This is a genomic window from bacterium (assembly GCA_030652805.1).
Taxonomy (GTDB): Bacteria; JAHJDO01; JAHJDO01; order JAHJDO01; family JAHJDO01; genus JAHJDO01.
On record JAUSPT010000071.1, the window covers coordinates 1 to 49,108 of the forward strand.

The following is a 49,108-nucleotide window of genomic DNA, read 5'->3' on the forward strand; positions in this document are numbered from 1 at the left end:
GTAAAAACTAGCTGTCTTTCTCATTTGGCAACTCCTCCGATATGGTAGATTCTTGCTCCAAACATTGCTCGCTAGCTCGCAATGTTTGGATGTCTTCTATCATACCACGAGTGTTACCTATGTTTCTCAGCCTCCGCATAAAAATAGGGGCTATTCTATGCGCAGTGAAAAATATCTGAAAGGGGTGCTTCTCATGGTAGCATCATGTATTGCTTTCTCCATAATGAGTGGATTAATTAGATATGCTTCAAACATTGATTCATTTAAGACTGGACTTTTTCGTTTTGCTATTGGTTTTACACTACTCGCTACAGCAGCTCTATTTCGCAAGATTAAGCTGGAATTTGTAAACAGTAAGATGCTTTTTGCAAGAGGATTATTTGGAGGCATAGCTGTTTTTCTGTTTTTCTTATCAATAAGAAAGATAGGCATGGCCAAAGGTACAGTTATCAACTATTCCTATCCAATATTTGCAACAGCAATTAGCGCTGTATTTCTAAAGGAGAGAATCTCTCTTGTAAGCTGGGGAATGATAGGGATATGTTTTCTAGGAATATTTCTAATTGTAACGGGGGGACAAGGTACTTTCTCTAGTTTCGGCATATTTGATATCCTGGCTATTGGGGGAGCTATTACAAGTGGTATTGCTGTGGTGTATGTAAAGAAGTTACATGATACAGATTCTTCCTATGCCATCTTCATGGCGCAGTGTATAATAGGTTTCTGGTTGGTTGTTATCCCCGCTAATCTGATACCATGTTCAGTTGGTATCTCTGGAGGAATCTTGCTTCTTGGAATTGGTATTACTGCTGCAATTGGTCAACTTCTTATGACATATGGCTATAAAGATCTCTCTGTATCAACTGGTTCTCTTCTCAGTATGTTAGTTCCTGTATTCAATATTCCATTAGGAATACTATTGTTCAATGAAAAAGTTTCAGCGTATATGCTTATTGGCTCAGCACTTGTATTGACATCCTGTGTTTATATGATTCTCAAGAGAAACATCCCTAGCAAACTAGATTCCAGATAATAAAGGAATTTTACACTCTCCATTCTTTAATATCCTTATCAGAAACATGTTCTTCCTGTCCAAGTCGAATTGTTTGCTGATGACCCTTTTTGAACACATTAATATGCTTCCATACAGCTGTTTTCTTACAGTACATTGAGCATAATAAAGCTGCTGTTCTGATATCCTCGTCATTTATATTAGACTCAACCAGAACCACTGGTCCAGGCACGTTTTGAGGTTCAAGATGTATCATCTTATCCCCAGCAAGCTTGAGCAATTTATTGTTTTCCTGCTCATTTCTTCCAATTATAACTTTTGTGCCTGATGGAAGTCTAAAATGACGGCCGATTTTTAATAATTCAACATCTTTTAACATAAAATCCGGTTTGAATTTTATTAAATCTTTCATACGTTTTGAAAAATTTGGCTCTGTAAGCAAACATCCACCAGCCGGGGCTGAAAATTCCCGAATTCCATACTGGTTTGCCAGCATAAACTGGGGTTTTCTTGATCGACCTTGAATATCAAGCAACCTATCTCTACTTATCCATCCTTTTATTTCGGGTATAGTAGGAGAAAGCAGCTTTGCAGATAAAGGACGAAGTATCAACCCCTTTAAACCCGAATCCCTGTCTACAATATTCATAGCATCCCTGCGCTGGGACATTGGTCTTTCTCCAAGAACCTCTCCTGTAATCAGGAAAGAAGCTCCTATCTTCTTCATATATTGCCCGGCTTTTATTAGCATATAGATTCTACAGTCTAAACATGGATTCATATTCTTGCCATAACCATATCTAGGATGTTTAACTATATTCAGAAAATCCCGAGACGCTTTATGAGAATACAATATTATTCCTAATTCATCAGCGCTTCTTTCTGCATAAGAAGATGCTACAGTTTTTATTGATTCCGAAAAAACATGAACAACAGTAAAACCATATACCTCAACACCCTGCTCCATTACTACCTTTGCACCTAGAGCACTGTCAAGCCCACCGGATATCAAAGCAACTGCTTTCATAACACCTTCTTTATGTTATCACTCTATTTGGTATGATAACACATTAAATAAATATGCGTCAAAAACTAGATTTTTCTTAAAAATTTTGGTATATTTTAGATAATTTTACGATGAAATATGGATTTCATATATTAATTGTTCGCACAGGATAATAGGAGACTTAACTCATGAATAACGAAGGATCTGTAAAGAAATGGTTCTCAACAAGAAGGCTGGGGCTTTTCCTGCATTTTGGCCTGTATTCTATTGAGGGGTGGCACGAGCAGGACCAAATGAGACGATGCATCTCGCGCACAGAATACGGGAAGCTGATAGAACGGTTTAATCCTACCGAGTTCAATGCTGAGCGCATCCTAGATCTCGCCGAATCTGTTGGGATGGAATACGTTTGTTTGACAGCTAAGCACCATGACGGCTTCTGTCTCTGGGATACCAAGCTAACAGATTTTAATGTCATGAACTCACCGTATGGGCAGGATGTCATGGAGATGTTGGCCAACGCCTGTCATCGCCGCAACTTCCCCCTTGGAATATACTACTCGGTTGTGGATTGGCACCATCCAAATTACCCGAATCAGGGGCGACATCATGAACTCCCTGAGCCTCAATTGGGAGACAAGCCAGACTGGGACAAATACATGGAGTATCTGACTCGCCAAGTACGAGAATTGTGCACGAATTACGGGGAAATCCGGCATTTCTTCTGGGACATCAATGTTCCAAAACATCGCGATCCATCAGTCAACAACATGCTACGTGATATTCAACCGAATATCGTCATCAACGATCGTGGATTCGATGAAGGAGACTTCGGCACACCGGAGCGCGAATATAACAAAGAGAAGACGGGTCAAGCAGTTCGCTTTTCTCGGCCAACAGAAGCTTGTAACTCCGTCGGTACGCAGAGCTGGGGTTACCGCATAGACGAGGACTATTATTCATCTGAATTCTTAATCAGCAGCATTGATAGAACCATGGCGATGGGCGGACACTACCTGCTTAATGTCGGACCAGACGCAAACGGAGCTATTCCTGACCAAGCTACTCGGATACTTTCGGAGATTGGAGACTGGTATAAGAAGACGCATGAGTCCTTTTTTGATACGGAGCCGGCCCCGAAGTTGACAAACAATAAAAGTGTCTTGCTTACACGACGAGAGAACACGTTGTACGTACACATCATCGCACCAGTCAAAGCCGAAGCCATCACCCTGGCACCGATTTCGCAGGAACCTTTTCGCGCCGTACTGCTGAATACTGGGCAGCAACTTCGTACCAGCACAGATCTACTCCCGGTTTATTTCGCAGAAACCCGCATTCTTACTATAAAGGGACTCCCTAGAAACATGCTGTCCGGTGAAACTCTAGTTGTGCGACTTGAGTTCAACACCCCAATAGTGGTTGACGATGCATCTGGAATCAATGAATTCAAAGGATAGCAAGTGCGAACAAAGCGCTCCAGCGGACGCGGAAAAACCACAGAAAGAAAATCCCCATGCGTTAGCCAGTAGTAGAAATTACTATTTTGGCAGCCGTTAATTCATTAGTTTGACAAATCATAAACCAGAAGTTAAACTTCATAGACTAAAGTAGGCTGGGTAATAAGGAGATGTGTGCATGAAACTGGTTAAGCTTGGAAGCACAGAGGAACAGGTTTCCGAGATGTGTCTTGGAACAATGATGTTCGGTAGAAGGTGCGATGAAAAAGAATCAGACATAATATTATCATTTGCTCTGGATAATGGAGTTAATTTTATTGATACTGCTGCAATGTATGGTGAAGGAGAGACAGAAAAAATACTTGGACGTATAATGAAAAACAGGAGAAAGAAACTCTTTATAACCACAAAAGTTCACAAAGACATAGATAGTAAAAGCATTCTTACAAGCATAGATGAGAGTCTCAAGAGGCTTCAAACAGATTATGTTGACCTGTATCTAATTCACTGGCCAAAGGAAGGAATGAATCCTGATGAAATCATGGAGGCGCTTAATGAGGTTACTAAAAGCGGAAAAACGCGCTTTATAGGCTGTTCTAATTATCCAGCATGGCTTTTTGCATACTCTAACTGCATTGCTAAACTGAGAGGATGGAAAACATTCATCAATCATCAGGTTTGTTATAATCTGATTGAGAGAGGAATTGAGGTTGAAGTGCTCCCGCAGGCAATAGCAGAAAACATAGCAATAACTACTTACAGGCCTCTGGCAATTGGACTATTAACGGGAAAATATAAACCTGAACAACCTATCCCTGATGATTCACGAGGATATAATGACTGGCGAATTTCAACATGGCTCAAAAGATACAAGAATGGAATTTTGAGATTCTTTCAATTTGCCAAGGATCATGGCATAATACCTGCTCAGTTGGCTATATCATGGGTGCGTAAATCTCCTGCGGTGACCTGCCCGATCGTAGGAGTTAGCTCTCTTAACCAGATGAAAGAAGGCATAAAAGCATTTGACTTTAACCTATCAGATCAAGAGTATGAAGAAGTAACAGGCATGTTTGATACTGGTGTAAAAGAAGAATCAGGGGGAGACTATAAGAATTTACGACGGCATCTTTCCCTCTTAAAATGAGAACTATATAAATGTGTAGGTTCTTCACAAATATAGATACTGCTCTGTTCTATTCTGTAAATCATGGTTTAGAGAACAAGTTCCTCGACATAATAATGCCAATTATAACAGACATAGGATATTGGGAAATTCCTCTTTTAGCTGCATGGCTATGCTTGATGATATTTGGCGGGAAAAAGGGGAGAATAACAGGAATAGTGCTTGTTGTATCAATCATACTTATAGATCTTTTTAATAGCTATCCTCTGAAATTTCTTTTTGCAAGAACACGTCCATGCAATGTGTTTCTTGATGTTCGTACCCTTGTCCCAACTTCAACCACATACTCATTTCCCTCATCCCATGCTGCTAATATATTTGCATTAGCAACTATATTGTCAAACAAATACAGGAGTTTCAGATTTTATTTCTTTTCTATTGCATTAGTTGTGGGTATATCCAGGGTTTATGTTGGCGTACATTATCCATTTGATGTTTTAGCAGGTGCAGTTGTTGGAATACTTTGTGGATTGGGGGCGTTGAAACTAGAAAAATATATTCTCCAGAGATTTGAAGTTGTACAGTAAGAATTGTTGTGATAAAATTTAAGGTCATATGACAGCTAAAAAAGAATTAAACTCCTTAAAATCTCCAGTAATTGTAGCACTGGATATAGATAACCTGAAACAAGCAGAAATACTCATACAAGAGCTTAAGGATTATGTATCTGTTTTTAAAGTAGGAAGCCAGTTATTCACAAGCCAGGGACCTGGTATTATAGATTTCATTCATGAGAGGGGATGTAAAGTATTTTTAGACTTAAAGTTTCATGATATACCTAACACAGTCTCACTAGCAGTCGGTAATGCAGTTAAAAAGGGTGTTTTTATGCTGACAGTGCATGCATCCGGTGGAATAGAGATGATGCGTTCTGCATATGAAGCAGCGCGCTCCCAAACCATTCTTTTAGGTGTTACAGTTCTCACCAGCATAGACGAGGAAATTCTAAAAAATGATCTACATATAAGTGCTTCTATAAAAGAACATGTTTCACATCTTGCAAAAATGACGAAGATGGCAGGTTTAGATGGTGCTGTCGCATCTTCAGAAGAAATAAAATATATTAGACAAACGTGTGGAGAAGACTTTCTGATTGTTACACCAGGCATAAGATTTCGAGACTCAGATAAAGACGATCAAAAACGAATAGCTTTTCCTGCGCAAGCCATTAATAGAGGTGCTGATTTAATAGTAATTGGAAGGTCTATTACTAAAGCTTCCAGCCCTAAGCATACAATGGAAATGCTCATAAAAGAAATTAATGAGCAAAGAATAGATGAAGATGATGTTTAGAATTCTAAAAACTTGGATTTTGAATTTGCTTCGAGTATTCGGATTTAAGATTTCAGATTTTAGTAGATATATGACTAATTTAGAGTCCAGAGAAATATTGAAACGGAAACATGCAAGAGTTGATGTATCTTTAAAAATCTGCGCCAAGCATGAATATAAAATGGATCTTTGTGATAGTAATGTTGTAGATATTAGTGAAACTGGACTATGTTTTAAAACAGATATTCTCTATCCTGTAAAGAGTGGATTGGAACTTGAACTAGAATTCCCACAAGACTTTGGAGCAAAAGAGGAAACCCGCTCTTTTTATGCATTATCAGAGGTTAAGCAAGTCAAAAAAACAGAGAAGAATATGTATCTAACAGGAGTAGAATTCAAAAAAATTCATCCGCGTTTTAAGAGAAGATTAAACAAATTCTTAAAAATGGAATTGGAGAAGAAAATGCGAGCATGTATAATCTATTTTTCATTAACTGGGAATACACACCAATTAGCTCAAATGATCTCGCAAGAATTAAAACACAAGAACTTTGAAGTTGATTTAGTAAGATTAGAACCAGTTGACGGAGCAAAGACATTTGCTGGACAGGGCATGACAGCCCTGCAAAGGAAAAGGGTGAATATTGGTGATGTTAATTTTGACCTGAGCATGTATGACATGATATGGTTTGGTTCACCTGTCTGGGCCTTCAGTCCAGCACCAGCATTAAATACCTATCTGGATAAATGCTATGGGCTTGATGGGAAAAAGGTTGTAGTGTTTTATACATACGGAAGCGGCACAGGAAAGGGCAGAGCTGTGAAAATTGTTAACAAGATGTTAGAACATAAGAGGACAAAATCCCTGCATTCTTTATTAATCGCACAAAGAGACCTAAAAAATTCTCAAGATATTAATAATAAGGTAAATGAGCTTTTAGAAAGCATATTACAAAAATGAAACAACATGAAGTCCTGGATCTCTTTAGAAAGCGCAATGCTCTTCTTGAAGGCCATTTTCTGCTCTCTTCAGGTCTTCATAGCAGTCAATATATTCAATGCGCTAAGGTTCTCCAGTATCCAGAGTGTGGGACTAAACTTGGAAAAGCTATTGCAGAGCTTTTCCAACATATACAATGCGATGTAGTTGTATCTCCTGCAATTGGAGGAATTCTCATTGCACAGGAAGTTGCCAGAGCTTTAGGTACTAGAGCTATATTCTGTGAAAGAAAAGGTGGAAAGATGATTCTTCGGAGAGGCTTTGGAATTAAAAAAAAAGAACGTGTACTTATTATTGAAGATATCATCACTACAGGCCGCTCGACTATGGAAGTTATCGCAACTGTAGAAAGTTTCAAAGGCTGTATTGTTGGTATTGGTGCAATAATTGACAGAAGTGAGAAAAAAATTAACTTTCCCACAGAATTTAAGAGCCTTGCTAAGTTAAGTCTTGAAAATTATAATTCTGACAATTGTTTAATATGTAAACAGGGGAAAATTTCTTTAGTAAAGCCAGGAAGCAGAGAAAAAATAGAAGTTTAGGAGGTATATATGTTGCGTTATCTTACAGCAGGTGAATCACATGGGCCAAGTCTTACAGCTATCCTTGAAGGCATGCCAGCTGGATTGAGGATAAATAAGGCAGAGATAAACAGAAAACTTGCAAGAAGACAATCCGGATATGGCAGAGGTGAAAGGATGCAGATTGAGCACGATACTGTTCAAATAACCTCTGGACTGCGCATGGGATTAACACTTGGCTCGCCGATTACAATGATCATAGGGAATAAGGATTGGAAGAACTGGAAAAATGAACCCCCTATAACAAGTCCCAGACCAGGACATGCTGATCTTGCTGGAATTATGAAATATAATCAACTGGACATAAGGAATATCCTTGAGCGTTCAAGTGCTCGCGAAACAGCAGCTAGAGTTGCAGTTGGCACAATTACTAAAAAGCTACTTAATAAATTTGGTATAGAGATTATAAGTCGTGTATGCGAAATTGGCGGTGTGGAAAAAAATGAAAAACTAATGAGAGAGAAAATAGACCAAGCACGAAAAAACGGCGATAGTCTGGGAGGTATATTTGAAATAACAGTAAAGTATGTTCCTGTAGGATTAGGATCTCATGTGCATTGGGACAGAAAACTGGATGGAAGACTGGCTCAATGTTTGATGAGCATTCAAGGAATAAAGGGTGTTGAAATAGGTCTTGGATTCGCTGCATCAAGAAAACCAGGTTCAAAGGTTCATGATGAAATAATATATGACTACAATTTTGAACGAAGGACTAATAATGCCGGTGGAATTGAAGGAGGCATTTCAAACGGAGAGGACATAGTCATTCGCGGAGCAATGAAACCAATTCCAACCCTTAAAAAGGCTCTTAACTCAGTAGATATAATTACAAAAAAAACTGTTAAAGCAAAAGTAGAACGTTCTGATGTTTGCGCAGTTCATGCTGCAAGCGTTGTAGGAGAAGCAGTCGTAGCCTTTGAAATTGCAAATGCTATGTGCGAAAAATTTGGCGGAGATAGTATTAAAGAGATGAAGCGAAACTACAATTCCTACATTAGAACGATAAGAAGGATTTGAAACGATGAGACTTCAGGTAAATCCAACGCGAATGGAGGTGCTAAATCTTAGGCGAAGACTTGCACTTGCAAGACGTGGGCATAAGCTGCTTAAGGACAAACAGGATGAACTTATGCGCAGATTCATGATATTTCTGGATCATAACAAAGAGCTTCGTAAGAAAGTTGACGAGGAACTTAAAAAAATCTTTAATCTGTATTTGGGAGTATGTTCCCGGACAAATAAAGAATCATTATACTCTGCAATAAAATACCCTCAGAAGGTACCAGAATTTCTTTCATCAAAACTAACAGTTCTCAATATAAAAACACCACACATTGAAATAAGCAAACAAGGGAATCCTTTTTCCTATGGATTTAAAGATTCCTCTCCAGATCTGGACACTACGTTAAGCATGCTGGATGCGCTTCTTCCTGAAATGTTGAAACTAGCAGAAATAGAAAAGCTCATACATCTGGTAGCAGATGAGATAAAGAAAACCAGAAGAAGAGTCAATGCACTAGAATATATCTTAATACCAAATCTAGAAGAAACAATAACCTACATTACAATGAAGCTCAGCGAACTTGAGCTTGCAAACATTGTCAGGCTAATGAAGATTAAGGATATTGCGCGGGCAAAATAATGAGAGTATGTGCACTAGTCCCTAATGCCGGGTCTGGGGCAAGGATGAAAACTGCCCTTCCAAAACAATATCTTGTCTTAGATACCAAACCTGTTCTCATTCATACACTGAACATACTTGATAAGGCGAAATGCATAAATGAAATCATCCTTATTTCAGATAAAAAATACATAGAAAAGTCGCGTTTACTGATTCAAAAATACAATATCAAAAAAGTTTCAAGAATTGTCTGTGGAGGCAAAACAAGACAGGAATCAGTTTACAGGGGACTTATGAGTATTAGAAACACGCCTGATATTATACTAATTCATGACGCAGTAAGGCCCTTTATTACTTCTGAGCTTATTAGTAAATCAATAAAAACTGCTAATAAGCATGGTGCTGCTGTAATAGGGCTTCCTTTGTTTGACACAATAAAACTGGTTAAAGATAATTGTATTGAAAGAACTGTTGACAGAACCAATTTATGGAGAGTTCAAACTCCTCAGGTATTTAGATACTGTCTTATAAAAACCGCATACCAAAAAGCTAATAAAAACAAGTTTTCAGGAACGGACGATGCTTCATTAGTGGAACAATTAAATCATTCTGTTAGGATAGTTCAAGGCTCTGAGGGGAATATAAAAATTACAGACCAAAAACAATTTAAATTACTTGGAGGGAATTACAAATGCTGGTTGGAATAGGTTATGATATACACAGATTAGTTATAAACCGTGATCTTATTATAGGTGGAGTGAAGATTCCTTTTATATTTGGACTAAAAGGCCACTCTGACGGAGATGTTCTGGTTCATGCTATATGCGATGGGATTCTTGGCGCAATAAATAGAGGTGATATTGGACAACATTTTCCGGATGATGACCCGCTTTTTGATGGCGTCTCCAGTCTTAAATTTCTTGAAGAAATGGACCCTATTCTGCGAATGGAAAACATGGAAATCAACAATATTGATACCATTATATTTACAGAAAAGCCCAAGATGGCTCCTTATATTGATGGTATGAAATTGAACATTGCCAAAGCCTTAAATACTAAAAAGGATAAAATAAGCATAAAAGCTAAAACATATGAACAACTCGGACCAATAGGAGAGGGAAAAGCTGTTGGGGCACAGGCAATCGTTAGTCTGCATGTTAAAGAACTATGAATAATAGAGAAATTGCCGAAATATTCCATTCTATAGCCGATATTCTGGAGATTAAGGCTGGAAATCCATTTAGGATAAGGGCTTATAGAAGAGCTGCGCAGGTAATCGAAGAACTATCTCAATCTATTAAAGATATCTGTACTAATGGCAAGCTGCCAAACATACCGGGCATTGGAGAGGGAATTGCTGGAAAAATATCAGAGCTTATACAAACAGGAAAACTTAAAGAATATGAGACAATTAAGAAAAGTGTGCCTTCTGGATTACTGGAGATTTTGAACATATCAAGTGTTGGTCCTAAAACAGTTGCTTTTATCTACAAAGAATTAGGTATAACAAGTGTTGAAGGACTTGAGAAAGCAGCCAAAGATCATAGACTGGCAAAGTTTCCAGGTATGGGAGAAAAAAAGGAAGAAAATATTATCCGTGGAATTAAAATCTTACGGGAGACTAAGGAAAGAATTCCCATATATGAGGCAGAGATAATTGCGCAGGAGATAATTAGCCAGCTTAAAAAGCTAAGAGCTATAGATAAAATCAGTATCGCAGGCAGCTTACGCAGACGGCGGGAGACAATAGGAGACATTGATATACTGGTCGCATCGGATAAGCCGGATCAAGTAATGGATGCTTTTACAACATTGCCTCAGGTTAAGCAAATACTGGCAAAAGGAAGCACGCGTTCAAGTGTTAGAATTGAGGGTGGAAGACAGGTAGATATACGAGTTGTCGAAACAGATTCCTTTGGTGCAGCACTTCATTATTTCACAGGGTCAAAGGCTCACAACATAAGAATAAGAGAATTAGGTATTAAAAAGGGGCTTAAAATTAATGAATATGGTGTTTTTAAACGTGCTTTGCTAGAAGAGAAGAAAATCGCTGGAAGAGAGGAGATTGATGTCTTTAAAAGTATTGGTATGCCTTATATCTGTCCTGAAATAAGAGAGGATCGCGGAGAAATTGAGGCAGGACTTTCGGGCACACTCCCAAAATTAATAGAAATTAGTAACTTAAGAGGGGATTTACATATTCACTCAAACTGGAGTGATGGAATAAATTCTATAGAAGAAATGGTAGAAGCTGCAATAAAAAGAGAATATAAATACATAGCAATATGTGACCATTCCAAAAGCCTGAAAGTTGCAGGAGGATTAGATGAGGGGCAACTTATAGAAAGACAGAAAGAAATTGATAAGTTGAATAATAAATACAAGAAATTTAGAATATTATCAGGTATTGAACTGGAGATACGTATTAATGGAGAACTTGATTTCAGCGATGATATATTGGAAAGCCTGGATGTTGTAATTGGCGCAATACATACTGGTTTTTCTCAGAATGAAAGTGTTAATACAGCCAGAATTATAAAAGCTATGGAAAACAGAAATATTGATATTATTGCACATCCTACAGGCCGCTTACTTGGGAAAAGAGAAGCGTATAAAATAGATATCCCCGCTATTATCAAAGCAGCAGCAGATACAGGAACTGCGCTTGAAATAAATGCCTTTCCTGAACGCCTAGATCTAGCTGATGTCTATCTTCAAGAAGCAAAAGAAAAAGGCGCTAAATTCGCAATTAATACAGATGCTCATAGTATTTCACAACTAGATTTTGCCAAATTTGGTATTGGAGTCGCCAGACGCGGCTGGCTCGAAAAACAAGACGTTATAAATTGAGCCCGTTCAACGTTATAACATGTTAATACGCAAGGGGTTAGAGATGGTGATTTTAGAGAGTAACCCAAAAATTCTCTCAAAACGGCGTTTTTTTGGCGTTATCGAGGTGAGAGATCGAAAAAGTAACCCAATTTTTTACACTCAAGATGGCGAAAGTAACCCAACATTTTGGAAGGTCGTTAAAACCCATGAAATCTCATAACACTATGATATTTTTATTGTTGTGGTGTATGGGGTGTGTTCTGTATGCTCCTGAAATATTGAACGCCAATATTGAACAGGAGGTACAAAGTATGACGCGTAAATACACACTACAAGAGATGGAATTTCTGGAGTACTTTCGTAGCATCGACAAACATACTATTGGAGAAATCCTTTCCGAATATCACTCGACTGGACCCACAGGCTACTCAAGCTCTTTGGTACTCTCGCGTATCTTGAAGGTTAAAGAGAGGATCTCTTCTGATAGAGAACTCACAGAAAAGTTAGCTAAGAATCCAATCTATCGTGATGCTGTTGGGATAAACTCTAATGAGATCCCTGCGCATAATACCTTCAACACCCTTCGCCATCGACTGGGAACTGAAGGATTTTTACGTATTCATCGACACTTTGTTTTTCAGGCATATAAGACTGGCTTACTTACTCCACCGCTGAAGAATCTTCCGGAGATGCTCGGAGACAAGATCATTCTCATTGGAGACTCAACTTTTCTCTTAGCGGTTGCATCCACCAAAGGAGAAAAAGATAAAGAAGGCAACTGGCTTTTTACTGACGAGAGCATTGCTTTTGGGAGACCGCACCACAAGCACAAATATCCTGTTGGGCATCGGGCTCACACAGTTATGTCCGTCAGTGGGATTCCCATCGTGAGTTTGCTTGCTCCAGCTAATGAAAGCGATGAGACTTATATCATGCCTGTTTTGTGGGAAGCTGTCACTCGATACCCAGAGTTTCCTTTTGGTTGTGTCATCCTTGATTCTGGATATGACTCGGAGGATTTACATCGAGACATCTATACGGAGTTTCATCTCCTGCCGATAATCATCCGTAAACCTTCTATGAAGTATGGTCGTGGCTTCAGCACTGAGGGAACACCACTGTGTCCCTTTGGGTATCCGACTCGACGTAAAGGAATCGAATACAATCATCAACGCACCAAGTTTGCATGTTACCATATCTGTAAGAAAGATTCACAGCGGTTAATCTTCAAGTGCCCATACGAAGATTCTAAAAGCCGTTTCGGCTGGATGACACGTACACGTTTCAAAGATAGCTATCGTAAGCAAGGACCCGCTGTTCCTGGATCAAGGGCGTATAAAAGACTCAAACCACTTCGTACTGGTATTGAACGTTATTATGGGTTGGCCAAAGAAAACCGCTACAGGATGGAGAGTAGCAATACTTACATGGGGCATGACAATGTGCTTATCCACGTCATCGAGCATGACATCGTCTTAACTCTGGATATCATCTTTCAGCACGCTCGAACTGGAAAGCGTAGCGACGTAATTGAGGTGTAATATTGAACAGGCTCAAATTGTCTTAATATAGATGAATTGCAAAAATTCTTAGGAGTTTTTTAGTTTCTTATTATCCTTCTCAACTTTATCAGCAAGCTCTTTTCTATACTCTTTAAGCTTTTTTGTAATAGAAGGATTTTTTAAAGCTAATATTTCCGCAGCCAGTATGCCTGCATTCTTTGCTCCGCTCTTGCCAATAGCCATAGTAGCAACTGGAATTCCACCTGGCATTTGCACTGTTGAATACAGAGCATCTACGCCTTTTAACTCAGAAGACGGGATTGGAACTCCAATTACAGGAAGAAGTGTATGAGAAGCTAGAACTCCGCCGAGATGCGCTGCTGCGCCTGCTCCCGCTATTATTATTTCCAGTCCATTCTTTGCAGCATTTTTAGCGTACTCTGCCGCTTTAGCAGGAGTACGATGCGCAGAACATATTGTTAATTCATATTGAATATCAAAAAAATCCAATATTTTACATGTCTCCATTATATACTCTCTATCTGAGATACTTCCAATTACAATTCCCACTTGTGCTTTAGCCATGTTTTGTCCCCTTTCTTATAAATATTTCAGTGCCTTATCTGCAATATCACTCCTAAAATACATCTTGTTAAAATGTATTTCTCCAACTGCTTTATACGCCTTATCAATAGCCTGTTCAATATTAGCACCAAGAGCTGTTACACCAAGAACTCTTCCGCCAGAGGTTGCAATATCTACTCCTGCTAAGACTGTGCCTGCGTGAAATACAACTACATCCTGTAATTCCTCAGCTTGTTTAATTCCTATTATTTTTTCTCCCTTCTTATATGGACCCGGATAACCTCCAGATGCTATCACAACACATACTGCCGTCTCATTTCTCCACTCAATACTCGCTTCATTCAGCTTTCCATCTATACAGGATTCCATAATATCAATTAAGTCTGTTTTTAGTCTTGGTAGTATTACCTGGGTCTCAGGATCTCCGAATCTCACATTAAACTCAAGGACTTTCAGTCCACTCTCTGTAATCATAAGACCTGCGTAAAGAACGCCTTTATATGACATTCCTTTTTTTTCCATCTTATTTATTATGGGTTGAAAGACCTGCGAGGATATCGTCTTCATCATATCTTCATTAATAACCGGAGCAGGGGAATATGCTCCCATTCCTCCTGTGTTTGGCCCCTTATCTCCGTCATAGATTGCTTTATGATCCTGAGACGCGACCATTGGTATAAAACTCTCTCCATCACAGAATGCAAGTATTGATGCCTCTTCTCCAACTAAGCATTCCTCAATCATAATTTTATCTCCAGCTTTCCCAAATGCCCTTTTAACCATTATCAGTTCAACCGCTTCTAATGCTTCTTCTTTTGTTTTTGCAACAATCACGCCTTTCCCAGCAGCAAGTCCGTCAGCTTTTACGACAATGGGAACAGGTTGCGATTTTATGTACTGTGCGGCTCTATCTGAATCCTCAAATACTTCGCACTTACCTGTTGGCACTCCTGCTTCAAGCATTATCTCCTTTGCAAAGATCTTACTTCCTTCAAGCTGAGAAGCACCCTTTGACGGACCAAAGACTCTTAAATTTCTTTTTTCAAATTCATCAACTATCCCCTTTGTAAGGGATGCTTCAGGACCAACCACAGTTAAATCGATTTCCTTCTCTTCTGCAAAACGGATAAGTTCAGAAATATTCTCAGCTTTTATTGGAACACATTCTGCTTTCTGACTGATACCAGCATTTCCCGGAGCACAATAGATTTTAGAAACTCTTAGACTCTGAGCAATCTTCCAGACAAGTGCATGCTCACGTCCACCACTTCCAATAACCAGAACCTTCATAAAAAACTCCCTATTTTATAAATTCATTATAAAGCAAGCTCTACTCAAAATCAAACTTGACAGGATTTTTCATCTTCCCTATAATCGTAAATGCTCTGTGAACGGTAAATGGCGGTGTAGCTCAGCTGGTTAGAGCGGGAGAATCATAATCTCTGTGTCCGGGGTTCGAGTCCCTGCACCGCTACAAATGCAGTTAATATTCCTTAGGCAAATCATTTAATTCAGCCAGAGAGAAGATAGGGCCATCTTTACAGACGTATTTATTGCCTATATTACATCTGCCGCACTTTCCTATACCGCACTTCATTCTCATTTCAAGTGAGTTTAATATATTCTCAGGAGAGAATCCTAATTCTACAAGCTTTGGAATAGTAAATTTTATCATTACAGGCGGTCCGCATATTATTGCCACTGCCCCCTGAGCAGAGGGGGCGACTTCTCCCACAACAGTTGGGACAAACCCTTCTCTTCCCTTCCAGCCTTTATCTCCTTTATCAACGGTAACGTATAATTTTACATCATCTCTTTCAGCCCATTCTTCCAGCTCTTTTTTATAAATTAGGTCGTCTGGACTCCTTGCCCCATAGATAACTGTAATATTTTTGAACTTGTTTCTGTTATTGTGATGAATCATATATGTAGTTAAGGAACGCAGGGTTGTAAAAGCAAAACCGCCTCCTATAACCACGACACTTTTACCTATAATATTTTTTGACTGAAAACTATTGCCAAAAGGGCCGCGAATCCCGACTTCATCTCCTGTAAATAAGTTGTGAAGAGCGTTTGTCACCACTCCCTTTTCATACCACTTAACAGTGAACTTTAAAATCCCCTTCTCTGTTGGAGATGATGCTATTCCTATTGGCGCTTCTCCAGCGCCTAAAACAGAAATTTCTGCAAACTGGCCTGGTAAATATGAGAAAATTTTCTCATCTTCCTTGTTTAGAAATGCAAGCTCAAATGTTTTAATATCCTTAGCTGTCGTTTCATTCGTTATTCTTTTAATTATCATAGGTATAGGCAAATAGGGATTATTCATTTCGACTCCAGTATATCTTTTAGTGTTTTTCTAATATCCAGATTAACAGGACAGTACTCTACACATCTTCCACAGCCTACACATCCATAGTCGCCCACATTTGTCTTTAAATAATCAAATTTATGCATAATTCTCTGCCGCCATCTTTCCTTTTGCGTTGCTCTGGGATTATGTCCAGAGACATGTGATGTAAATTTCGGAAACATACACGAATCCCAATTCCTCACCCTACAACCTTTCTCTCCTATAGTTTCATCCTGAATATCAAAGCAGTAACAAGCCGGACACAGATATGTACATATACCGCATTTTATGCATTTCTCGTGAATTTCATCCCAGATTGGAGACTCAAACATTCCATGCAATTTTTTATTTATATCTTTTATTTCAAAAACAGGTTTTAGTCTTTTTTCTGCGTTCTTTTTAAGCTCCTCTGCTTCCTTGATATCTTCCTGAGAAGCATTATCAAGATGCACAAAAAGCTTCTCGCACTGTTTTGTTACAGGAATAATAAGATGCTTTTCTTCCAGTTCAACAAACAACGCATCAAGTCCCTCAATTGAAAAAGGGCCTCCCTCAACAGACGTACAAAAACATGTCTGCCCGGGCTCATTACATGCCATACCTATAATGAGAGTGTTTTTTCGCCTGCTTTTGTAATATGAATCAGTTATATTCTCCAGAAATACCTTATCCAGCATAGCAATGGCCTTTCCATCACATGGACGAACCCCAAATAGGAGACTTTGTCTCTTTTTTCGCTTTAGATCTGTAATCTCATTACTGTTTCCTTTTTTGACAAATCTGAAAAGTTCCTCTGATTGAGGGAGTAAAAACTCCTTCACAGAATTTTTTGTATTTGAATAGGAAAGGCATATCTCATCTGCTTTATCAATCTTTGAGAAAAGGATACCTTCCTCTTTCTTTACAGGAGCAAAGAAATCATACTCTTTAACAAGCTTACTGATAAATTTCGGCAAATCTTTTTTTGCTAATATCTTGTTTTTCATTTTATAAAATCCTGGCTGTCATCCTCTTTAAATGTTGTAAATGGAGGTTTAATCTCTATATCAAGCCCTGTTTCATAGTCAAAAAGTGCTTCCCCGTCTTTTGTAATCTTCTGAGTGAACTGCCTCAGGTCTATATTCATTGGACATGCTCTTACACATGCTCCACAATCTGTGCATCTTCCAGCTTGATGGAAAATGCGTCCAAGATGAAAGAAAATAATATCAGAGAGATTATTAGTTGTGCCAACCCATCTTGGTTTTTCCTGATCAATAAAACATTCCTTGCAATAACATGTCGGACACGCATTTCTGCACGCATTACATCTTATACATTTTGATAATTCTAACTCAAGATATTGCCACTTATCAGAAGAAGATTTTTTTTCAAACTTTTCAACCTCTTTATACTTATCTTTCTTCTTGTTTTCTTTAACTTTCTCTCCAACAAGCACATCATATATTACAGGGTTCTTATGTTCGCATATAAGACAGTAATCATGAAGCACATTGTTCTTATCAGTCATTCCCTCGCATGGTATGCCAATAATATATAATTGCTCCCGTTTTATCTGATTTTCCTGAATAAGAACTACTATGGATCTTGAATCACACCCTTTAGCCACAATCCCAATTTTATCCTTGCGTTTTGGCAGATAATTTGCCAGATTATTCCCGCAAAACGAGTTCCATATAAGTCTATCCGCCTGATCAGGGCTTTTTATAAAACACGGAGCTACACACGAAGGAAGTGTCCCTTTTTCAAAACCAATAACAACATCTACTTTTTTCTCTTTAAGAAGTTTTCTAGCGATGTCCTGTATTTTTTTATCTTTCATATTTCCTTTACCAGCTTCTTTGCAGGGCCGAGTTTTTTGACTTCCTCTGTTACCTCTTTTATAACTTCTGCAAATTTGCCGCCTTCAGAAGCAGACACCCATGAGAAATGTATTCTTCCCGGCTCAATGCCAACATATTGAAGCAAGCTATTTATGATAGCAAACTTTCTTCTAGCATGATAATTACCTGTTAGATAATGACAATCTCCCGGATGACAGCCTGAAACCAAAACCCCGTCAACTCCATGTTGAAGAGATCTGATTATATATAGAGGATTCATTCTGCCTGAGCATGGTACACGGATAATCCGCACATTAGGCGGATACTGCAGTCTGCTTATTCCAGCCAGATCAGCTCCTGCGTATGAACACCAGTTACAGAGAAAAGCAATTATCTTTGGCTGCCAGCTTTTAGCTCTAAATTTTGAATTCTTATTCATCTTTTATTCTCTACAGCGCGTCAATCTGCGCAAGAATTTGTTCATCTGTAAAACCGCTAATGGTTATTGCGTTTGGTCTGCATGATGCAGAACATGCTCCACATCCTTTACATAAGGTAGAATTTACAATAGCAATATTGCGCTCCTCATTAATCTCTATTGCCTTATAAGCGCATACTTCAACACATAATCCGCAACCGTCGCATTTACTCTCATCAACAACAGAAATAGTACCCTCTGCAAAAATCTGTTTTTTACTCAATACAGTACATGCTCTGCCTGCTGCTGCATATGCCTGAATAATACTTTCCCTTATATTTTTTGGCCCGTGAGCAAGACCGCACATAAAAATACCTTCAGTCGAAAAATCAACAGGACGGAGTTTCATGTGCGCCTCAAGAAAGAACCTATCCTCATTTAATGGCACTTTCATCATTTGTGAGAGCTCTATATTTTCAGGATTAGGTATAATTCCTGCACTCAAAACCAATAAATCTGTATTTAAATCCATCTGCTTTCCAACGATTATATCCCTAACAGAAACAATTAATTTCTTCTTATTATCCAGGTTAACATCCGGTTTCTCATCATCGTTGTATCTTATAAAAATCACCCCTCTATCCCTTGCTTCTCTGTATGCATCTTCATAGAATCCGTATGTTCTCATGTCTCTGTACAGAATATAAATCTCAATCTCAGGATTTATTTTCTTTAATAGGAGTGCGTTCTTTATTGCCTGCTGGCAACAGACTCTGCTGCAATAAGGTCTCTCGTCATCTCTTGAGCCAACACACTGAATCATTACAATAGACTTCTTGGCATCCAAGTTAATATTAGAACAGGATATCATATGTTCCAATTCTTTTTGCGTAACAATTCGTTTATCTCTCCCATACAGATATTCTGTTGGCTTATATTCCTCTGCTCCTGTTGCAACAATAACAACTCCATGCTTAACTTCCATTAATTTTGAATTATTAATTTTTAATTTTGAACTGAAGTTTCCCACATATCCTTCAATTTCTCCGACATGCGAGTTTAAATAGACGTTTATATGCTTATTATTCTTAACCTGTCTTTTCAGATTTTCCAATTTGTTCCTGATTTCTTGTCCACTTATATCAAAATGAATATTCTTTAAATTCCCTCCAAGTTCAGCTTCTTTTTCAATAAGATGTGTTTGGAACCCATTGTTTGCTATTGACAGCGCAACAGTCATGCCAGCTACACCTCCGCCAATAACAAGAGCTTGCTGCACTACATCTGATGCTATCCTCTCAAGAGGACGTTTAAAGCGCGATTTTGCTACAATCATTTTAACCAAATTCTTTGCTTTGTCTGTAGCCTCTCTGGGCTGCTTCATATGTACCCATGAACATTGATCCCTGATATTCCCCATTTCAAATAAATAAGGATTCAGCCCGGCTTCTTTAATTGTCTCCTGAAATAGAGTCTCGTGTGTTCTCGGGGAACAGGAAGCAACGATTACCCTGTTTAAGCCATGCTCCTTAATCTTATCCTTAATTATTTGTTGAGTATCCTGGGAGCATGTATATAAATTCTCATCAGCATACACAACATTTGAAAGTGTTTTTGCATATTCAACAACCTCTTTAACATCCACCACACCGCCAATATTAATACCGCAATGGCATACAAAAACACCTATTCTGGGTCCCTGTCCACGGATATCAAGCTCTTTTGGATATGCTTTCTCTTTTATTAATGCACCACGTACACCAGATAACGGCTCTGCAGCTGCAGCTGCAACTCCACTTGCTCCCATTACAGTCTCAGGAATATCCTTTGGACCGCTAAATGCCCCACATACAAATATTCCAGGTTTAGAGGCATGCAGGGGAAGAAAGTCTCTTGTATCACAAAAATTATATTGATTAAGCTTAATGCCAATTTTTCTTGCAAGATTGGAAATCTTCTTAGAAGGCTTCAGCCCTACTGAAAGAACAACAAGATCAAATTCCTCAAAGAATATATTTCCCTCTTCATTGACATATCTTAATGTAATATTACCTGTGTTTTTATTTTCAACTGCTTCTGAAACTCTTGATCTTATAAATCTTACGCCATATTCAGCTTTTGCTCTTTCATAATATTTGTCAAAGTCCTTGCCATACGCCCTCATATCCATGAAGAAAATACCAATATCCAGTTTCTCCCTGCTATGTTCCTTTGCTATAATTGCTTCTTTTATAGCATACATGCAACACACAGAAGAGCAGTATCCAGCTTTGCAGTCAACATCTCTTGAACCAACGCATTGAAGAAAAGAAATTCTCTTTGGCGATTTCCTGTCAGAAGGTCTTAACAGATGCCCTTCGTAAGGCCCTGAAGCAGATAAAATTCTCTCAAATTGAATACTGCTTATTACATTTTTAAATCTGCTATATCCATAATCATATTTCAATTGCGGATTAAATTCCTCAAAGCCCGGCGCAAGAATTATTGAGCCAATATTTATATGTGCAAATTCATCTTTCATGTCATGGTCTATTGCATTTGCCTGACATATTTTTTCACATTCACCGCACCCGGAACAAATTCCGCAATTAAGACATCTTTCCGCTTCTCTCTTTGCGTCTTCTTCTGAGAATCCAAGCTCAACTTCAGAGAAATTTTTAACCCTCGGTTTAATATTAAGCTCTGGCATTCTCACTCTGTTTTCAGGTGTAAGATAATCTCCAACATCCGGATCGCTTGGATTACCCTGAACCGTTTTGTATGTTAATTTTACCCCATGTAAATATCCCATTATTGATACAGCTGCTTTCTTCCCAGCTGCAATTGCCTCTATAACCGTGCCTGGTCCGCTGGTAACATCTCCGCCTGCGAATATGCCTCCTTTAGCGGTCTGGCAGGTGTCAGCCTCAGCATCAATTGTCTTCCATTTGCTGATAACTATGCCATGGTCTTCTGAGATAAAAGACAGGTCTGGGGATTGGCTTATAGCAGGTATTAACATATCTATCTCAACAATAAAATCAGTTTTGGGTATCGGGACAGGTCTTCTTCTTCCACTGTCATCAGGTTCACCAAGCTTCATTTTTTGACAAACAACCTTGCGAGCTTCGCTCTTTTCTCCAACTATTCTCAACGGAGCGGCTAAATAGATAATATCAATTCCTTCTTTCTCTGCTGCTCTTATCTCCTCCTCATCTGCAGGCATTTCTAGTCTAGTGCGCCTGTATATGATTGTCACTTTACTGGCTCCCAGTCTCAGGGCAGTTCTGGCAGAATCCACAGCTGCATTTCCTCCTCCTATAACAACAACTTTCCCTTTAACTTGTTTAAGCTTTCCAAGATTTGCCTCTCTCAAAAATGCCACGCAATCCAATACGCCTCGCATCCCTTCACCGGGAATACCCAGCTTAAGCCCCTTATGAGCACCTGCTGCAATGAACACAGCTTTATATCCCATTTTGTTTTTTAAGTCGCTAAAACTGATTTTATCTCCTATGCAGATATTTGTTTTTATCTCAACGCCCAGGTCCTGAATCATTCTAATTTCTTTGTTTAATATATTTTTAGGTAGGCGATATTCAGGTATGCCTACTGCAAGCATTCCACCTGCAACAGGCAATGCTTCAAATACTGTAACAGGATATCCTTCTCGTGCTAGATCATAAGCACAGCTCAAGCCAGCTGGTCCAGAACCAATAATTGCAACTTTTTCCTTCTTTCTTCGTTGCTTTTCCTTAATCCTTAATCCTGAATCCTTAATCCTATTTTTCCCTTCCCAATCCGCAAGGAAGCGTTTTAGAGATCTTATAGCAATTGGCTGATCATATTCTCCTCTTTTGCATTGTGCTTCACATGGATGATGACAAACCCTGCCGCACACTGCAGCAAAAGGAATTCTCTCTCTTACAAGATCAAGCGCCTCTTTATACTTGCCTGCAGAAATAAGCGCAATGTATCCATGTGGATTGACCCCTGCAGGACAGGCAAGTCTGCATGGAGAAATATCATTTTTCTCAATTGTATATGCATTTGGATATGCCTGTGGAAACGGTCTGTAAATAGCTTTACGAGACACTAATTCCTGGTTGAACTCATCAGGAACCTTTACAGGACATACATCTTCACATTCAGCGCATCCGGTACACTTTGTTGTATCTATAAATCTGGATTTCCTCCTGATACGTACCATAAAATTGCCAGCCTGACCGGAAATATTTTCTATGTCTGAATATGTAATGTTCTCTATATTGAGATGCCTGCCGCACTCAACCAGTTTAGGGGACATTATGCACATAGAGCAATCATTAGTGGGGAAGGTTTTATCAAGCTGAGCCATTACGCCGCCAATTGTTGGCGACGATTCCACAAGATAAACCTTAAACCCTGACTCAGCAAGATCCAAAGACGCCTGTATGCCCCCGATTCCTGCACCAACTACCATTACTGAAGCTACAGGCTTGTTTTTTTGTTTATTTGACATGGAGCTAGTATATTATCTCTGCTTAATTATCTTTATAAAGGCATCTACTGCTTCTGGGTCGAATTGTGTTCCTTTATTCTTCTTGAGTTCCTCAATAGCTTGATCTTCATTCATTGGTTTCTGTCTGTAGGGTCTTCTGGATGTCATTGCGTCAAAGGAATCTGCAACTGCCAGAATTCTTGCAATAAGTGGGATGTTCATTTTTTCAAGACCATCGGGGTAACCCCTTCCGTCAAAACGTTCATGATGATGTCTTATTAATGGAGCTGCATCTTTGAGGAACTCCAGCGGTTCTACGAGTTCTGCTCCTTTTGTTGGATGTGTCTTAATCTCTGCAAATTCTGCAGTGGTTAATTTGTCTGGCTTGTTTAATATTCCGTCCGGGATAGCAATCTTCCCAATATCATGCAACCGCCCTGCATATCTAATAATTTTTAATAGTTCCTCTTCTACCTTGAGTTCCTTTGCTATGCCAATAGCATAATTTGTAACACGTTCTGAATGACCGCGAGTGTATAGATCCCTTGCTTCGATCGTAAGAGCAAGGGTCTCTATTGTTTCTAAATAATTTTTCTTAATGGTATCGTAAAGCTTGGCATTCTCTATGGCAACCGAAATATGATTTGCAAACGCACTCAGTAAGTCAATATCATTCTGCTCAAATTCATGTGGGGATTTTTTGTAAACACTGATTAGACCTATCACTCGAATCTTAGATTTTATTGGGACAGAAAGCAGTGCCACTAACCCCTCGTTTTTTAGAAATTCATTATAATCTACCCTTTTGTCTTTTCGAATATCGCATATTGCAATCGGCTCCGCATGCTCTGCAACATAACCTCCAACACCTTCTCCCATTTCCAACGGTCCTTTTCTCATATATTCACCACTCAGATTGTGCCCGGCACGAATTAGAAGCTTGTTCTTGTTCTCATCATCCAGCAGTCTCAAAGAACATGACTCAGTATTCGTTATCTCTGTTGCCATTTTTGCAATGTAATCCAGTGTCTTCTGCAGATTAAGTGAAAGGTTGATTTTTTCACTAACACTACATAAAGTAGAATGCTCTTTTGCTTTTTTGGTAACATCATGATACGCGCGAACATTCTCAATTAATATAGCAGCCTGACTTGCAATAGCTATCAAAGAATCCAATTCATCCTGAGTGAATGATTTGCTGTTTTTTTTATTTGTGCAGTTTATAACTCCAAGCAGCTCTCCTTTTGAAATTATAGGAACAGATAATAGAGATTTTCCCTTGTATATAGGATTATTTGTTCCTGAAAATCTTGATTTTTCAATATCTTCTATAAGCAAAGGCTGCCTTTCCTGCGCCACCCATCCAGAGATTTCTTTTTCTTCTCCCAGTTTTATTCTGGTACTCTCTATTATTTCATCCCCTAAACCAACAGCCGCTTTTATGCTCAATAGGTTTTTATCCTTATTAAAAATCATTATGCTTCCCACTTTGCAATCAAGTGCCTTTGTTACCACATTAATAACCTTACTCAGAATTTGTTCAAGGTTTCCTGATGATACAAAAACGCTGCTTATGCTTTGTATTGCTGATAACTGCTTAACCTTACTGGAAAGCTCATCAACATGTTCTTGAAGATCCTTATTAAGTTTCTCAAGCACACCGTGATATTTTGTTTCTGTAATATTCTCCCGCTTTTTCAATAAAAGGAATATATTTATTACAATCATTGCAATTAATGTTACTAACAAAAAGAAATTTATAATGACCTGCAATGGCATGTTTTTTTACCCCTGAGATTTTATGAACTCTTTGACTTTAGCTGTTATATTCTCTCCTGCTTTATCAACTGGTTGTTCTTTTGTAAGACACTTAATAATATCAAGTCTTATTTTTTGTGCCAGATTATCAATGTTATACACCTTATCTAAAAAATCCTTCCTAACATGACCTTCCTTTATTGCTAGGTACCTGAGCACTGCCATAATATCTGTAAATTTAACATTCTGTGGGCATTGCGCGTAGCATGTATAACAGCTACAGCAATACCAGATTACTTTAGAGGAGAGTACCTCTTTCTTCATGCCAAGCAGTACCATGCGAATAATTTTTCTTGGATTGAACTCCTCATCTACTTCACTCACAGGACATCCTGCAGTACATGTGCCACAGGAAAAGCATTTTTTAATATTTTCTCCACCTGGCTGCGCACCTACCTCATATTTAAAGTTTTTATCAAGTTCATCAGAACTAATTTTATCTTTCACTTGCCCTTGTTTCCCTTAATTAAAAATTCAAAATTATATTTATGGTCTTGGAAATAATCCGACCATTTTTACGATCTCGGGCACTACTTCTTCCCACTGAACTGCCATTATGTGAATACCATGAACACCTTTTATCTTTTTCAACTCTTCTATGGTTTCAATACATATATTTATACCTTCCTCCTTAGGGTCATTAGCGCTCTCTATACGTTTCAAGATTTCCTGAGGCACACTAACCCCTGATACGTTTTCAGCCATATGCTTTGCCATATTATATGATTTAATGGGAGTGACACCCGCGAGAATGTGCGTCTTCTTGTCTAATCCTTTATCCTCCACCATTTTCATCCATTCAGAAAACCTGTTCATATCAAATATACACTGTGTTTGAATAAAATCCGCTCCAGCTTTTATCTTTTTCTCAAGTCTTATAACTCTGAATTCCAGAGGATCTGCAAAAGGATTTGCTGCTGCGCCTATAAAGATTTGGGGAGGCGTTTTTATCGCATCACCGCCTAAAACCTTTTGTTCATCCCTCATCATCTTCAAGAGACTTACAAGCTGTATGGAATCTATATCAAACACATTTTTTGAATCGGGATGATTTCCAAAACACTGATGATCGCCAGTAATACAGAGAATATTTTTCACTCCTAATGCAGCTGCGCCAAGAACATCGCTTTGGATAGCGATCCTGTTGCGATCCCGACAGGTCATTTGAATTACAGGCTCAATACCCTGATCCAGAATTATTCTACCTGCGGCTATACTGGACATTCTGACTATTGCAGTTTGATTGTCAGTAAGGTTTGCTGCGTCTACATAGTTTTTTAATATCTGCGCCCGTTTTATAACAAACTCTTTATTTGCGCTTTTAGGAGGCCCTAATTCTGCAGTAATAGCGAACTTGCCTGAAGTTAAAACGGTTTCAAGATTACTTCCTGATTTCATAAACTATTATTCTCTTACATCCTGCCTTATGACTTTTCTGGGGCCTCCGTCTCTTGAGGTCTTCCAGCTTTTTGCAGGCTCTATTTTTAGGAGTTTATCAAGTTGTCCAAGGAGTTTCATTCTGTCATAGATTAATTGCCATGCACAATCAATATTATCCGGATCCACCTCGCATTTACCATCTACTGATCCTCCGCATGGACCATTAAGCAGGCTTTTCGAACACCTGGCGATATGGCATATGCCGCCAAAATCTGCCAGCCTGCAGTCTCCACATCCAGCACATGTTTCAGTCCATTGTCCCTGTTCTTCAGGCAAACCCATAAACTTTGGATTAAGCGCGGGATAAACTAGTTTCCCTTCATACATCTTTGCAATGAGCTGCACTCCTATTCCACAAGCCATTGACAGTATAATATCATGTCCTTTAATTTCACTCTCTATTTCTTTAACAAACTCCTCCTCACACTGACGTTCTGTAACTTGTTCTGTAATTTCTATGGGCTTACCTTGTTTCTTCTTTGCTATTTTAACTAAAGAAGCAAGTTCAGAGACCTCTTTTTCTCCACCTGCCATACAAATGGCTACACAAGCGTTACAGCCAACAATAAGCAACTTCTCACAATCTCCAAGCATATCCAGAATTTCCTGAATAGGCTTCCTATCAGCAACTATCATCTTATAGATCTCTGCATTCTCGCAGCTTTTATAGTATTATGCATAAGCATTGTAATTGTCATAGGCCCAACGCCGCCCGGAACAGGTGTAATAGCACTCGCTATTTCTTTTACTTCCTCGAAATCCACATCCCCAACAAGTTTGTATCCCCTTTCTGAGCTTGAATCATCAACCCGATTAACTCCCACATCTATAACCACTGCGCCATGTTTAACCATATCTCCCTTTATCATCCTTGCTCTTCCAATAGCAGCAATTAATATATCCGCCTGTTTGGTATAGTAAGACAAGTCCCCGCTTCGTGAATGGCATACAGTGACTGTTGCATTAGCACCTTGCGCTTTTTGAAGCAGAATTAGCGCAACAGGTTTGCCTACAATATTACTCCTGCCAACTACAACAACATGTTTCCCTTCAATCTGGATGCCGCTTTTAAGAAGAAGCTGCTGAATGCCATATGGAGTGCATGGCAGAAAGGAAGGCTTGCCAATAACAAGATTGCCCACATTTACCGGATGAAAGCCGTCAACATCCTTTGATGGATCAATAGCGTTAAGAACCTTATCTTCATCAATATGGTCCGGCAGGGGAAGCTGAACAAGAATGCCATGAACCTTCTCATTTGCATTGAGCTTATTAATAAGTTCTAGCAGGTCTTGTTCTGGAGTTTCTCGTGGCAGTTTGTGCTCTTCAGAGTATATTTCAAGCTTTTGGCACGCCTTTTTTTTCATATTGACATAGACTCTGGAAGCAGCATTATCTCCTATCAGGACAACAGCAAGTCCGGGAATTAGATTATATTTGTTCTTAAGGCTCTCCACCTCAATCTTCATCTCTTCTTGCATCTGAGCAGCAATCGCCTTACCATCTATAATCTTTGCAGACATATGTTTAGTATCCTGCCTGATTCAGAAATCTTATATGAAACTCATAGCATTTATTGTGTGCAATCTGAATAGTGCGTCCAAAATATCCGGGTTTTCCCCATCTTATCATCTCCCATATGCCAAGCGGAACGCCCCACACAAGACCTGTAACAAGCGATTCTGCAGCTATTATAGGAGTAGCTATAAGAACCTCAAATATAGTCTTTTTCTCTTTTTCGCGATAAAGATTAGGCCTTAAAGGGTAATCCTCTGGTTTAGCTCTCCATGTAAACAGCTTCCATGGGATTGATACAAACGGCGCAATAATGGGTGCCGGCAGCCATGTCGGCATAAAGAGTAACTCCCTGGTTGCCTGATTTGATTGCCCTATTAATGATTCTTCTTCCTGAGCAAATGCAGCAAGACTTGCAGAAAAAACTAGTGTTATTACTATTAACGTAGCTAAAAACTTCTTCATTTCACTCCTCCTTTTTCCATTATGTTATTACCTTACAACTCCATAATCTTTAGCAGCTTTTTCTTCAAACACCTCCTTTCTTCCATTTCTTGTATATTGGCCCAAGCTCTGAAGCCTGTAACATTACATCCCCAAAAGCACTACGGAATTTCTCTTCCATATTAGGTGCAAAGTTGAGAATTTGCAAGCGTTTATCCTCAATGTCCAATTCCTTCAACATATTACAAGTGGCCTCCACAACTTTTTCTACTCTTATATTTCCATTTATAAAGTGACATGCTTCTTCTATGCATGCAATTACTATAACCATATCCTTCCCGGATTCAAAACATTTAAGTATATGAATACTACTAATCTTCCCGGAACATGGAACCTTTATAACTTGAATATTGCTGTGGTGTTTACTAACACTTAACGCAGTTTCATAAACTGAATTCTCACAGCAGAAGACAGTAATATTTGGTTTATATGTCATTACAAAATCACCCTATAAGCTCAAGTATCTTCTCATCCTCATATTCCCTGAGCTGTATTGCTCTTGAGGGACATAGAGATGTGCAGATTCCACATCCAAAACATGCCTCTTCAATAATCTTTGCAGCTTTCTTGCCTGCTTCGCGAGAGAACTCTATATCTATTGCTTTATGAGGACATGAACGTAGGCATGTGAGACAAAGCGCGCATTTTTCCTCATCTACTTCTGCTGTCTTCTCATCAATTTCTATCGCACTCTTTGCAATCAGGTTATGAGCAGCATATGCAGCTGTTAACGAATCATCTAATATATCATTCAGCCCGGCATCAATATGACATGCTCCAGCAAAGAATATGCCTTTCCTATTTGACAAATTTGGCATAAAGTGAACATTATTATTCTGAAAAAACCCTTGTTTATCTCTCTCAACACCAAGTATACCCGAGAGCTCTTCTGTGCCCTGGCTGGGAAGAATATTTTCCCCAATTACCAGCCAGTCACACTTCAGTTGAAGATCTCTTATGTCTATTCCCTCTACAGCAGAATCTGTTGAGCTAAGTTCAACAAATATTAGGTTGTTATATGGAGATATTTTCATCTGAGACTTAAGAGGCTTTATAAATACAACTCCTTTTTCTCTGGCATCCGTATATGATTGCTCAAATTTCTTACCAGCAACTTTTATATTGCGGGATATTACAAATACCTCACATCTTAATTTTTCTCTGAGAAGCAAAGCATTTTTTAGTATAGATAATGCTATTATTTGAGAATCCTCCTTGTCAAAATCACATAGAAATACGACTTTTGACAATCTTCTTATCTTGCTATCTGCAATGCAATCTTCAAGACGGGTATGATTGATTATCCTTTGAGAATTGCAATCCATCTTTGGCGTGGATATATTAATTCCTGTTGCAATAATAACTGCCCCATGCTTAACGTTAATTAATTTTGAGTTTTTAATTTTTAATATTGAATTGAAGCTTCCAACATATCCTTTGGCCTCTATTAATTCTGTAGAGGTAAGCACGGTTATATTTGAGGATTTGTTCAATTTTGATATTTGCTGAGAGACAAAATCTTTCGCACATATATCCATGCCATATATGCTAAAAAGATTATTTAACCTGCCACCCAGGATTTCTCCTCTTTCAATTAGAGTTACTTTATGCCCTTGTTCCCCAAGGTATATTGCAGCAGTTATTCCTGCAATGCCTCCACCAATTATAAGAATGCCTCCGTTTACTCTAATTCGTCTGTTCACAAGTACTCCATCACATCTATTGCAGTTTTCTCTGCGTGCCGAATAGATTCTGATATGCTCTTTGGCCCTTCACATGTACCTGAGAGAAAAACACCTTGAACATTTGTTCTTGTAGAAAAATCATCAACAGGTTCAAAAAAACCGAACTCGTCTGTATTGATCCCAAGAAGACTCTCAATTCTCCGATTATCCTCTGATGGCGTTACGCCTATAGAGAGAACAAGAAGATCATAATCCCTCTTAACAAGTTTAGCCTTTGTTACTTCTTCATACAAAACCCTTACTGATTTAGTCTCAGGAATTTCTTGCGCTCTTGTTGGTATGCTCTTTATAAACTCTATTTTTGAATCATCCTTACATTGGTCATATAACATATTGAATTCTTTGCCTGAAGACTGGATATCCATATAGAAAACATCTACCTTAATTTCAGGAAAGGCTTCTCTGAGCATCATGACGAGTCTCAAGGCATAACGACAGCATACTCTTGAACAATAGCCCTTGTTTAAGTGCGGATCCCTGGACCCAACGCACTGTATGAATGCCGCTCGCTTTGGGATGTCACCCAAGAGCCTAAATTCTCCCTTTTCTTTGAAGTGCTCCTCAATATCCAGACCTGTAAAAACATAAGGGATTCTTCCGTAGCCAAATCTGCCTTTTTCCCTTGCATCAAATGGAGTAAAACCAGTTGCAATGACTATTGCATCTGCCTCTACAGAGCTGTTTTTATTACCCTGCTTTATTTGAATGGAAAAGTTAGATTTGGATCTTAAAATATCGGAGATATCTGAATCTAAATATATCTTGACATTAGGATGAATCTTTATTCTGTCTCTTCTATCCTTTAGAAGGCAAGCCCCACATTTTGTACAAACATCATCTACAGCTTTACAACAAAATCTTTGAACATGTCCGCCTATTGAAGAATTTTTTTCTACTAAATGAACAGTTATTCCCCTATCTGCAATCTCTAAAGCTGAAATAATGCCTGCTATTCCCGCTCCGATAACCAGCACATTTTTATGTTTCATAGCATAATTATTCTAGTGTAGAAAATGCCGCATTCCGGTAAATGCCATGGCTATACCAAGCTCGTCAGCCTTGGATATTGAGGCATCATCCCGTTTTGACCCGCCTGGCTGGATAATATAGCGAATACCAAACTCAGCCGCTTCTTCAACAGTATCAGAAAATGGAAAAAATGCATCAGAAGCAAGCACCAGTTCTGACATTACTCTTTTTACATAATCATCTAATGATCCTTCCGGTTTCAGCATGTCATATTCAATCTGTAGATTTTCCATTGCTTTGGCAACTGCTAACTTACGCAAAGAATCGACTCTGTTTGGCTGACCAGCGCCCATACCTAACACCTGAAAATATCTAGGCATATATTCCCTGCAAAGAACAATCGCGTTGGACTTAGTATGTTTGCACGCCTTATATGCAAACTTAGCCAACTCTTTTTTATTGTCAGGAAACAATGCTTTTGTCGGAACATCAAATGTATCAAAAACTTTCAAGTCTCTGTCTTGCTCAAGTATACCGCCTACAATTTTTCTATATGTAAATCTTTCATGCTCACCCACCTCAAGAGGCGCTACTTCAAGAATTCGCAATACCTTACCTTCGGACTTTAAAAGCTCTAAAGCATTTCTATCATATCCTGGAGCTATTATAACCTCCACATGCTTTGTTTTAACCTCCTCTGGCACATACTTATCACCCTGTTTCGCATAGGTCAGGTGCTTTGTATCCTTTCCTTTTAGAAATTTTGCAGTCTCAAAATCAAGTTTTCTTGTAACAGCAACAATTGAGCCAAAAGCAGATATTGGATCTCCCATCCATGCTCTTTCAACAGCCTCTTTTAAGGTCCTGCCTGTCGCATATCCACATGGATTTGTATGTTTCACCACAACGGCTCCGATTTGCTCTTTGAGATCTTTTACTGCTTCAAAAGCACCGTTTGCGTCTACATAATTGTTATAAGACATCTCTTTACCATGCAAAATTTTTGCTGTGGCAAGGTTTGATTCTGCACAATCTCTATTTATATAAAAAGTAGCTGACTGATGCGAATTCTCCCCATATCTTAAAGGTACTCCTTGTGTAAATTTAAGTCTTAGTATTTTTTCTTTAGACAGGTTTTCGCTGAGATATTTGTCTATAGCGCTGTCATAATCTGCGGTATGCCTGAATACTTTAACAGCTAGATTCTCTCTTGTCTTAAGAGATATTTCCCCTGAATTTTTAAGCTCATCAATAATGAATGCATAATCATCTGGGTCCACTACAACAGCAACATCCTTGTAGTTTTTTGCTCCGCTGCGAAGCATTGTTGGGCCTCCAATATCAATATTTTCTATCGCCTCTTCAAGAGAGGTCCCCTCCTTGGCTATGGTCTTCTGAAATGGATACAAATTCACTACAACCATATCTATAAGTTCAATAGAATAATTCTTAACCTGTTCCATGTGTTCAGGACTATTTCGAAGAGCAAGAAGTCCTCCATGGATTTTAGGATGCAGCGTCTTCACTCTGCCGTCAAGCATCTCAGGGAAACCTGTAAATTCAGACACTCCTTTTACAGATACTCCTGCTTCTTCAAGCGCTCTTTTTGTGCCTCCTGTTGAGAGTATCTCTATGCCCATTTTGTCCAATTGGTTAGCAAAATCCACAATCCCTGTTTTATCAGACACGCTTACCAGTGCTCTCTTAATCTTATGCATAATACCTCCTGTGTATACCCCTTACATATGAAACTATTATACAAGCAATCATTCAATCAATCCAGCAAAATAATGCCTTTTTTGTCCGGTTATTTTAGCTTGACACCGTATTGACAACAAATTTAGTTAGTGATAATATTCACAGGATTTGTGAAGTTTATCACAAGGAACTAAGATGGAAAGCTACAAAATTCCGAGAAAGTCAGTAGAAAGATTATCCATATATAGGCGGATTTTAATGGGAATAATGGACGCAGGTTTTACAACTGTCTCTTCTCGCGAACTTGCGGAAAGAGCTGGACTCAACTCTGCTCAAGTGAGAAAAGATCTTGTATATTTTGGCCAATTCGGAACACCTGGAATGGGATACAATGTTTCAATGCTTCACAGGGCAATTACGAGGATAATGGGTTTGCATAAAAGAATTCCTGTGGCCTTAACAGGCGTTGGCAATCTAGGACAGGCCTTATTATCATATCCTGGATTTAAGGAACGTGGTTTTATAATAGAGTCTATTTTTGATAATGATCATGAAAAGGTTGGAAAGATAAAAAATGGATTAAAAATACGAGATGAGAAAAATATTAGCAGTGAAATTAAAAATAAGAAGATCAAGGTAGGTATTATTGCAACACCTTCCCCTGTGGCGCAGTCCGCTGCTAATAAGTTAATTAAAGGAGGGATTAAGGGAATATTGAATTTTGCTCCAATAGAACTTAAAGTCCCCTCAGGAATAACAGTAGTTAACGTGGCGTTGTGCGAAAAGCTGGAAATGTTGTCCTATTATTTATCAAAAAGGAAATTGTTATGAAAATTAGAGATATTGTCCGCATTTTGGAGGCTGAAATATTGTGTTGTGAAAATTGTCTTGGGAAGAGAATTTTGGATTTTGCAGCAAGTGATCTTTTAAGTGATGTTCTGGCTTATGAAAAGGAAAACTATTTGCTTTTAACAGGACTGACTTCTCAACAAGTTGTCCGAACGGCTGAGATAACAGGCGCGGTTGCTATTGTCTTTGTAAGAGGGAAACTTCCTCCTCAGGAGGCAATCGGATTGGCAAAATCTCATCATATTCCTCTCCTGATGACAGATAAATCAATGTTTGATTCTTGCAGGAAAATAACTGAGGAACTTAGTAAAGAAAAGAATAAATGAATATATATAATCATTCTAAGGAAAAATTAACACTGGCTAATGAGTTGATATATGAAATCAAGGTCAAGGAAGCAATGTCAAAAAACTTACTGTTCTTTAATGAAAATGCTACTTTCAGAGAAATTCAATTAGCACTCAAGGAGAAAAAAATTTCAGGAGTCCCTGTAATTGATGCTAAAAAAAATCTTGTAGGCATTGTAAGTATCGATGATATCATTACAGCTTTTGATAAGAACTACGTAGATAATAAAATTAGTGATTATATGACCAGAAATGTAATCACTATCCCCAAGAATTTTTCGGTAATTTCTGCAATTAACAGGTTAGAAAAATTTAAGGTGGGAAGACTTCCTGTTACCGAATCTTCAAAAAGCCGAAAAGTTGCAGGGATAATAACTCTTAGTGATATTTTAAACAGATTGTTAGTTGTAGTTCATTCAATTGCTGAAGAAGTTGAGGAGAGAGAAGCAAAAAACACCCAGATTTCTAAAAATTTAATAAGGGAAATTGCCAAAAAACCGCTACAATTTGAAGTTAAGGGAGATGATTTTGATAATGCTGGTAGAGCAGCCAGCATAACCAAAAAGTACTTTCAAAACCTAGGAATTAGTAAAGATATTATTCGCAGGATTGCTATAGTCTGCTATGAAGCTGAAATGAATATTTGCCTTCATTCCTTAGGAGGAAATATCACTATTAAACTAGATGGTAATAATATTGCAATTTGTGCTTATGATAAAGGCCCTGGGATTGCTGATGTTAAACTGGCACTAAAACCAGGGTTTACCACAGCATCAGAAAAGATAAGGGCATTAGGTTTTGGTGCCGGCATGGGACTTCCTAATATAAAACGTTGTTCTGACAATTTAGAGATAAAATCTTGTTTAAAGGCAGGGACAATCTTAAAAGCAAAAATTAATTTAGGAGAGGGAAATGAGGCTATCTAAGATTATTGATAAATGCAAATTAGAAAAAATTGCTGTATGTTCGGATTGTGAAATTGAGACAGGATATTGCGGCGATTTAATGTCTAATGTTATGGCTCATGCTGCTCAGAATTGTATTTGGGTTACTATACAGGCACATAAAAACAGTATCGCAGTTGCTCTCATTAAGGATATTCGGGCAATAATATTTACCAATAATGTACAAGTTGAACCTGAAGTAATTGAAAAAGCCAAAGAAGAGAAGATTAATTTACTGAGAACGGGAAAGGATTCCTTTGCGATTTGCGGAGAAATATATGGCATGCTGGAGGTTAAAAACTGAAAAGGATTGATTTGCATATGCACTCTGCGCTTTCAGCTTGTTGCGCGGATGAAATGTCGCCAAGGATGATTTTAGATATGGCATTAAAAAGAAATTTAAATGTTGTTTCTATAACTGACCATAATGCTGTTAAGCATTCAATTGCAGCCTGTCAGTTAAGTAAAAAAGACTCGATTGCAGTTATCCCCGGTGTTGAGCTAACAACCAGAGAAGAAGTACATCTTCTGGCATATTTCCCGAATGTAGAGACTTTGTTAAAATTAGAAAAGAAAATAGATAGTTGTTTACCAAAAGCAAGTAATAATCCAAAAATTTTTGGGCATCAGGTACGTTATGATCTAAATGGAGAGATCGTTGGGCTTGATAACAAATTAAGACAGACAGCTCTGGATATGGGATTAGATAATCTTGTTGATTTTATTCATAACCTTGGGGGTATAGCGGTTCCTGCGCATATTGATAAAGATAGGTTCAGCATGCTCAGCCAATTGGGTTTTTTAGATCCGGAAGCAAATTTTGATGCGGTGGAGATTTCCAAATTTAAATGGGGAAAAGAAAGTTTTCATTTGACAGACGTTTGGGAAGGGTTTCCTGTAATAGCAGGTTCTGACAGTCATGCTATCGATGACATAGGACTTTTTTTTATGGAAGATATCAATGAAGAAATCAGCGATTTTTCATCTTTAAAAGATTTTTTTGGGGAAAATAAACAATGAAAGATTTAGCAGACCATTTATTTGACATTCTGGAAAATTCAGTGACGGCTGAGGCGACGGAAATTAAAGTTACATTGGGACTGTGTAATAAGCGATTTTTTTGTGAAATAAAAGATAATGGCAGAGGTATTAAAAGCGAAGACGTGACTGATCCTTTTGTAACATCCAGAAAGGAACGAAAAGTTGGGTTGGGCCTTCCGCTTTTGAAGAAGACAGCAGAAAATACAAACGGATTTCTCAGGATTTCTAGATTAGAAGACAATGGAACATTCCTTGAATTTGAGACAGATATATCTCATATTGATGCAAAGCCATTCGGTAATTTGGCAAAGGTTTTTGTTGATGCTCTACGTTCATGGCCAGGGGTTGATTTTGAGGTTTTAATAGAGAGAAAAAAAAGCAAAAACGAACAAGTTCTTAATACAAAAGAAATTAGAGATACTATGGGCTGTTCTGATATACAGTATAAAGAAATACAGGATTTTGTTTATCAATCTATTGACAAAGAACTTACAAGAATTGGTATTAACACACAATTCGGCAATTTTTAATCTTACATAAAGGAGAGCTATGAAAAACTTAGAAGAACTAAAGCAGATAAGGGATAAAGTAAAGAAAAATCTTCAGATGCGGTCGGGAAAACACAAAGTTCGAATTGTTGTTTGCATGGCAACCTGTGGTATTGCTGCCGGAGCAAGGCAAACGATGAACACTCTGGTGGATCTTATTGAAAAGAGCAATAGGGACGATATTGTAATCACTACTTCCGGTTGTGCTGGATTTTGTGAGCAGGAACCTATGATCCAAATTTACATAGAAGATAAGGAACCCGTGGTTTATGGAAAGGTTGACTTAAAGGCTGCGGAAGAAATCTTTGAGAAGCATATTCTAAATGGTCAGATTGTAGAAAGATATCTTTTTTCTAAGGGAAAATAATTATGGAATGCCTTTGCAAAGAAAAGGAACTTACCAGTGAACAGAAATATAGCCAGCTTAAAGAGTTCATTGATAAAAGCAAGGATAAAAAAGGCTATTTAATTCCTGTTCTCCACATGGCTCAAACAATCTTTGGATATCTTTCCCTTGAAGTGCAAAATTTTGTAGCAATGGAAATGGATATTTCGGTAAGTATAGTTACGGGAGTGGTTACTTTTTATTCCTATTTTAAAACCTCTCCTACCGGCAGGCATACTATTACTGTATGTTTGGGTACGGCTTGTTATGTCAGAGGCGCAAAAAAAATATTAGAAGCGCTTGAGAAAAAACTTGGTATCAAGATCGGTGAAACTACTGAAGATAGAAGATTTTCTCTTGGAGCGCAAAGATGTTTAGGGGCCTGCGGATTAGCTCCTGTCATTATGGTTGGCAAAGATATCCATGGACGGATGTCTGCTCAAAAATTAGATGCAATAATAGAACAATATAAATAAGGCAGAAAATATCATTATGTATAATCTAAGAACGCATGTTCTTCTTTGTTATGGAGGCGCCTGCCTTTCTTCCGGTGCTGAAAGTCTTAAGGGAGCAATGGAGAAAGCAATAAACGAAGTTGGCATTCAAAATGAAGTTGATGTTATTACTACCGGATGCATGGGAACCTGTGAGTTAGGTCCGGTTATGATTGTTTATCCTGATGGAGTATTTTACCAAAAGGTTAAAGCTGAAGACGCGAAAGAAATTGTCCGTGAACATTTGCTAAAAGGAAGAGTGGTTAAGCGTCTTTTTTACAAAAAGCCAAAGACTGAAGAAATGGTGGAAATGTTTAATGATATTGATTTCTTCAAGCTTCAGAAAAAAATAGCTCTCAGGAATTGCGGGATTATCAATCCGCTTGATATTGATGAGTATATTGCCGCTGACGGATATATGGCTCTTGGAAAAGCGCTGACGGAAATGACTCCGCATAAAGTGATCAAAGAAATCAAAAGATCAGGACTCAGGGGACGCGGAGGGGCAGGATTCCCTACAGGTTTAAAGTGGGAGCTTACTGCCGCATCCGCAGGAAAACAGAAGTATGTGGTATGTAACGCTGATGAGGGCGATCCCGGAGCTTTCATGGACAGAAGTATTCTGGAAGGAGATCCTCACAGTGTCATGGAAGCCATGATGATATGCGGTTATGCTATTGGCTCAAATCAGGGATATGTGTATGTTCGCGCAGAATATCCACTGGCAGTAGAAAGATTATCGCTTGCCATTGAGCAGGCAAGGAAGAGCGAACTTCTTGGAGAAAATATTCTTGGAACAGGTTTTAATTTTGAGATAGATATCAGGATGGGCGCCGGAGCCTTCGTATGCGGAGAGGAAACTGCGCTTATGCGTTCCGTAGAAGGCATGAGGGGAGAACCGCGGACAAAACCGCCTTTTCCAGCTCAAAAGGGTCTGTTTGACTGCCCAACAGTGCTAAATAATGTAGAAACTTTTGCCAATGTCCCTTATATAATTTTGCAAGGTGCTGATGATTTTGCTTCTGTCGGAACTGAGAAAAGTAGAGGAACAAAGGTTTTTGCTCTGGCGGGAGATATAAATAACACAGGTCTTATTGAGATACCTATTGGAATGCCATTGGGAACAATTATCTATGATATCGGAGGAGGTATTCCAAATAATAAAAAATTAAAAGCAGTGCAGATTGGAGGCCCTTCAGGCGGATGCATTCCTGTTCAACACTTAAATGTACCCGTTGATTATGAATCATTGCAGGAACTCGGCGCTATTATGGGCTCGGGCGGTTTGATTGTTATGGATGAAGACACCTGTATGGTTGATCTGGCGCGCTATTTCATGGAGTTCATTCAGGAAGAGTCGTGTGGGATGTGTACTCCATGCCGTCAAGGAACGCGAATTATGCTGGACATTCTTACCAGGATCTGTGATGGAAAAGGCAGAATGGAGGACATCAATATTCTTGAAGAATTATCATATCAAATAAAACAAACTTCACTTTGCGGATTAGGACAAACTGCGCCAAATCCGATTTTATCTACTTTGAAATATTTCAAAGTAGAATATATTGAACATATCCGGGATAAAAAATGCCGCGCAGGAGTATGTTCAAAATTGGTATATGCTCCCTGCTCTAATATCTGTCCTGCATCAGTAGATGTGCCGGCCTATCTGGCATATACAAAAGAGGGCAACTTCAAACAAGCTTTAAAGGTTCATTTGAAGACTAATCCGTTCCCTGCAGTCTGCGGACGTGTATGTCCACACCAGTGCGAAGCTAAATGCAGAAGGAACGATATTGATTCGGCGGTAAACATTCGTTCTGTAAAACGTTTTATGGCAGATTCAATAGAAGATTATCTGGAATGTTTCCCTGAAAAGCGCAAGCCTAACAAACTAAAGATAGCTGTAGTAGGTTCAGGACCATCAGGTCTATCCAATGCCTATTTTTTAACCATGCTGGGGTATGATGTAACTGTTTTTGAATCTGAGTCCAAAGCAGGAGGAATGCTTACCCACGCTATTCCTTCCTATAGACTTCCTAATAATATTGTGGAGAAAGAAATTCAGGCTTTATGTGGATATGGGGTGAAAATAAAAACTGCTACGAATGTCGGCAGGGATATCAGCATTGACGAACTTAGAAAACAGGACTTTAAAGCTTTTTATATTGCTTCCGGCGCAGAGGATTCTATTATGCCACGCATTGAAGGGATAGATAATGAAAAAGTTATGACTGGATTGGATTTTTTATATAAAGTAAATAACGAAGAAGAGGTAAATGCAGGAAAGGAAGTAGTAGTTATTGGCGGCGGAAACACAGCAATTGATGCTGCAAGAACAGCAAAACGACTTGGCGCAGATGTGACCATAGTATATCGTCGAACCAGAGAAGAAATGCCTGCTGAAATAGAGGAAATTAAGGAGGCGGAAAACGAGGGGATAAAGATACAGCTTCTTCAAAATATTAAATCAGTCAGGTCAATTAATAATGGGTTAGAAGTTGAATTTGTAAATATGCGGCTTAGCGAATTTGATAAATCAGGCAGACGAAGACCTGTCGAAATAGAAACATCTTCTTTTTTCAGGAAAATTGATTCATTGATTTTAGCTATCGGGCAGAAACCGTCTCATGGCGCTTTATTCGACAAAGGATTAATGAAAGATATGTTTGCCGGCGGGGATGTAGTAACAGGTCCTGCTACAGTGGTAGAGGCGATTGGGGAGGCGCAGAGAGCAGCAGAGGCTATTGATAAATATTTAACCGGCGGCAGAGAGAAATACCCATGGAATATTATGAATCCAATTGAAGTTGCATTTGACACGGAAGAAGAACCTGTTAGTTATAAAAGAGAAAAAAATCTTTTGATTCCCTTAAAAGATAGAAAATCTTTTACTGAAGTTGAAAAAACATGGAACAGAGAGACTGCCTGCAAAGAAACAGAGAGATGTCTGCGTTGTGAATATAAAAAAGAAGAGGAAGAGCTATGATGATAAAAAAAATTGTTAAAAAGCACGGAAATAAAAAAGAGAATTTATTGCAGATACTGCATGACATTCAGAGCCAAAATCCAAAGAGCTACATTACTGAAGAGGATATTAATACGCTAAGTAGAGAAATGATTATATCTGTATCCGAAATTAAGGGAACTGCTTCTTTTTACACCATGTTTAGTTTTACACCGCGCGGTAAATATATAATCAGAGTTTGTGAGAGTCCACCATGCCATATTCTAGGCGCGCAAACTATTTTCGAAGCGATAGAATCAAAATTAGGGGTTAAGGCTGGAGAAACAACTGATGATGGCCTTTTTACGTTAGAGGGAACAAGTTGTCTTGGGATTTGCGGAGTTGCTCCTGCTATGATGATCAATGATGAAGCCTATGGAAATTTAAACGAAGAAAAAATATATAAAATATTGGGGCAAATTCAAGAAAAGGAAGGGGGAAAAGCATGAATCGGATTGTTCTTGAGAACTGCGGGAAGATTAATCCTGAAGATATTGAAGAATACATCGGTGTTGGTGGATATGAAGCGCTAGGTATGGCTCTGGAGAGAAAAACGCCGGAAGATATTATTAAGACAGTAAAGGATTCCAAACTTGTAGGAAGAGGGGGCGCAGGATTTCCAACAGGTTTAAAATGGTCATTTGCTAGAGCATCGAAAGAGACGCAAAAATATGTTATATGCAATGCGGATGAAGGAGAGCCAGGCACCTTTAAGGATCGCCTGATTATGGAGGGAGACCCGCATAAGGTTCTGGAAGGTATGGCGCTTTGTGGATACGCAATAGGTGCTAATACAGCTTATATCTACATTCGCGGAGAATACCAGCTTTCTATTCAAAGATTAACAAAAGCCATAAAAGACGCTGAGAAATTAGGGCTATTAGGTAAAAATATTTTCGGTGCGGACTTTGATTTTAATGTAAAGATTAAGATTGGAGCAGGTTCTTATGTTTGCGGAGAAGAAACAGCTCTTCTGAATTCAATGGAAGGATTAAGAGGCGAGCCGAGACTTAAGCCGCCTTTTCCTGCTGAATCAGGATTTTTATCCAAGCCGACAAACGTAAATAATGTTGAAACCTTTGCCAATATAGCTCCTATTATATTAAACGGATCTGACTGGTTTAAGAAATTTGGAACAGAAAGCACTCCGGGAACTAAAGTCTATACCATATTGGGACATATAAAACGTCCCGGCTTGATTGAGGTTCCCATGGGAATCACTCTGAGAGAGATTATTTATGATTATGCTGGAGGCATGTCTTCCGGAAAATTCAAAATGGCTCAAATAGGAGGAACTGCCGGAGACATTGTTTCATCAGCTCTTATGGATGCTCCGCTTGAGTATCAGTCACTTCAGGCGCTGGGGCATAATCTGGGTTCCGGCGCAATATTGATTATGAATGAAACAGTTTTAGTTGCGGATTTCCTGGCTTGCTGCATGAAATTCTTTGTTCATGAGTCATGCGGAAAATGTTCTGTATGCAGAATTGGTACAAAACAGATGTATAACGCTTTCAAACGCATGGAAAAGCAGGAAGCCTATTTTGATGAACTTGAGACTATAAAAGAGCTGGCTGAGGAACTTAAACTTACAGCTTTTTGTCCTATGGGACAGTCTGTTGCTTCACCCATTCTTTCTGCTTTGAAGTATTTTGGAAAGGAACTCGCTCTAGGAGTAAATCCTGACAGGAAGCGAGAACCTGTAACCAGAGAAAACCCTAACATAGTATTAAACTATTCTTAGAAATGAATAAGGAGACAAGAGAGATGCTGAACATTACGGTAAATAATGCCCGCTTAGAAGTATCAGAAAATATAACGATTCTGGATGCTGCTAGAAAGATTGGAATAAAGATACCCACTTTATGTTATCTGGCGGATCTTCAGAACCCCGGATCATGCAGGATGTGTGTTGTAGAGGTAGAAGGAGCGAAAGCGCTTCAACCCTCATGTGTAACAAAAGTTTCTGAAGGCATGAAGATCCACACTAACACCAAAAAAGTGCGTGATGCCAGAAAGATAATATTGGAGCTGCTTTTAAGCGACCATCCATGGGAATGCAATACTTGTGACCGCAATCAGAGTTGCGAACTTCAGAAACTGGCGGATGAATATGGTATTAAGGAAGTTAGATTTCAGTCCGTAAGAGAGAGAATGCCTTTGGATGAAAGCACCCCCGGAATTGTCAGAGATCCAAATAAATGCATTCTTTGCAGAAGATGCGTTAGTGTGTGCCATGAGGTTCAGGGAGTAGACACATTAGCTCCAAGAGCGCGTGGGTTTGATACAATCATTGCGCCCGGGCAAGGAGATACGCTTGAAGAGGCTGTTTGTGTTCAGTGCGGACAGTGCGCTGCAGTTTGTCCTGTCGGAGCAATAAGTGAAAAAGATGATATTGACAAAGTGTGGACAGCTATTGATGATCCAAACAAGTTTGTGGTTGTTCAGACTGCTCCTGCAATTCGTGCAGCCCTTGGGGAATGCTTTGACCTAAAACCTGGAACTTTAATCAAAGGGAAAATGACAGCGGCTCTCAAAAGACTTGGATTTGATAAGGTATTTGATACTAACTTTACTGCTGATTTAACTATTCTGGAGGAAGGCACAGAGCTTCTTACGAGGTTAAAGAAGGCACTGGTTGACAAGGATAAAAATGTAGCTCTGCCTATGTTTACTTCATGTTCGCCCGGATGGATAAATTACATGGAGAATTTTTATCCAGAACTAATTCCTAATGTATCCACCTGTAAGTCTCCTCAGCAGATGTTCGGAGCTATTGCAAAAACATACTATGCTAACAAAATTGGCAAGAAAAAAGAGGATATAGTAGTGGTATCTATCATGCCGTGTACTGCCAAAAAATTTGAGTGCAGTCGGGAGGAGATGAATGCCAGCGGAGTTAAGGACGTTGATTATGTGCTAACAACAAGAGAATTAGGCAGGTTTATTAAGCAGGCTGGCATAGACTTCGTGAATCTTCCTGATGAGGAAATGGATGCGCCTCTGGGTATATCTACTGGCGCTGCGGATATATTTGCAAATACCGGCGGAGTTATGGAAGCGGCTCTCAGAACAGCATATGAAATTATTACAGGGAAAGAGCTGCCGTTTAATAAATTGCATGTTACTCCCATTCAAGGGCTTGACGGCCTAAAGGAAGCGTCTCTCAAGATAGAAGGCACAACAAAGGATTGGAGATTTCTTGAAGGTGTTACATTGAATGTTGCAGTTGCTCATGGTCTTGGAAATGCAAAGAAATTAATAGAATCAATAAAAAGCGGCAAAAAATCCTATCACTTTATAGAAGTCATGGCATGTCCCGGAGGCTGTATTGGCGGAGGCGGACAGCCGAGAATGACAACTAATGAAGTAAGACAGGCAAGAATAAACGCAATATACAAAGAAGATGAAGGCAGAAAACTCAGAAAATCTCATGAAAATCCTGCAGTAAAGGAGATCTATGAGGAATTTCTTATAAAACCTCTCGGGGAAAAATCCCATCATCTTCTGCATACAACCTATACAAACAAAAAAGACCCATCCGAAAAGGAATGCTAATGACTAGACAAGAGGATCTTACATCCAATCCTGCCCCACTCGGTTTGATGGGCTTTGGAATGACTACAGTGCTGTTAAATTTGCATAATGCTGGTCTTTTCGAGCTAGGTTCAATGATATTGGGGATGGGGATTTTTTATGGTGGGTTAGCCCAGGTCGTTGCTGGAATCATGGAATGGAAAAAAGGCAATACCTTTGGAACAACTGCATTTACATCCTATGGTTTTTTCTGGCTCTCTTTGGTTGCGTTGATTGTAATGCCTAAAATGGGATTGATTGCAGCACCGGAAAAATCAGCTATGGTAGCATATTTAATAATGTGGTGCATTTTCACTGCAGTTCTATTTATTGGCACACTAAAATTGAACCGAGCGTTACAAATCGTGTTCGCCTCTCTAGCATTGCTCTTCTTTTTATTAGCCCTCGGGGACTTTACAAATAGCAGTACTATAAAACACATTGCAGGTTACGAAGGAATTTTCTGTGGCCTTTCTGCTATTTATGCCGCTTTAGCTCAAGTGCTTAACGAAGTATATGGAAAAACCGTCGCTCCCATTTGGCCTGTAAAAAATTAGGTATCGTTGTAAAGAATAATCACCAAATCCGCGGAATTCCCAAAAACCGATAATGGAAATGACTTGATAAAAAGCACCATATTGGTATCATTTATAATGTGAATGTTATTTTAGGAATTTTAAAAGAGTCTTATTTTTTGCTGAACAAGATGTCTGTTTATTTGTTATTCGGATTTCTTTTTGCGGGAATTATTCATGTCTTTTTAAGAGAAGGAATGATCGCAAAATACTTAGGCAAAAATAATATAATGTCAGTAATAAAGGCATCTTTGTTTGGGATACCTCTCCCATTATGCTCATGCGGAGTGGTTCCTGCTGCATTGTCTCTGAAAAAAGATGGAGCAAGCAAAGGCTCTATCCTATCGTTTCTAATCTCAACGCCAACAACAGGGATTGATTCGATTTTTGCTACATATTCATTATTGGGTGGAGTTTTTGCGTTTTACCGTGTTATTGCTGCTTTTATCACAGGTGTATTTGCAGGAATTGTCGCGAATATATTCTTTCGTGGAGAACAACCTTCTTCTAATACAGAGAATAAAAGCACGTGCAAAGCATGCGATAGCCATAAGCATTCTACGGAAAGCCACAATTTTTATGACAAGGTCAGGGGAGTCTTTAAATATGCATTTGTTGATTTGTTAAGAGACACCGGGGCATGGATTATTATAGGGATTCTAGCAGGCGGCGCTATATCATATTTTATTCCTGAAACTTTTTTCGCAAAATACATGGGTTCTGTATGGCAGTCTATGTTAATAATGCTTATTGTGGGAATACCAATGTATGTTTGTTCTTCTGGATCAATTCCAATAGCTGCAGCACTTATATTAAAAGGGCTGAATCCAGGAGCAGCATTTGTCTTTCTTATGGTTGGTCCTGCAACAAATTCAGCCGCATTAACTGTTATTACGAAAGAATTTGGAATAAAGACTGTTATTATTTTCCTGGGATCTATAATAATATGCAGTATATGTTTAGGAGTATTTTTGAACTATGCATGGCAATTCTTCAATGTTGATGTAACAGCACACATGATGCAGCATGGCAGGATGATACCTCCATGGATTGAAATAGCAGCAAGCATTGTTTTATTATTGTGCATTTTTTATAGCAGGCTTTTTAGCGGAGTTAAAAAATGAAAAACATTAAAATAGCATTTTTTGATACAAAACCGTATGATCAGGATTTTTTTGATAAGGTAAACGATAAGTACGGTTTCCCAATTAAGTATTTCAAAGGTCATTTAAACCATGATGCCGCTAAGTTGACTCAAGGATACGAGGTAGTGTGCGCTTTTGTTAATGACGTTCTGGATAAGAAGGTAATCGGCACTTTAAAACAAAATGGGATAGAACTTATTGCTATGAGATGCGCAGGATACAATAATGTTGATTTGAATGCCGCATACAAGAATATCCCTGTCGTAAGAGTACCTGCATACTCACCATACGCTGTCGCTGAACATGCAACAGCGCTTATGATGGGTTTAAACAGAAAAATACATAAAGCTTATTATCGTACCCGCGATGGAAACTTCGCTATTAATGGTTTATTAGGATTTGATATGCACGGTAAGACAGCGGGCATAATTGGGACAGGGAAGATAGGAAGATGCCTTGCGCCAATTTTAAAGGGATTTGGTATGAATGTACTTGCATATGATACATCCCCTGATAAAGCTTACGCAAAGGCTTCAGGTATCAGGTATGTTACGCTTTCTGAGCTTTATAGGTCTTCGGATATTATTTCGCTTCACTGTCCGTTAACCCCTGAAACAAATTACATGATAAATAAAGAAAGCATAGATCAGATGAAATCTGGCGTAACGATAATAAACACAGGAAGGGGTAAATTGATCAAAACACAGGCATTGATTAACGGCCTTAAAAGTGGAAAGATCGGAGCGGCAGGACTTGATGTTTACGAAGAAGAGAGTGAATATTTCTTTGAAGACTATTCATCTACTGTTATCAGCGATGATGTATTAGCAAGACTTATGACTTTCCCAAATGTTCTTATCACCTCACATCAGGGATTTTTCACCAGAGAGGCATTGACTAATATTGCAGAAACAACTTTGAATAATATTATTGAATTTTATAAAGACGGATATTTAAAAAACGAAATTTGTTATCGCTGTGAAAGTGATAAATGTAAGAAGAAATCTGGAAAAAGGTGTTTTTAAATAAGGAAAGTATATAACAGGAGGAAAGGAAATGAACGTTAGCACATTATTTAAATTAAGCTACGGGATGTATGTAGTGAGCTCCAAAAAAGACGGCGCATTTAACGGGCAAATCGCTAATACTGTTTTTCAGGTAACTGCAGAACCTCCTCAGATTAGCGTATGTATCAACAAAGAGAATTTGACCCATCAATTTATCCAGAAAAGCGGAGTTTTTACTGTGTCAATTTTAGAACGTGATGTGCCAATGGAATTTATCGGGCACTTTGGTTTTAAATCCGGCAAAGAAGTAGAAAAATTCAAAGATATAGATTATAAGCTGGGAGCAACAGGGGCACCGGTGGTTATTCAAAACTGTCTGGGTTATTTAGAGTGTGAAGTGACAGGAAATATCAATGTAGGAACGCATACTGTTTTTATTGGCAAAGTCGCAGAAGCCGAAGTACTTAAAGAGGGAGAACCAATGACTTATGCCTATTATCACCAGGTAAAGAAAGGAAACTCTCCCAAAAACGCTCCTACGTATATTAAAGAAAAATAGTTAAAATTTGAGAAGTTATGAAAGGATTGACTCCTGAAGTCCTAAATCTTGTTTTAGATTATGAGGAGAAAAAGTCCGAAATAAGAAAACGATTAGAGGAGTTCAAGGAAGTCTGGAAGCAGCCTGATAAGCAAATATTCAGCGAACTTTGTTTTTGCCTATGCACTCCGCAAGCAAAAGCAATTTATTGCGGCAGGGCTATTTCTTCTCTTGAGAAAAAAGAAGTTCTTTTCAAGGGCAATGCCAGTCAGATAAGAAAAGGTTTAAACGCTATTCGTTTTCCCAATAACAAGACTCGTTACATTATGGAAGCGCGTAAACTTTTTACCGTGAATGGTATTATTAGAATAAAAAACAAAATTGACGAAAATAATATTTTTGAAACTCGTCAGTGGTTTGTCCGCAATGTTAAAGGATTTGGCTTTAAGGAAGCCAGCCATTTCCTGAGAAATATCGGTTTTGGCGATGATTTTGCCATACTTGATGTGCATATATTAAGAAGTATGATGAGATACGGAATTATTGATAAACAACCCAAAACTATAACTAAAAATCAATATTTGTGTTTAGAAAACGAACTAAGGCAATTCTCACAAAAAGCGAATGTTCCTATGGACGAAATAGATCTATTGTTTTGGGCTTCTGAAACAGGTAAAATATTCAAATGAAGAGGAGAGTTAAATGAAGGGATCTCAATTAATAATGATATGGCTGCTTCCGATTATTGTGATCGGGGGATTATTCTATCCAATACTAGGTTATTTGGTCATTGCAATGATGACTTCTCTCTTACTGCTTTCATATTTCAAAAGAGGACGATTTTGGTGTTGGTATTTGTGTCCAAGAGGGGCTTTCCTGGATATCGTGTTATCAAGATTCAGCGCAAAAAAACATGTTCCTAAAATTTTTACAAAGCAATGGTTTCGTTGGCTGATATTAATTATATTTATCAGCTTTTTAACATTTCGCATTATTCGAACAGGCGGTAATCTGATTGCCATAGGCGCAGTTTTTGTAACAATGTGTTTGGTAACAACTATAATTGCTATTGTCTTAGGCATTCCGATGAAACAGCGTGCATGGTGCACGATTTGCCCGATGGGAACTTTGCAGGAAAAAATTGAAAAAATAGTTGCTAAGTAATTATAAGAGCGATAGAATATAGACAATAAAAGAGGAGGTTAGTTATGGGTAAGTCGATAAAAGGAACAAAGACTGAAAAAAATCTGTTGGAGGCATTTACAGGGGAATCGCAAGCAAGAAATAAATATACCTATTTTGCGTCAAAAGCAAAAAAAGAAGGGTATGAACAAATAGCCGCGATATTTCTTGAAACTGCTGAAAATGAAAAAGAACATGCTAAACTGCATTTTAAAGAATTAGATGGCATAGGGAGTACTTCTGAGAATTTAAAAGCTGCTGCCGCCGGAGAAAATTATGAATGGACAAGCATGTATTCAAGAATGGCAAAAGAAGCTAAAGAAGAAGGATTTGACAGAATAGCCGCAATGTTTGAGGGTATTTTGGGAGTAGAAAAGAAACACGAAGAACGTTATAAAAAACTGTTAAAGAATATTGAAGATGGAGAAGTCTTCAAAAAAGATGGTAAAGTATACTGGAAATGCAGAAACTGCGGGCATATTCATGAAGGAACCAAAGCGCCTGAAGAATGTCCTGTATGTAAACATCCAACGTAACAGTTTAGCTACAAAAAGTAATGAGAAAATTTAGATGAGAAAATCAGCGAATAAATTTGAACGAAATAAAAATAATAATCAAGGCGATCTTGTTTGTGGCAAATCAAATTGTCTGAAGAGTTCGGGAGTTAGCCC

The 49,108-nt window shown here is 38.5% G+C and carries 50 protein-coding genes and 1 tRNA gene; 33 read left to right on the top strand and 18 right to left on the bottom strand.

Annotated features, from left to right (window positions below; genetic code table 11):
- Positions 1-157: 157 nt before the first annotated feature.
- Positions 158-1,033: a DMT family transporter gene (locus tag Q7J67_07295; GenBank protein MDO9465083.1), complete on the top strand. Its 876-nt coding sequence runs from the start codon at positions 158-160 to the stop codon at positions 1,031-1,033.
- Positions 1,034-1,043: 10 nt separating this feature from the next.
- On the opposite strand, the gene Q7J67_07300 is transcribed toward Q7J67_07295, so the two are convergent.
- Entirely contained in the window at positions 1,044-2,039 is a 996-nt protein-coding gene (locus Q7J67_07300; GenBank protein ID MDO9465084.1) for a tRNA 4-thiouridine(8) synthase ThiI, read from the bottom strand.
- A 167-nt stretch (positions 2,040-2,206) separates the two neighbouring features.
- Between Q7J67_07300 and Q7J67_07305 the strand changes: the two genes are divergently transcribed.
- The 12 genes from Q7J67_07305 to Q7J67_07360 all read left to right on the top strand — a co-directional run bounded on the left by Q7J67_07305 (position 2,207) and on the right by Q7J67_07360 (position 13,511).
- On the top strand, positions 2,207-3,478 hold the full coding sequence (locus Q7J67_07305) for an alpha-L-fucosidase (GenBank protein ID MDO9465085.1): 1,272 nt from the start codon (positions 2,207-2,209) through the stop codon (positions 3,476-3,478).
- A 178-nt stretch (positions 3,479-3,656) separates the two neighbouring features.
- A complete protein-coding gene (locus Q7J67_07310; GenBank protein MDO9465086.1) occupies positions 3,657-4,625 on the top strand; it encodes an aldo/keto reductase in 969 nt (322 codons plus the stop codon).
- A gap of 11 nt (positions 4,626-4,636) precedes the next feature.
- Positions 4,637-5,191 carry a phosphatase PAP2 family protein gene (locus Q7J67_07315; protein ID MDO9465087.1) on the top strand — a complete coding sequence of 185 codons (555 nt, stop codon included), beginning with the start codon at positions 4,637-4,639 and terminating at the stop codon, positions 5,189-5,191.
- 28 nt (positions 5,192-5,219) lie between these two features.
- Positions 5,220-5,957, top strand: coding sequence for an orotidine-5'-phosphate decarboxylase (gene pyrF / locus Q7J67_07320; protein ID MDO9465088.1), 738 nt, complete (start codon positions 5,220-5,222; stop codon positions 5,955-5,957).
- Positions 5,958-5,976: 19 nt separating this feature from the next.
- Positions 5,977-6,897: a flavodoxin gene (locus Q7J67_07325; GenBank protein MDO9465089.1), complete on the top strand. Its 921-nt coding sequence runs from the start codon at positions 5,977-5,979 to the stop codon at positions 6,895-6,897.
- Positions 6,894-7,478 (top strand): orotate phosphoribosyltransferase, encoded by a 585-nt coding sequence (gene pyrE, locus Q7J67_07330; GenBank protein ID MDO9465090.1) that lies wholly within the window; start codon positions 6,894-6,896, stop codon positions 7,476-7,478. The genes Q7J67_07325 and pyrE overlap by 4 nt, the downstream gene beginning before the upstream one ends.
- Positions 7,479-7,487: 9 nt before the next feature.
- Positions 7,488-8,534 (top strand): chorismate synthase, encoded by a 1,047-nt coding sequence (locus tag Q7J67_07335; protein ID MDO9465091.1) that lies wholly within the window; start codon positions 7,488-7,490, stop codon positions 8,532-8,534.
- 4 nt (positions 8,535-8,538) lie between these two features.
- Complete coding sequence (locus Q7J67_07340; protein MDO9465092.1) at positions 8,539-9,159, top strand: V-type ATP synthase subunit D; 621 nt, start codon at positions 8,539-8,541, stop codon at positions 9,157-9,159.
- Positions 9,159-9,845 carry a 2-C-methyl-D-erythritol 4-phosphate cytidylyltransferase gene (ispD, locus tag Q7J67_07345; GenBank protein ID MDO9465093.1) on the top strand — a complete coding sequence of 229 codons (687 nt, stop codon included), beginning with the start codon at positions 9,159-9,161 and terminating at the stop codon, positions 9,843-9,845. Before Q7J67_07340 ends, ispD begins: the two co-directional genes overlap by 1 nt.
- A complete protein-coding gene (gene ispF / locus Q7J67_07350; protein ID MDO9465094.1) occupies positions 9,830-10,309 on the top strand; it encodes a 2-C-methyl-D-erythritol 2,4-cyclodiphosphate synthase in 480 nt (159 codons plus the stop codon). Before ispD ends, ispF begins: the two co-directional genes overlap by 16 nt.
- Positions 10,306-11,988 carry a DNA polymerase/3'-5' exonuclease PolX gene (gene polX, locus Q7J67_07355; GenBank protein MDO9465095.1) on the top strand — a complete coding sequence of 561 codons (1,683 nt, stop codon included), beginning with the start codon at positions 10,306-10,308 and terminating at the stop codon, positions 11,986-11,988. Before ispF ends, polX begins: the two co-directional genes overlap by 4 nt.
- A gap of 146 nt (positions 11,989-12,134) precedes the next feature.
- The gene (locus Q7J67_07360) at positions 12,135-13,511 is read left to right on the top strand and encodes a transposase (protein MDO9465096.1); all 1,377 of its coding nucleotides are present in this window, start codon (positions 12,135-12,137) and stop codon (positions 13,509-13,511) included.
- A 48-nt stretch (positions 13,512-13,559) separates the two neighbouring features.
- On the opposite strand, the gene purE is transcribed toward Q7J67_07360, so the two are convergent.
- Positions 13,560-14,057 carry a 5-(carboxyamino)imidazole ribonucleotide mutase gene (gene purE, locus Q7J67_07365; GenBank protein MDO9465097.1) on the bottom strand — a complete coding sequence of 166 codons (498 nt, stop codon included), beginning with the start codon at positions 14,055-14,057 and terminating at the stop codon, positions 13,560-13,562.
- 15 nt (positions 14,058-14,072) lie between these two features.
- Positions 14,073-15,347, bottom strand: a complete 1,275-nt coding sequence (gene purD / locus Q7J67_07370) for a phosphoribosylamine--glycine ligase (GenBank protein ID MDO9465098.1) — start codon at positions 15,345-15,347, stop codon at positions 14,073-14,075.
- A 110-nt stretch (positions 15,348-15,457) separates the two neighbouring features.
- Between purD and Q7J67_07375 the strand changes: the two genes are divergently transcribed.
- Positions 15,458-15,531, top strand: a tRNA-Met gene (locus tag Q7J67_07375).
- Positions 15,532-15,540: 9 nt separating this feature from the next.
- On the opposite strand, the gene Q7J67_07380 is transcribed toward Q7J67_07375, so the two are convergent.
- The 15 genes from Q7J67_07380 to purH all read right to left on the bottom strand — a co-directional run bounded on the left by Q7J67_07380 (position 15,541) and on the right by purH (position 32,819).
- Entirely contained in the window at positions 15,541-16,386 is an 846-nt protein-coding gene (locus Q7J67_07380) for an FAD/NAD(P)-binding protein (GenBank protein MDO9465099.1), read from the bottom strand.
- Positions 16,383-17,396, bottom strand: coding sequence for a 4Fe-4S dicluster domain-containing protein (locus Q7J67_07385; GenBank protein MDO9465100.1), 1,014 nt, complete (start codon positions 17,394-17,396; stop codon positions 16,383-16,385). Before Q7J67_07385 ends, Q7J67_07380 begins: the two co-directional genes overlap by 4 nt.
- The gene (locus tag Q7J67_07390; protein ID MDO9465101.1) at positions 17,393-18,232 is read right to left on the bottom strand and encodes a 4Fe-4S binding protein; all 840 of its coding nucleotides are present in this window, start codon (positions 18,230-18,232) and stop codon (positions 17,393-17,395) included. The genes Q7J67_07385 and Q7J67_07390 overlap by 4 nt, the downstream gene beginning before the upstream one ends.
- Positions 18,229-18,672: a hydrogenase iron-sulfur subunit gene (locus Q7J67_07395; GenBank protein ID MDO9465102.1), complete on the bottom strand. Its 444-nt coding sequence runs from the start codon at positions 18,670-18,672 to the stop codon at positions 18,229-18,231. Before Q7J67_07395 ends, Q7J67_07390 begins: the two co-directional genes overlap by 4 nt.
- A gap of 10 nt (positions 18,673-18,682) precedes the next feature.
- Positions 18,683-23,131: an FAD-dependent oxidoreductase gene (locus tag Q7J67_07400; protein MDO9465103.1), complete on the bottom strand. Its 4,449-nt coding sequence runs from the start codon at positions 23,129-23,131 to the stop codon at positions 18,683-18,685.
- A gap of 12 nt (positions 23,132-23,143) precedes the next feature.
- On the bottom strand, positions 23,144-24,889 hold the full coding sequence (locus Q7J67_07405; GenBank protein ID MDO9465104.1) for a GAF domain-containing protein: 1,746 nt from the start codon (positions 24,887-24,889) through the stop codon (positions 23,144-23,146).
- Positions 24,890-24,895: 6 nt separating this feature from the next.
- Entirely contained in the window at positions 24,896-25,375 is a 480-nt protein-coding gene (locus Q7J67_07410; GenBank protein MDO9465105.1) for a 4Fe-4S dicluster domain-containing protein, read from the bottom strand.
- A 39-nt stretch (positions 25,376-25,414) separates the two neighbouring features.
- Positions 25,415-26,326, bottom strand: a complete 912-nt coding sequence (locus Q7J67_07415) for a methylenetetrahydrofolate reductase (GenBank protein ID MDO9465106.1) — start codon at positions 26,324-26,326, stop codon at positions 25,415-25,417.
- A 6-nt stretch (positions 26,327-26,332) separates the two neighbouring features.
- Positions 26,333-27,004 carry a methylenetetrahydrofolate reductase C-terminal domain-containing protein gene (locus Q7J67_07420; protein ID MDO9465107.1) on the bottom strand — a complete coding sequence of 224 codons (672 nt, stop codon included), beginning with the start codon at positions 27,002-27,004 and terminating at the stop codon, positions 26,333-26,335.
- Positions 27,001-27,891 (bottom strand): bifunctional methylenetetrahydrofolate dehydrogenase/methenyltetrahydrofolate cyclohydrolase FolD, encoded by an 891-nt coding sequence (folD, locus tag Q7J67_07425; GenBank protein ID MDO9465108.1) that lies wholly within the window; start codon positions 27,889-27,891, stop codon positions 27,001-27,003. The genes Q7J67_07420 and folD overlap by 4 nt, the downstream gene beginning before the upstream one ends.
- Positions 27,892-27,895: 4 nt before the next feature.
- Positions 27,896-28,348 carry a hypothetical protein gene (locus Q7J67_07430; protein ID MDO9465109.1) on the bottom strand — a complete coding sequence of 151 codons (453 nt, stop codon included), beginning with the start codon at positions 28,346-28,348 and terminating at the stop codon, positions 27,896-27,898.
- A 64-nt stretch (positions 28,349-28,412) separates the two neighbouring features.
- Complete coding sequence (locus tag Q7J67_07435) at positions 28,413-28,823, bottom strand: hydrogenase iron-sulfur subunit (GenBank protein MDO9465110.1); 411 nt, start codon at positions 28,821-28,823, stop codon at positions 28,413-28,415.
- A 7-nt stretch (positions 28,824-28,830) separates the two neighbouring features.
- A complete protein-coding gene (locus tag Q7J67_07440) occupies positions 28,831-30,090 on the bottom strand; it encodes an FAD-dependent oxidoreductase (GenBank protein ID MDO9465111.1) in 1,260 nt (419 codons plus the stop codon).
- Positions 30,087-31,121 carry an FAD-dependent oxidoreductase gene (locus Q7J67_07445; protein ID MDO9465112.1) on the bottom strand — a complete coding sequence of 345 codons (1,035 nt, stop codon included), beginning with the start codon at positions 31,119-31,121 and terminating at the stop codon, positions 30,087-30,089. The genes Q7J67_07440 and Q7J67_07445 overlap by 4 nt, the downstream gene beginning before the upstream one ends.
- Before the next feature lie 12 nt (positions 31,122-31,133).
- Entirely contained in the window at positions 31,134-32,819 is a 1,686-nt protein-coding gene (purH, locus tag Q7J67_07450; GenBank protein MDO9465113.1) for a bifunctional phosphoribosylaminoimidazolecarboxamide formyltransferase/IMP cyclohydrolase, read from the bottom strand.
- Between the two features lie 175 nt (positions 32,820-32,994).
- On the opposite strand from purH, the gene Q7J67_07455 reads away from it, so the two are divergent.
- The 19 genes from Q7J67_07455 to Q7J67_07545 all read left to right on the top strand — a co-directional run bounded on the left by Q7J67_07455 (position 32,995) and on the right by Q7J67_07545 (position 48,973).
- On the top strand, positions 32,995-33,630 hold the full coding sequence (locus tag Q7J67_07455; GenBank protein ID MDO9465114.1) for a redox-sensing transcriptional repressor Rex: 636 nt from the start codon (positions 32,995-32,997) through the stop codon (positions 33,628-33,630).
- Positions 33,627-33,974 carry a hypothetical protein gene (locus Q7J67_07460; GenBank protein MDO9465115.1) on the top strand — a complete coding sequence of 116 codons (348 nt, stop codon included), beginning with the start codon at positions 33,627-33,629 and terminating at the stop codon, positions 33,972-33,974. The genes Q7J67_07455 and Q7J67_07460 overlap by 4 nt, the downstream gene beginning before the upstream one ends.
- On the top strand, positions 33,971-34,921 hold the full coding sequence (locus Q7J67_07465) for a CBS domain-containing protein (GenBank protein MDO9465116.1): 951 nt from the start codon (positions 33,971-33,973) through the stop codon (positions 34,919-34,921). Before Q7J67_07460 ends, Q7J67_07465 begins: the two co-directional genes overlap by 4 nt.
- A complete protein-coding gene (locus Q7J67_07470; GenBank protein MDO9465117.1) occupies positions 34,908-35,243 on the top strand; it encodes a DRTGG domain-containing protein in 336 nt (111 codons plus the stop codon). Before Q7J67_07465 ends, Q7J67_07470 begins: the two co-directional genes overlap by 14 nt.
- Before the next feature lie 17 nt (positions 35,244-35,260).
- A complete protein-coding gene (locus tag Q7J67_07475) occupies positions 35,261-35,959 on the top strand; it encodes a hypothetical protein (GenBank protein ID MDO9465118.1) in 699 nt (232 codons plus the stop codon).
- Positions 35,956-36,510 carry an ATP-binding protein gene (locus Q7J67_07480; GenBank protein ID MDO9465119.1) on the top strand — a complete coding sequence of 185 codons (555 nt, stop codon included), beginning with the start codon at positions 35,956-35,958 and terminating at the stop codon, positions 36,508-36,510. Before Q7J67_07475 ends, Q7J67_07480 begins: the two co-directional genes overlap by 4 nt.
- 19 nt (positions 36,511-36,529) lie before the next feature.
- Complete coding sequence (locus tag Q7J67_07485) at positions 36,530-36,895, top strand: (2Fe-2S) ferredoxin domain-containing protein (GenBank protein MDO9465120.1); 366 nt, start codon at positions 36,530-36,532, stop codon at positions 36,893-36,895.
- Positions 36,896-36,897: 2 nt separating this feature from the next.
- Positions 36,898-37,389 (top strand): NADH-quinone oxidoreductase subunit NuoE, encoded by a 492-nt coding sequence (gene nuoE / locus Q7J67_07490; protein MDO9465121.1) that lies wholly within the window; start codon positions 36,898-36,900, stop codon positions 37,387-37,389.
- A gap of 16 nt (positions 37,390-37,405) precedes the next feature.
- Complete coding sequence (gene nuoF, locus Q7J67_07495) at positions 37,406-40,396, top strand: NADH-quinone oxidoreductase subunit NuoF (protein ID MDO9465122.1); 2,991 nt, start codon at positions 37,406-37,408, stop codon at positions 40,394-40,396.
- Positions 40,393-40,863 (top strand): NADH-quinone oxidoreductase subunit NuoE, encoded by a 471-nt coding sequence (gene nuoE, locus Q7J67_07500; GenBank protein ID MDO9465123.1) that lies wholly within the window; start codon positions 40,393-40,395, stop codon positions 40,861-40,863. Before nuoF (Q7J67_07495) ends, nuoE (Q7J67_07500) begins: the two co-directional genes overlap by 4 nt.
- Positions 40,860-42,158, top strand: a complete 1,299-nt coding sequence (nuoF, locus tag Q7J67_07505) for an NADH-quinone oxidoreductase subunit NuoF (GenBank protein ID MDO9465124.1) — start codon at positions 40,860-40,862, stop codon at positions 42,156-42,158. The genes nuoE (Q7J67_07500) and nuoF (Q7J67_07505) overlap by 4 nt, the downstream gene beginning before the upstream one ends.
- 23 nt (positions 42,159-42,181) lie before the next feature.
- The gene (locus Q7J67_07510) at positions 42,182-43,972 is read left to right on the top strand and encodes an NADH-dependent [FeFe] hydrogenase, group A6 (protein MDO9465125.1); all 1,791 of its coding nucleotides are present in this window, start codon (positions 42,182-42,184) and stop codon (positions 43,970-43,972) included.
- The gene (locus Q7J67_07515; GenBank protein ID MDO9465126.1) at positions 43,972-44,547 is read left to right on the top strand and encodes an acetate uptake transporter; all 576 of its coding nucleotides are present in this window, start codon (positions 43,972-43,974) and stop codon (positions 44,545-44,547) included. Before Q7J67_07510 ends, Q7J67_07515 begins: the two co-directional genes overlap by 1 nt.
- 149 nt (positions 44,548-44,696) lie before the next feature.
- Positions 44,697-45,689, top strand: a complete 993-nt coding sequence (locus Q7J67_07520; GenBank protein MDO9465127.1) for an SO_0444 family Cu/Zn efflux transporter — start codon at positions 44,697-44,699, stop codon at positions 45,687-45,689.
- Positions 45,686-46,735 (top strand): 2-hydroxyacid dehydrogenase, encoded by a 1,050-nt coding sequence (locus Q7J67_07525; protein ID MDO9465128.1) that lies wholly within the window; start codon positions 45,686-45,688, stop codon positions 46,733-46,735. Before Q7J67_07520 ends, Q7J67_07525 begins: the two co-directional genes overlap by 4 nt.
- A 31-nt stretch (positions 46,736-46,766) precedes the next feature.
- Entirely contained in the window at positions 46,767-47,276 is a 510-nt protein-coding gene (locus tag Q7J67_07530; GenBank protein ID MDO9465129.1) for a flavin reductase family protein, read from the top strand.
- A gap of 17 nt (positions 47,277-47,293) precedes the next feature.
- Positions 47,294-47,944 (top strand): N-glycosylase/DNA lyase, encoded by a 651-nt coding sequence (locus tag Q7J67_07535; GenBank protein ID MDO9465130.1) that lies wholly within the window; start codon positions 47,294-47,296, stop codon positions 47,942-47,944.
- Positions 47,945-47,957: 13 nt separating this feature from the next.
- On the top strand, positions 47,958-48,419 hold the full coding sequence (locus Q7J67_07540; protein ID MDO9465131.1) for a 4Fe-4S binding protein: 462 nt from the start codon (positions 47,958-47,960) through the stop codon (positions 48,417-48,419).
- A gap of 44 nt (positions 48,420-48,463) precedes the next feature.
- Entirely contained in the window at positions 48,464-48,973 is a 510-nt protein-coding gene (locus Q7J67_07545; protein ID MDO9465132.1) for a rubrerythrin family protein, read from the top strand.
- Positions 48,974-49,108: the final 135 nt, after the last annotated feature.

Bases quoted from the DNA above. Each gene is read 5' to 3' on its own strand.
- Q7J67_07295 (MDO9465083.1), top strand. From the start codon at position 158: ATGCGCAGTGAAAAATATCTGAAAGGGGTGCTTCTCATGGTAGCATCA.
- Q7J67_07300 (MDO9465084.1), bottom strand. From the start codon at position 2,039: ATGAAAGCAGTTGCTTTGATATCCGGTGGGCTTGACAGTGCTCTAGGT.
- Q7J67_07305 (MDO9465085.1), top strand. From the start codon at position 2,207: ATGAATAACGAAGGATCTGTAAAGAAATGGTTCTCAACAAGAAGGCTG.
- Q7J67_07310 (MDO9465086.1), top strand. From the start codon at position 3,657: ATGAAACTGGTTAAGCTTGGAAGCACAGAGGAACAGGTTTCCGAGATG.
- Q7J67_07315 (MDO9465087.1), top strand. From the start codon at position 4,637: ATGTGTAGGTTCTTCACAAATATAGATACTGCTCTGTTCTATTCTGTA.
- pyrF (MDO9465088.1), top strand. From the start codon at position 5,220: ATGACAGCTAAAAAAGAATTAAACTCCTTAAAATCTCCAGTAATTGTA.
- pyrE (MDO9465090.1), top strand. From the start codon at position 6,894: ATGAAACAACATGAAGTCCTGGATCTCTTTAGAAAGCGCAATGCTCTT.
- Q7J67_07335 (MDO9465091.1), top strand. From the start codon at position 7,488: ATGTTGCGTTATCTTACAGCAGGTGAATCACATGGGCCAAGTCTTACA.
- Q7J67_07340 (MDO9465092.1), top strand. From the start codon at position 8,539: ATGAGACTTCAGGTAAATCCAACGCGAATGGAGGTGCTAAATCTTAGG.
- ispD (MDO9465093.1), top strand. From the start codon at position 9,159: ATGAGAGTATGTGCACTAGTCCCTAATGCCGGGTCTGGGGCAAGGATG.
- ispF (MDO9465094.1), top strand. From the start codon at position 9,830: ATGCTGGTTGGAATAGGTTATGATATACACAGATTAGTTATAAACCGT.
- polX (MDO9465095.1), top strand. From the start codon at position 10,306: ATGAATAATAGAGAAATTGCCGAAATATTCCATTCTATAGCCGATATT.
- Q7J67_07360 (MDO9465096.1), top strand. From the start codon at position 12,135: ATGGCGAAAGTAACCCAACATTTTGGAAGGTCGTTAAAACCCATGAAA.
- purE (MDO9465097.1), bottom strand. From the start codon at position 14,057: ATGGCTAAAGCACAAGTGGGAATTGTAATTGGAAGTATCTCAGATAGA.
- purD (MDO9465098.1), bottom strand. From the start codon at position 15,347: ATGAAGGTTCTGGTTATTGGAAGTGGTGGACGTGAGCATGCACTTGTC.
- Q7J67_07380 (MDO9465099.1), bottom strand. From the start codon at position 16,386: ATGAATAATCCCTATTTGCCTATACCTATGATAATTAAAAGAATAACG.
- Q7J67_07385 (MDO9465100.1), bottom strand. From the start codon at position 17,396: ATGAAAAACAAGATATTAGCAAAAAAAGATTTGCCGAAATTTATCAGT.
- Q7J67_07390 (MDO9465101.1), bottom strand. From the start codon at position 18,232: ATGAAAGATAAAAAAATACAGGACATCGCTAGAAAACTTCTTAAAGAG.
- Q7J67_07395 (MDO9465102.1), bottom strand. From the start codon at position 18,672: ATGAATAAGAATTCAAAATTTAGAGCTAAAAGCTGGCAGCCAAAGATA.
- Q7J67_07400 (MDO9465103.1), bottom strand. From the start codon at position 23,131: ATGTCAAATAAACAAAAAAACAAGCCTGTAGCTTCAGTAATGGTAGTT.
- Q7J67_07405 (MDO9465104.1), bottom strand. From the start codon at position 24,889: ATGCCATTGCAGGTCATTATAAATTTCTTTTTGTTAGTAACATTAATT.
- Q7J67_07415 (MDO9465106.1), bottom strand. From the start codon at position 26,326: ATGAAATCAGGAAGTAATCTTGAAACCGTTTTAACTTCAGGCAAGTTC.
- Q7J67_07420 (MDO9465107.1), bottom strand. From the start codon at position 27,004: ATGATAGTTGCTGATAGGAAGCCTATTCAGGAAATTCTGGATATGCTT.
- folD (MDO9465108.1), bottom strand. From the start codon at position 27,891: ATGTCTGCAAAGATTATAGATGGTAAGGCGATTGCTGCTCAGATGCAA.
- Q7J67_07430 (MDO9465109.1), bottom strand. From the start codon at position 28,348: ATGAAGAAGTTTTTAGCTACGTTAATAGTAATAACACTAGTTTTTTCT.
- Q7J67_07435 (MDO9465110.1), bottom strand. From the start codon at position 28,823: ATGACATATAAACCAAATATTACTGTCTTCTGCTGTGAGAATTCAGTT.
- Q7J67_07445 (MDO9465112.1), bottom strand. From the start codon at position 31,121: ATGAAACATAAAAATGTGCTGGTTATCGGAGCGGGAATAGCAGGCATT.
- purH (MDO9465113.1), bottom strand. From the start codon at position 32,819: ATGCATAAGATTAAGAGAGCACTGGTAAGCGTGTCTGATAAAACAGGG.
- Q7J67_07455 (MDO9465114.1), top strand. From the start codon at position 32,995: ATGGAAAGCTACAAAATTCCGAGAAAGTCAGTAGAAAGATTATCCATA.
- Q7J67_07460 (MDO9465115.1), top strand. From the start codon at position 33,627: ATGAAAATTAGAGATATTGTCCGCATTTTGGAGGCTGAAATATTGTGT.
- Q7J67_07465 (MDO9465116.1), top strand. From the start codon at position 33,971: ATGAATATATATAATCATTCTAAGGAAAAATTAACACTGGCTAATGAG.
- Q7J67_07470 (MDO9465117.1), top strand. From the start codon at position 34,908: ATGAGGCTATCTAAGATTATTGATAAATGCAAATTAGAAAAAATTGCT.
- Q7J67_07475 (MDO9465118.1), top strand. From the start codon at position 35,261: ATGCACTCTGCGCTTTCAGCTTGTTGCGCGGATGAAATGTCGCCAAGG.
- Q7J67_07480 (MDO9465119.1), top strand. From the start codon at position 35,956: ATGAAAGATTTAGCAGACCATTTATTTGACATTCTGGAAAATTCAGTG.
- Q7J67_07485 (MDO9465120.1), top strand. From the start codon at position 36,530: ATGAAAAACTTAGAAGAACTAAAGCAGATAAGGGATAAAGTAAAGAAA.
- nuoE (MDO9465121.1), top strand. From the start codon at position 36,898: ATGGAATGCCTTTGCAAAGAAAAGGAACTTACCAGTGAACAGAAATAT.
- nuoF (MDO9465122.1), top strand. From the start codon at position 37,406: ATGTATAATCTAAGAACGCATGTTCTTCTTTGTTATGGAGGCGCCTGC.
- nuoE (MDO9465123.1), top strand. From the start codon at position 40,393: ATGATGATAAAAAAAATTGTTAAAAAGCACGGAAATAAAAAAGAGAAT.
- nuoF (MDO9465124.1), top strand. From the start codon at position 40,860: ATGAATCGGATTGTTCTTGAGAACTGCGGGAAGATTAATCCTGAAGAT.
- Q7J67_07510 (MDO9465125.1), top strand. From the start codon at position 42,182: ATGCTGAACATTACGGTAAATAATGCCCGCTTAGAAGTATCAGAAAAT.
- Q7J67_07515 (MDO9465126.1), top strand. From the start codon at position 43,972: ATGACTAGACAAGAGGATCTTACATCCAATCCTGCCCCACTCGGTTTG.
- Q7J67_07520 (MDO9465127.1), top strand. From the start codon at position 44,697: ATGTCTGTTTATTTGTTATTCGGATTTCTTTTTGCGGGAATTATTCAT.
- Q7J67_07525 (MDO9465128.1), top strand. From the start codon at position 45,686: ATGAAAAACATTAAAATAGCATTTTTTGATACAAAACCGTATGATCAG.
- Q7J67_07530 (MDO9465129.1), top strand. From the start codon at position 46,767: ATGAACGTTAGCACATTATTTAAATTAAGCTACGGGATGTATGTAGTG.
- Q7J67_07535 (MDO9465130.1), top strand. From the start codon at position 47,294: ATGAAAGGATTGACTCCTGAAGTCCTAAATCTTGTTTTAGATTATGAG.
- Q7J67_07540 (MDO9465131.1), top strand. From the start codon at position 47,958: ATGAAGGGATCTCAATTAATAATGATATGGCTGCTTCCGATTATTGTG.
- Q7J67_07545 (MDO9465132.1), top strand. From the start codon at position 48,464: ATGGGTAAGTCGATAAAAGGAACAAAGACTGAAAAAAATCTGTTGGAG.